We start from the raw sequence: 57,671 nt of genomic DNA, 5'->3' as shown, positions 1-57,671 counted from the left end.
TTAAAGGCTCGTTTTGATGAGGAGAATAATGTGGAATGGGCTAAAAAGCTGGAAAAAGCGGGCTGTCATGTGATTTACGGTATACCGGGGTTGAAAACCCATTGTAAAATACTTTCAGTGATACGGCAGGAAGGTGACCGGATTAGAAGTTATTTACATGTTGCTACGGGAAATTATAATGATTCTACCGCCAAGCTTTATACCGATATCGGTATGTTTACCTGTCGAGAAGATTTTGCAGCAGATGCAGCGGTACTGTTTAACATGCTGACTGGATATAAGGGGTCTCCTCGGTATCGCAGTTTTGTGGTTGCACCGGATGATATGCGAGATTTTTTTGAAAAGCAAATTCAAAAGGAAATTGCCAATGCTCAGCAGGGTAAACCGTGTGGTATTACTGCTAAAATTAATTCTCTGGTAGATACGAATATTATTGAGCAGCTTTATAGGGCTTCTGGTGAAGGTGTCAGGATACGCCTGTTGGTGCGCGGTATATGCTGTTTGATTCCCGGTGTGCCAGGCTTGAGTGAAAATATTACCGTTCACAGTATTGTAGGACAGTTGTTGGAGCACAGCAGGATTTTTATTTTTGAAAACAATGGACAGCCTCAAATCTGGATGGGAAGCGCAGATTGGATGCAGCGGAATCTGAATCGGCGTGTGGAACTGGTGTTTCCTGTATTAGACAACCGTTTGATGAAACGGGTAATGCAGATGACGGAAATTATGTTTTCAGATAACATAAACACCCGGTTGATGCAACCTGATGGTACGTATCAAATGCGCAAACGGAAGGCCGGAGAAGAAGCGGTGAATTCTCAGAGAATTTTTTCCGAATTGGCGCAGAAAAACCAGAACACGGCAAAAAGAACCATGGCTGCCCGTAAGAAAAGAAAAAATCAGAAAAAAACCTCGGAAGAACAGAAAACCGATAACAAAGCTTAAATTTGGAGGATGATACAAATGAGGAAAATAGGTATTTTAACCAGCGGTGGAGATTGTCAGGGGTTGAATGCGGCTATACGTGGTGTGGCCAAAGCGCTATACCGGGAATTTTCGGATAATGTTATGATTTACGGCATTCAAGATGGTTACAGCGGTTTGATTTATGGAAATTATAAGGAGATGCACGAGCCAGATTTTTCCGGAATTCTTACATTAGGAGGCACGATCCTTGGTACCTCTCGACAGCCCTTTAAATTGATGCGGGTTGTAGATGATATAGACAAAGTCGAGAATATGAAAAAGAATTATAAAAAAATGGGTCTTGACTGTCTGGTGGTGCTTGGCGGAAACGGGACGCATAAAACGGCCAATCTGTTGGCAGAAGAAGGCCTGCATGTCATCGGGCTGCCCAAAACAATAGATAATGACTTGTGGGGTACAGACATGACTTTTGGCTTTCAGAGCGCAATGGATATTGCCACAGATGTTATTGATCGTATTCATACGACTGCAACCTCTCATGGCCGGGTTTTTATTGTTGAGGTGATGGGGCATAAGGTAGGATGGCTTACCTTATATGCTGGTATTGCAGGCGGTGCAGACGTTATTCTGATTCCCGAAATTCCATATGATATTAAAAGTGTTGTAGCAGAGTTGGACAGACGAGAAAAGGCTGGAAAACGGTTTTCTATTCTTGCTGTAGCGGAGGGTGCATTAAGCGTAGAGGAGGCTGGTATGAAAAAGAAAGCCTTTAAAGCGGCAAGGGCTCAGATGCCGTATCCTTCTGTGTCTTATCGGATTGCTGATGAAATTTCTGCTGTTAGTGAGCATGAAATTAGGGTTACAGTACCAGGCCATTTTCAGCGTGGTGGCAGTCCGTGCCCGTATGACCGGGTTCTGTCCACACGTTTCGGCACGGCGGCAGCACAGTTGATAAAAAAGGAAAAGTACGGATATATGGTTGCACTGCAAAATGGATCCATTGTACCGGTGCCGCTTGGTGAAGTGGCCGGAAAATTAAAAACCGTTCCGGTGGATTGTGAAGAAATTTTGAGTGCCCGTGAAATGGGAATTTGTTTTGGTGATTAATATAAAATACCTGCAGAACTAAATTGCTCTGCAGGTATTTTATATGATGACCGTGGTCTAAACCTGTGATTCATAAAAGCTTATAAGCTTTGTGCACGTTGACCCGTATAACGGGTGGTCTTGATTTTATTTTTTCTTCCCTTTAAATAGGGTGCCAATAGATTCACCTTGAACAATACCATAGAGATTATCCGGACAGTTTCCATTAGTAATTACCATATCTATTCCGACAGAGCATACAAGTTCTGCCGCTTTTAGTTTGGTTCGCATACCGCCAGTGCCTCGGCGGGTGCCTTTGCCCCCGGCGCAGCTGCGAATTTGATCGGTGATTTCCTCCACAACAGGAATAACCTGAGAACCCGGCGCAGAGGGGTCACCGTCATAGAAGCCGTCAATATCAGACATAATGACAAGAAGGTCAGCGTCTACCAGCCGCGCAACGTAAGCCGAAAGGGTGTCGTTGTCGCCAAATTCAATCTCATATGTAGAAATTACGTCATTTTCATTTACAATGGGAATCACCCGGTAATCTAGCATGGTGTTAAAGGCGTTTTTGGCACTGATATACCGTAATTCATCTTCTAAGATAAACTTGGTGAGCAAAACTTGACCAGTATTATACCCATATTCTTTAAAATATTTTTCATAAATCGCCATTAAACTTGCTTGACCAATTGCAGCAAGGGCCTGTTTTTGTCTGGTATCAGTGGGCTTTTCGGAAAGACCCAGCTTACCTACACCGACACCAATAGCGCCGCTGGAAACCAGAATCACTTCCATACCCATATTCATCAGATCGGATAAAACACGAACTAAAGTTTCCAGACGTCGAAGATTGATTTTACCTGTTTCGTAGGTCAGTGTGGAGGTACCAACTTTGACCACCACTCGTTTTACCTGTTTCGTCATATTTATGCCTCCCTGCAGACAATGTGCCATTAAAGTATAACAACTTTAAAAGCGGTTGTCAAGAAAATACTTGACTTAATGGTATAAATATGGTTAGATAGAAAGGATAGCAAGAAGGAGGAAACGGAGCGGTTGTATGCGAATTGGAGACTTGAATTTAGAAAATAATCTTTTGCTGGCACCTATGGCAGGAGTGACGGACAAGGCGTTTCGGAAAATAGTAAAACCTTTTGGACCAGCTATGATGTACACAGAAATGGTATCTGGCAAAGGCTTGCATTATAAGAGCAAGAAAACGGGTGAACTTCTAGAGGTTTTGGAGGAAGAAAAACCGATGGCTGCTCAGATTTTTGGACATGATCCAGAAATGATGGGAGAGATCGCACAGACGGTCTTGCAATATGGGATTTCGGTAATTGATATCAATATGGGTTGTCCAGCACCTAAAATTGTCAATAACGGTGACGGTTGTGCGTTGATGAAAAATCCCGAATTGGCAGGAAAAGTGATTGCAGCTGTCTGTCGTTCGGTGCCAGTGCCTGTGACTGTAAAATTTCGAAAAGGCTGGGATGACGGTCATGTAAATGCGGTGGAATTTGCTAAAATGGCTGAGCAAAACGGGGCGGCAGCTGTTACGGTGCATGGACGTACCCGAGAAGCGTTTTACAGTGGGACGGCGGATTGGAATATTATTCGTCAAGTAAAAGAAGCAGTTTCTATTCCCGTAATTGGCAATGGAGACATCACAGATGGCGCTACCGCCGTGGCAATGATAGAACAAACTGGATGTGACGGTATTATGATTGGCAGAGCAGCCCAGGGAAATCCGTGGATTTTTGCGCAGGTTCTGCATTATCTGAAAACAGGCGTATCCTTGCCGCCACCGGATTTGGAAGAGCGAATTTCAATTGCCCTGCGTCATTTAGCGCTTTTGGTAAAGTTTAAAGGAGAACACCGAGGCATACAAGAGGGAAGAAAACATATGTCGTGGTATTTTCGGGGGGTACAGGGCGGAGCAAGACTGCGGGCAAAGATTAATACGGCATGTACGATGCAGCAAATGGAGTCTGTAATTTTGTCTATACAAAACAAGACGGGCTTAAATTGACAGAGATCGCTTTTTATTCATTTGCTTATTTATGATATCCAAGTACCATACGGGGAAGGTGGGATAAATCATAAAGCAGTGTTACATCAGTATAATCGCCATTTTTCATTAGTTCCGGTACAGAACTCCCCTGATCGTAGCCGATTTCAAAGGCTAAAAGGCCGCCGGAAAGCAGAGGAGCATCTGAAATTATTTTTCGGTAAAAGAGCAAGCCGTCCGGTCCGCCGTCAAGTGCTGTTTGGGGTTCAAAGTCTCGGACTTCTTTTTGTAAATTCGAAATAGAGGAAGAGGGTATATAGGGAGGATTTGAGACAATGACCGCAGGAGCAGGAAGAGAAGGCCATCCGGACAGAATATCATGATGGACAAAACGGATGCGGTTTTCAAGGTGATAGCGGCATGCGGTTGCTGTGGCAGTATCAAGTGCCTTTTGTGAGATATCCAGTTCCGTCACATGGAGTGAAGGATGCATGTGTGCGAGTGAAATGCCAATGCAGCCGCTTCCGCAACCGATGTCCCAAAGCATACTGTTTTTGGGATATCGGCTCAGCTGTTTAGAGACGGCTTCTACCAGAAGTTCTGTGTCCGGCCGGGGAATTAAAACAGAAGGGTTTACATCAAATGTAAGATCCATAAATGGACAGGAACCGATAAGATACCTTACTGGTTCCCCTTGGATCCGGCGATAGGCTAAATTCATAATTTCCTGCTGATGCATCTCAGAAATTTGGGGATTTGTAAGCAGGAGCTGATTTTTATTAATCTGAAGAATGTGCATAAGAATAAGTCCCGAATCTGTTTCGGGACTTTCGATATTTTCAGATTGAAATAAGGTGCGCAGTGTTTTGCGCATGGTCTGTAGTGTCATAGTTTTACCACTTATCCTCTTCCTGATTTTCTGGAATGACTGTTTGCAGCGCGGCAATAGCAACTTCAATCATACTGTCATCGGGTTCATTGGTGGTAATCCGTTGAAACCACATGCCGGGAGCGCTAATTGCACGGGTAAAGGCGTTGTCATGCCGACCGGCATATTTAATAATTTCATAAGATAAACCTGCTACTACCGGCAAGAGCAAAAGCCGTAGAATCATACGTGTAATTACCCAGGGTATAGAAACCAGCCACGGCCCAATACCCGGAATGGAAGCAAATGTGGCTTCGTCCCAAGGAATAATAGAAAAGACTAGAATACTGATTACCATTACAATCAGCAGAAAACTAGTACCGCATCTTGGGTGAAAGCGGGATTGTTTCCGGACGTTGGCTACATTGAGTTCTAATCCCTTTTCATAACAGAAAATAGATTTATGTTCTGCTCCGTGGTACATAAATACACGTTTGATATCTTTCATCTGTGACACCAGCGATAAGTAACAGATAAAAATAAAAATTCGTACCGCTCCTTCAATCAGCGTCAGAAAAATCCCTGTGGAGATCAATGGACGTAGAAATCCGGTGAGAAATGTGGGAAGCAAAATGAACAGGCCGATGCTCAAAATCAGTGAAAAAATAACTGAGCAATATAAAATGACATTCATTGCTTTTTCAGAATCCAGCTTTTTTTCAAGCCAAACTTCAAATCGAGATGGTTTTTGTTCTACTGGATTTCCCTCATCGTCCACATCAAAAAACTGAGCAGAAAACATCAATGCTTTTACCCCGATAATCATAGAATCAAAAAAATTAACACAGCCGCGGATAATGGGAAGCTTAACAAATTTGCCACTGCGTATTTTTCCGAGGGTTTGTTTATCTACAATAATATCACCGTCCGGTTTGCGGACAGCCGTTGCAATCAGATGCGGCCCGCGCATCATAACACCTTCCATGACGGCCTGCCCGCCGATGGAAGTACGGTGCATCTGCGGTTCTTGCAATGTATCTTTTGACATATGGTAAACACCTGCTTTCTTAAGTCGCTATTATAACATAGAGATAGAATTTTTTCAACTATTCCTTAATAAAATTTTATTGCAGAGTTCAATGATTCTTTCTGGTTTAGAAAACAAAAGAGAGGCCGGCCAAGTAGCGGCAGCCTCTTTTATTATGATTCTCATTTATTTTGCGTATTCGATGGCACGGAGCTCACGAATTACATTTACTTTAATTTGCCCAGGATATTCCATATTGTTTTCAATTTGTTTAACAATATCTTTTGCCATTAAAATGGTTTCATCATCATTTACTACATCGGATTTCACCATAATACGAATTTCACGGCCAGCTTGAATCGCATAAGAACGTTCCACGCCTTTAAAGGAGTTCGCAATTTCTTCCAGCTGTTCAAGACGTTTGATATAAGATTCCAAATTTTCGCGGCGAGCGCCGGGACGTGCCGCAGAAATACCATCAGCCGCTTGTACTAGGCATGCTTCAATGGTTTTGGGTTCGATATCTCCATGATGGGCTAGAATCGCATGAATTACCTTGTCGTTTTCTTTATATTTCTTTGCAATATCTCCGCCGATGGTAACATGTGAACCTTCTACCTCGTGATCAACCGCCTTGCCGATATCATGAAGCAGACCTGCACGTTTTGCCAACATAACATCAGCGCCTAATTCTCCTGCCATTAATCCAGCAAGATGAGAAACTTCAATTGAATGCTGCAGTACATTTTGTCCATAGCTGGTTCTATATTTTAAGCGACCCAGTAAACGAATCAGTTCCGGATGGAGTCCGTGTACATGGGTTTCAAAGGTAGCACGTTCACCTTCCTGTTTGATAATGCTGTCAACTTCTTTTGTGGCTTTTTCCACCATTTCTTCAATGCGTCCGGGATGAATACGGCCGTCAACAATCAATTTCTCCAAGGAGCGGCGGGCAATCTCGCGGCGCACAGGGTCAAAACCGGATAAAATAACGGCTTCTGGTGTGTCGTCAATAATCAGATCAACACCCGTTAAAGTTTCAATGGTTCGAATATTGCGGCCTTCGCGTCCAATAATGCGGCCTTTCATCTCATCATTTGGAAGTTGTACCACAGAAACTGTAGTTTCTGTTACATGATCTGCGGCACAGCGCTGAATCGCGCCGGTAATGATATGCCGTGCTTTGTCTTCGGCTTCTTCTCGAGCCTGATCTTCAATTGTTTTAATAAGCAGGGCTTTTTCATGTTTGGCATCGTCTTCAACCTGTTTAAGAAGATAATCTTTTGCCTGAGAAGCGGTAAATTCTGCAATTTTTTCAAGTTGTGCCATTTGCAGTTTTTTGACTCGTTCTACCTCAGCCTGTGTTTCTTCTGCCTCGTTAAATTTGCGCTGAATCTGCTCTTCTTTTTTTTCTAGTGTCTGTGTTTTTTTATCTATGGTATCTTCTTTCTGCTGTACTCTTCTCTCCTGACGCTGTAATTCGTTCCTGCGTTCTTTAATTTCTTTTTCCAGTTCGCTTCGTAACTTATGTATCTCTTCTTTTGCTTCTAATAATTTTTCTTTTTTTATATTTTCCGCATCTTTTTCAGATTGATCCATAGCGGTTTCCAATATACGTTTTGCTTCTTCTTCGGCACTGCCAATTTTTAATTCGGCAAATTTCTTCCGGTAAGAATAACCGTATTTGAATGCGCCAAATGCGCCGATTACCGCAATCACAATCAATGCGACAATAATTGTAATACTGATTGTGTCTATCGTTAACACCTCCTGATTCTTAAAATCAGCACCCATCAGGGTGCCGTAAACATGTTTCATAAAAGATTACACAGTTATTTAGATCAAAGCGTAAAGCATGATTTTGTTAGAAGTACACCACTTTATTTTACACAGAATCCCATCAAAAGTCAAGAGTTTTTTCGGCATCATAGTTACAAATATGGGAGTAAGGGAAATGAAGAAAAAAAGAGACAGTTAAAGTAAATATTTTTGGGAAAAAGACTTTCTTTTTTGGTAAAAAACGTTTATAATGAGGAGTAGTATAGAGAGGAGGGGTAAGATGAAAGTATTATGCATTGGTAACAGCTTTTCTCAGGATGCAACTCGGTATTTACATCAGATTGCAGAAGCAGCGGGGGAGAATATAAAAGTATTCAATCTTTATATAGGAGGATGCTCTCTTGAACGACATTGGAATAATATAGAAAATTCTCTTGCGGAATACTTGTTGGAGGTAAATGGAGAGTCTACAGGACAATATGTTACTTCGGAAGAGATGCTGCAGAAAGAAGACTGGGATGTAGTGACTTTACAGCAAGTTAGTCAGTGTAGTGTGGATTACGCTACATATCAGCCATACTTGGAAAAAATAGATGCGTTTGTGAGAAAAAAGGCGCCTATGGCAAAACGTTTTTTGCATCAAACATGGGCGTATGCGCAGGATAGTCCCCGGCTGACAGAAATGTTGAAATACAGGACACAGGAAGAAATGTATCGGGATTTGGAAGCTGCATATCAAAAGGCATGGCAGGCCATTCAGGCGGATGGTATGATCCCAAGCGGAAAAACCTTTCGCGAAGTACAGTTGAAAACCAAAATAGGTATGTACCGGGATGGATTTCATGCTTCGTTAGGAATTGGAAGATACGTTTTGGGCTTGACCTGGTATGGATATCTAACAGGAAAATCTGTAAAAGAAATTCCTTATGTGCTGTTGGATGAGCCGGCGAAAGAAACGGAATTGCAAGAAGCGGCTGCGGCGGTTGAAACCGTCTTGCAGTCTGTTAAGTAATGCTTGGATCGATAAATAAAAACAAAGCGAGAAGCAAAAAAATCACTTCTCGTTTTGTTTATATATTAAAATTTTAGAAAAAATTTTAATTTTTTTAAATTTGATATTGACAAGCTTGGGGTTTTGTGATAATATAAATAGGCTGTTCGTTATGGTCCGGTAGTTCAGTTGGTTAGAATGCCAGCCTGTCACGCTGGAGGTCGTGGGTTCGAACCCCATCCGGATCGCCAATTTTTATATGCTGCCCTAGCTCAGTAGGCAGAGCACTTCCTTGGTAAGGAAGAGGTCGGCGGTTCGAATCCGCTGGGCAGCTCCAAATCGGAATGGAATTGGTTCCATTCCGATTTTTTTATAGCACAAAAAACAGACTGTTCGCTTTTGTGGGACAGTCTGTTTTAATATTTACTGCAAATTGGCTGTTATTAGCCCAAAATCAAGGGCAATACAGGGCAGTCGTTAACTTTATACTTTTTGTATATCATTCTGATTATGTAAAATGGTTGTATCCTTTTGCATAGGAATAATTTCTTTGCGATAGCTATAGCGGTGAAAATAAACACAAATGGCAAAGGAAACAAGTTCTGCTGCAGGAAAAGCCAGCCAAACCCGATTAAGAATTCCTGTTTTAGAAAGCAGGAAAGCCAGGGGCAGTAAAACAACCAGTTGACGAAGCACGGAAATACAAAGACTCAGCAATCCGTGACCAAGTGCTTGAAACAGCGAAGCGCAGATAACCGAATAGCCTGCCAGCAAAAAGCTGATGCTGATAATGCGCAGTGCAGGAATGCCGATAGAAAGCATGTGTTCCGAAGCGTTAAAGATCATCAAAAGCCATTCCGTAAATAGTTGAAAAATGATAAATCCAATTAACATCATCAAAAATGCATATATGATACTGAGCTTTACCGTTTTGGTAATGCGGTCAGGCTTTTTTGCACCAAAATTATAGGCTACAATCGGAACCATACCATTGTTAAGACCAAACACGGGCATAAAGACGAAGCTTTGCAATTTAAAATATACGCCAAATACTGCGGTTGCCGTTGAGGTAAACGCAATTAAAATTTTATTCATACCAAAAGTCATAATGCTGCTGATAGAAGCCATGATAATGGATGGAAGGCCAACAGCGTAAATGCCCTTGATGATTCGGGCTTTCGGTAACATGTTATGCAGAGAAAACTGGATTTCATGATTTTTGGTATGGTTAAGAATAGCTCCCAAAATACAGGCAATGATTTGTCCTAGAACAGTCGCAGCGGCCGCGCCAGCAACTCCCATTTTGGGGAAGCCTAATAACCCGAAAATAAAAATAGGATCAAAAATTAAATTAATAATTGCCCCTAACCCCTGTGTGCACATGGTGTAAATCGTTTTTCCAGTGGATTGAAGAAGCTTTTCAAAACTTACTTGGCCAAAAATTCCAAAAGAAAAAACAGTACATATTACTAAATACTCTACACCGTAGTCAATAATTTCTGTAATATCAGTTTGTAATGAAAAGAAAAGCCGGGAGAAAAAAACGCCGAGCAGTGCAAAAACGATATAACTGCATAGGGTCAGAAACAATGCATTGCCTGCGACCAAATTGACCCTGTGAAAATTCTTTTCACCCAAACTTTTGGAAAGCAGTGCATTTACACCTACCCCAGTACCTGTGGCAACAGCGATCATCAGGTTTTGTGCGGGAAAAGCAAGCGAAACTGCTGTAAGAGCGTTTTCGCTGATCTGCGCCACAAACATGCTGTCGACAATGTTATATAAAGCTTGTACCAGCATGGAAATTATCATGGGGACGGACATGGATATAAGAAGTTTGTTGATTGGCATCGTACCCATTTTATTTTCTTTTGGCAATGTATTTTCTGCTGTCATGCGTTTGCGTCACTCTCCTTAACAAGTTTCATAATATGATCAGCTATATGGTCCAGGCCGACAGTACTGTTTATCATTAGATGATATTGATGGCGATCGCCCCAACGTTCACCGGTAAATCGCTCATAATAGGCTGCTCTTTGTTTATCATATTTTTCTAAATACCGATGTATATCTTTATTTGGCACCTGTTCATGGTATTCCTCGGTAATCCGGTGTATCCGTTCCTCCATGGGGGCATAGACAAACAGGTTAAGACAATCAGTGCGTTTCCGAAGTACATAGTTGGCGCATCTGCCGACAATAACACAGGGACTTTGTGCGGCTGCCTTTTTTATAACATTAGACTGTGCGATAAAAAGTTGATCATCAATGGGGAGGTTGGTGCTGTCAAAATACAGATTATACAAAAAGCTGGAAGTGTGTTTTGTTTCTGCCTGTTCTACATATTTTTCAGAAAACCCGCTTTCTGATGCAATCATGTGGATCAATTTTTTATCATATAAGGGGATGTTAAGTGCATCTGCAATTTTTTGTGCAAGTAAGCGTCCTCCGGAACCATGTTCCCGGCCAATGGTAATCACTGCATATTTCATGGTATCACTCCTTTTAGTTTCCTATGAAACGATTTTGAATAAAAAAATAACCCATATGGGCTATTCTTATTATAACGCAGTTTGATGGGGGTGTCAACAGTTTTTTGCTTGACATGATGGATAGATATGGTACAATAAAATCAGTTGTAGCAAGAAGGGGTGGGAAAGTTGGAACAGTACCGGGAAGCAGATATTTTAAAGATAATATCAGTCATTTATCGGAAAATGCAGATATATATTAATGTTCAAACGCGTAATATGGGATTGAGCAGTGGATTAACTCCTTTTATAATGCTTACCTGCGAAAATGGAGAAATGACCCAGAATAAATTTTGTGAATTGCTTGATATCAGCAAGGGTACGGTGGCAAAAACATTGGCACGACTGGAAGAGCAGGGATATGTCGTTCGGGTAGAAAATGCAGAAGATGGCCGTTTTATAAATGTACATCCTACGGAAAAAGCGAAAGATATCTATCCACAGTTGGTGTATACCGGAGATGCTTGGGTGAAAAAAATGATGCAGGGTATGGAAGAAGAGGAGAGAATGCAATTTTTGCGCAGCCTTGGAAAAATTGCAAAAAATGTCAGTGATTATATGTGATATCTTTATCTGCAAATCATACGCAAGAAGAAAGATTGGCCCTTTTTTTCTATGTGTCATAATAAATTTGAGTTAGCAATAACTAACTTAAATGCGGTTGAATAAAAATGAAGAAAAAAGATGCGCGTTTGCATAGATCTAGCGCAAGTGTGTTGAATGAAATACTTAAAGTTTTTTTCAGAAAATTACAATTAGCAAAACCTGAGAATATAGGAAACAATGAACTTGATAGATAGGAAAATTTCTAGAATATCAAAAAGCCGTTTTGCATTTTCGAGCAAAACGGCTTTTTTGAGATCGGCATTCAGCAGTGGGCTTCAAAGCCAATGTCTTCTATGACTTGCACAAGGGTACCGCAGGAAACTATATTTTCATCAAAAACTACAGTGGCATTTTTATTTTCCAGACTGACTTTCACGTCGGTGACACCACTTTGTTCTTTCAGGGCGGCAGTAACCGAAGCCACACAGTGGCTGCAGGACATACCTTCAATAGAAATTTTTTGTGTTTTCATAATATTGCTCCTTTCTGTTTTGATGCACTTAGGCATTATTTTTATGTGTTTCGGGGCGAAACCGCTTTAAAAGCAGTGAATTGGTAATAACTGAAACAGAACTGAAGGCCATGGCGGCGCCTGCAAGAATAGGATTCAAAAATCCAAAAGCCGCAAAGGGGACGCCGATAGAATTGTAAATAAAGGCCCAAAAAAGGTTTTGTCGAATTTTACGCATCGTTTTTTTAGACAGCCGAATGGCGGCTGGGATCAAGGTCAAGTCATCACGCATAAGGGTAATATCTGCAGATTCAATGGCCACCTCGGTTCCACCACCCATGGCAAATCCAATATCTGCCGTCGATAGTGCAGGGGCATCGTTGATTCCGTCACCAGCCATTCCAACAATATAACCTTCTTTTTTCAGTTCAGTCACTTTGGCGGATTTATTATTAGGTAAAACTTGTGCAAATACATGCTGAATGCCAGCAGCTTTTGCAATATAATCCGCAGCTGCAGGGTTGTCTCCTGTGACCATATATATTTCACAGCCAAGTTCTTTTAATTGTCTCACAGCTTCGGCAGAGCTTTCTTTGATGGTGTCCGCAACGGCAACCAGTCCCATCAGATGATTGCCAGAACCTACAAACATGACAGTTTTCCCAGCAGATTCAAGAAATCCCGCCTGTTGTTCTGCTTCTTCATAAGGGATACCATTTTTTTTCATCCATCTGCGCGTACCGATAAACCAAACCTGTCCTTGGATGGATGCAGAAATTCCCATTCCTGTTTCGGAGCAAAAATCTTCAGCTAACGGTAGGTTGGACTTTTGTTCTGTGGCAAAGCGGCAAATCGCCCGTGCAAGAGGATGTTCTGAATAAGTTTCTGCTGCCGCGACAGAAGAAAGCAAGGTATCTGATTCGCAGTTTATGGAAATCAGATCGGTTACAGCGGGTGTTCCCTTAGTAATTGTCCCGGTTTTATCCAGTATAATAGCATTCAGTTTATGTGCGGTTTCTAGATGCTCACCGCCTTTAATTAATATGCCATGTTCTGCCCCAAGGCCTGTTCCAACCATAATGGCCGTGGGTGTCGCAAGCCCCAAGGAACAAGGGCAGGCAATCACAAGAACGGAAATGGCGTTTAGCAGTGCTTTTGTCATATCACCCGAAAAAAGCAGCCAGCCGATAAAAGTAATAAGAGCAACCGCCAAAATGGTTGGAACAAAAACAGCGGATACTTTGTCGGCAATTTTTTGAATAGGAGCTTTTTTGCCTTGGGCATTGCGTACCAATTTAATGATTTGTGACAGGGTGGTATCTCTTCCGATTTTGTCGGCCCGCATCGTAAATGATCCGGTTAAATTTATGGTGGCGCAAAAGATAGTATCTTCCGGCCCCTTGTCTGCCGGCAGGCTTTCTCCGGTCAGCATGGATTCATCCACAGTGGAATTTCCGGATATAATGGTGCCGTCTACTGGAATTTTTTCTCCCGGTCTTACCCGAAGCAAATCTCCGGTCTCGATTTCAGCCAGGGCAACGGTTTTTTCTGTTCCGTTTTCAATTCGCGTGGCAGTTTGAGGCTGAAGCTCAATCAGTTTGTAAATCGCTTCCGATGTTTTGGATTTCGCGTGTGCTTCCAAATATTTTCCCAGTAAGATTAAGGTGATGATGGTCATGGAGGATTCAAAATATAAACCTTCCATAGAACCCGGAATCGTTTTGCCGGCTAAAACATGATACAGGCTGAAGAAATATGCAGTGCTGGTGCCAAGAGCAATCAGTACATCCATGTTGGGACTGAGTGCTTTTATGGCAAGAAAGCCATGTTTGTAAAAACGGCGGCCAATACCGAATTGTACTGGTGTAGCCAGTATCAGCTGTAGCCAGGGATTGTGCAGAAATGCGATGTGGATTCCAAACCAGCTGAGAATCATTCCCAGCAATAGCGGTGCAGTGAGAACAGCAGCAAGAATTAATTCTGTTTTCAAATATTTGGCCTCTTTTTTTTCATAATCCTGGCTGTGTTCTTCTGTAAAAATTTCCGCTTCAAAGCCCAGCTTTACAATTTTCGATATGATATCAGATATGTTTAGAATGGTTTCATCATATTGAACCGCTGCAATGCCTGTAGTCAGATTAACCGTGATGTCTGTAATCCCTTCTGTTTTCTTTAAAACTCGTTCAATACGACCGCTGCAGGCAGCACAGGTCATGCCTCCAATTTTCAATTCTTGACTTTGCAAAAAAAAGCACCTCCCATATTTTGCACTTGGGTTAGTATTATCTAACTGAAATTAGCATATCACATTTATAGTTTGGTGTCAATGGTTTTGCTTCTGATAAGCTTTTGGAGTAGTGTGCATAATTTGTTTAAAAGCAGATTGAAAGGTTTTTAGATCGGCATAGCCAACCAATTGCGCAATCTCTTGTACCTGCTTGTGTGTGTTGAGCAGAAGCCTGCAGCTGTTTTCAATCCGTTTTTTTCGGAGGAAGTTGTGAAAACTTTCTCCAGTTTCTGCTGTAAACAGGCGGCTGAGGTAAGCTGGGCTGTAATGGAGTTCTTGGCTGAGTGCAGTCAAAGTCAAATTTGTCATATAATTGCGATTAATTTGGTCTAAAACGGCACAAACACAGGGGTGGAGGCGTGTGCTGCCATCACTTGGGGATATCTTGCGCAGGCTTTGAATAATAATTTCGATCAAGGAGCAACGTAGCAGTTCAGCAAATCCAGGTTTTTGCTCATTACCTTCTTTTTCCATATGTTGGATTAGTTGAAGGATACTTCCGTCTTCGTCAAAAAAAATAGTGTTTTGTGGAAACTGTATTGGAATATTTTGAAAACGGATAAGGTAGTGGTCTAAAATCTGGTCAAAACGATGGCAAGAGGCTAATGTGCGGTCGATAAAGCGGGGGGTAAAAAGCAGATTATAAAGAACAATTTCCTTACCTGGCGGTGTTTTGTATTGATGACGGCTGGCATAATCCACAATAAAATAATTTCCTGGAGTGACGATGGAACACTGGCCGTTTAAAGTGTGTGAGGCTTGTCCTTCCACTATATAGACCAGTTCCAGGAACTCGTGTGTATGGGCATCAGTGTTGCCGTGGCGGTAAAGGCGGACCAGAATATCTTCGGTATTTTGTTCAAATGGGAAAAAATGTTTTTCCATTGCAAACCCTCCGTATATATTTTCTTTATTGTAGCTTTTTTTAGATAAAAAGTCAAGAAGAAAAGTCAAAAACACCCCCTGTTTTTAGAAAAAACAGGGGTAGAATATTCTGAAAGACGGAAGTATAATAAAGACCATAAAAATGAAAAATATCTTGAAGAAAGGGTGAAGAAATTGCTGTATAAAAGAAATACAGAAAATAAGTTGGATGAAAAGTTATTTCAAAATCCTTCCAGCGAATATAGGGGCACACCGTTTTGGGCATGGAACTGTCAGTTGAATCAGGAACAGCTTGATCGGCAGATAGAGTATCTCAAAGAGATGGGGTTTGGGGGCTTTCACATGCACTCAAGGACCGGCATGGCAGTAGAATATCTTTCTGACGAGTTTATGGATCTGATACGAGGCTGTACTGATAAGGCGGAGAAAGAGGGAATGCTTGCCTGGCTGTATGATGAAGATCGCTGGCCTTCCGGCGCAGCCGGTGGAATTGTGACAAAAAACCCCCGGTATCGGCAAAGAGGATTGCTTTTTACGGTGACAGAAAATCCTCAGGCTGTTGCACTGGAACAGGCAGTAGAGACTGGGGAAACCGGGTATCTGGCCTGTTATGATATTGTATTGGATGAGGACGGAAATCTTAAGAAATATCAAAAGATTGAGAAAACGCAGGAGGCAAAGGGTACCAAGTGGTATGCCTATATGATTACATATGGAAATCAGGCGTGGTATAATGGGCAGGCGTATATTGATACGCTGGATCCTGAGGCGATGCAGGAGTTTATTCGGGTAACTTATGATCGGTATCTGGAAACGGTGGGGGATCGGTTTGACAAAACGGTGCCGGCAATTTTTACAGATGAACCTCAGTTTCTGAAAAAAAATACATTGGCTTTCCCGCAGGATCAAACGGATGTTATTTTGCCCTGGACGCCAGCCATGACAGAAAGTTATTATGATGTATACAAAGAAGATTTGTTGGAAAAGCTGCCGGAACTGTTTTGGGATCTTCCGGGAGGAGCGGTTTCGGTTTGCCGGTACCATTTTCATGACCATGTGACCAATTTGTTTTCGGAAAGTTTTGCAGGGCAGTGCGGAAGATGGTGTGAAGAACATGGTCTGCGCTTAACCGGCCATATGGTAGAAGAACCGTCACTGCGGTCTCAGACTGCTATGATTGGAGAAGCAATGCGTTCCTATCCGTATTTCCAAATCCCGGGCATTGATATGCTTTGTGATCATATTGAGTTTTCCACTGCAAAGCAGACACAGTCGGTAGTGCATCAGAGTGGCAGAGAAGCGATGCTGTCTGAATTGTATGGTGTAACCGGCTGGGATTTTGATTTCCGCGGACATAAATTCCAAGGAGATTGGCAGGCGGCGCTGGGGGTTACCGTACGTGTCCCACATTTGTCCTGGGTATCTATGGGTGGTGAAGCAAAACGCGATTATCCTGCTTCGATTAACTATCAGTCACCGTGGTACAAAGAATATCCTTATGTAGAGAATCATTTTGCCCGGGTCAATACGGCAATGACCCGGGGTAAGGCAGTCGTCCGGGTTGGCGTGATTCATCCCATTGAGAGTTATTGGCTGCATTGGGGACCAGCGTTTACTACTGCGGCAATCCGCACCCAGATGGATGAAAGGTTCCAGAGTATTATTGAATGGTTGCTTACCGGTTGTATTGATTTTGATTTTATTAGTGAAGCCTTGCTGCCACAGCAGTGTCCATCTGCTTCTGCGCCGCTGCAGGTAGGAGAAATGGCTTATGATACGATTGTGGTTCCGCCGTGCGAGACCCTGCGGGAATCGACTTTGTGCCGATTGAAAACATTTGCGGAGCAGGGTGGAAAATTACTGTTTTTGGGTGAGCCTCCACAGTATATGGATGCTGTTCCTTCGCAAGAGCCAGCAAAGCTGTATAAAAAGGTGTCACATGTTCCTTTTGACAAGACTGCTGTATTGGAAGCATTGGACTATGTACGGGAGATTGAGATAAGAAATGTTTCGGGTGAACATACAAATAATTTGATTTACCAGCTCCGCCAGGATACGGAGTGCCGCTGGCTGTTTATTGCGCATGCAAAACGGTGTGTCAATAAGGATATTGCTGCGGAGATGCCGCAGAAAATTCAACTTACCATACACAGGAAGGTAAAACCCGTATTGTATGATACGCTGACTGGACAGATACGTCCGTTGTCCTATAGAATAGAACGGGGAGCGTCGGTGATAGATTTGACTTTGCAGGCCTATGACAGTATTTTGCTTCAGCTAAATGATACTGAAGAGACCGGATATAGGGAAACACAGCCTACGAAGGAGAAAATTTTTGAAACAACCTTACATCAGACTGTTGCGTATCACCGGACGGAACCCAACGTACTATTGTTGGATACTGCCCAGTATGCTTTAGATAACGAAGAGTTCCAGCCGGAAGAGGAAATTTTGCGGTTAGATAACATTTGCAGGCAAAAACTTGGCTGGCCAAGACGTGAAGGAGACGTGGTACAGCCTTGGGTTATTGCAAAAGAAAAAATCTCTCATTTTCTTTCCCTGCGGTTTGAAGTGGAATGCAAACAGACATTTCATAACATAAAGTTGGCATTGGAAAACGCAGAGAATGCAGAAATTACCTTAAATGGTCAGGCCGTGCCGTCGATTATCTGTGGATATTATGTGGATGAAGCGATTCAAACTGTTGAACTTCCGTCGTTCTCTGAAGGAAAAAATATTTTACAGATAAAGATACCTTTTGGAAAACGCACAGATACAGAATGGTGTTATTTGCTGGGAGAATTTGATACTGTGGTTCGGGGAACCTGTAAGTATTTGACTGCGCCGTCTCAGACAATTGGATTTGGAGATATATCACGTCAGGGGTTGGCGTTTTATGGAGGAAATGTAATTTATGAAACAGAACTAGAGGTGCCGGCGGGGGATATGAAAATACATGTCAGTCATTACCGCGGGGCAATGATTCGTGTGGCAGTGGACGGTAAAGACTGCGGCGTGATTGCGTATGCTCCTTATGATGCCGAAATCAAAGGGGTTGCTGCTGGGCGGCATAAAATTACATTGACCCTGTTTGGAAATCGATTCAATACCTTTGGAGCACTTCACGATGTGGAAAATGCGCTCTGGGTTGGTCCGAATATTTGGCGGACCATGGGAGATAAATGGTGTTATGAATATCGCTTGCGCGAGACGGGAATCCTTTCTGCTCCGGTTATAAGGATGTTTCGGTAGGTTTGACAATTTTTCGGTTTTATGATAGAATCATAAAAAACGGAAAGGCGGAGCGGCAAAATGCGGAAAAACTGGAGAAAATTTTTGACTGCAGCTACGGCGACGGTTTTGATGATGATATTGGCAGGCTGTGGTACAGTCAAAGAAGCTAACGCGGCATTTGATACGATGATGCAGGCGTTTCAGACCGGAGATAAAACACAGATCAGTCAATATTATGATTTTGATTCGGTCAGTAATTTTATCAATGCTGAAGACAGCGAACAGTTGCAAAATGCCATTCTTTCTACTCTGAAACAGATGTCTTATAAGGTTGAGGCTTCGGAAAAAATGGAGGATGGATCTGTAAAGCTTCAAGTGAAAGTTACCACGCTGGATTTTTCTGATGTGATGAAGCGTTACATGGATCAGGTCATGCAGATGGTTTCCAGTGCAGAATACCAGGCTAAAGTGTCTGAAATGACTCAAGAAGAATATCAAAAACAGCTAGCGAATTGTATGCTGAATGTACTTGCGCAGACCGATATTCCTTCCACAGAAAATACGATAGAAGTAACCATGATAGAAAACGATGGTTCTTGGCAAATAGGCGGCGATAAGGATGCATTTTTGGGCGCACTTTTTGCGAATTTATCAGATGCGGTAAATTCATTGATTTGAGACTTGCTTTGCATAAATGAAAAGCTTTCTGCATAAAATGTTGCAGGAAGCTTTTTTGATGCTGTTTTTAATCTGCGGGAATCAAGAGAAGGAGTGCGTGTTTATGTTTCGGACAATCAACCTGAAAAAATTATTGCTTAGTTTGGGGTTGGCTATAGGCGGAGGATTTTTGGCTGGTGCAATCGCTGGTACAGGAACCGAGACCTATTCTCAGTTGGTTAAGCCGCCATTATCACCGCCGGGAGTGGTTTTTGGAATCGTATGGACGATTTTGTATTTTTGCATGGGACTAGCGGCATATTTGATATGGGATGGCCCGGAGTCACCTGAACGCCGGCGCGGACTTATGCTGTATGTGATTGGACTGTTGGTTAATTTCTGTTGGCCGCTTTTTTTCTTTAGAATGCATCTCTATTGTTTTTCAGCGGTATGGCTGGGCATTCTCATTATATTGGTGGCGCTTTGTACTTTGATTTTTTATCGGCAAAACACTACAGCCGGAAAATTAATGCTACCATATTTACTGTGGTGCCTTTTTGCTTTGTATTTAAATATCGGAGTTTGTGTCCTCAATTGAGGTGTCTTCTGGTGTTTTAATTTTACGGCTTAGTGTTTTTAGTTGCATAACCAGGTTTTCATACTGGCTTTGGGCAGTTTGAATCTGATAAATGCATACATCTACGGCTTTGGCCTCGGAGACGTGATTGAAATTGCTTTGAGCAGCTTCCAGGTCGCTGGCTGTCCGGTTGAGTTTATTAAGTATGGATGAATATTCTTCCTGCAGTTGTCGGGTAGCTTTTGCTTCCGCGCGCGGTATATGCTTTTTGGAAGACGGCTGGGGGACAATAGAAGAAAAAGATGGTGTCTGCATAGTGGCCTCCTGATCATATTGTGTTAGGACAGATATAAAGTCTGTCCTTTTTGTATAGTATACCATAATATCAAAAAATCATTCAAAAAATTTTTTATTTTTCACAAATTCTTCATACATTCCCTAAATTTTATGCTATAATGGAAGTTATAAAATGCGATGCGGAGTTTATGGATGCAGTTAAGCAAAAGAGGAGGAAGAAAAATGCCAAACAATCAGACTGTGTTGATCGTAGATGATGAAGTGAATATTTGTGAATTGATACGGTTATATGTAGAAAAAGAAGGATACCACGTGGTGATTGCTCATGACGGTCAGGAGGCAGTGGATAAGTTTAAGAGTACCTCGCCGGATATGGTTCTATTGGATGTGATGCTGCCAGTAAAGGACGGATGGCAGGTTTGCCGGGAAATTAGAGCAATTGATAATACGCCTATTATTATGTTGACTGCCAAAGGGGAAACGTTTGACAAAGTTTTGGGTTTGGAACTTGGGGCAGATGATTATATTGTAAAACCTTTTGAACCTAAAGAATTGATTGCGCGTATTAAAGCGGTTTTGCGGCGCAGTGAAAGCTACAGCAAAGGGGAAAATGCCGAGGAAGATGGGGAACTGCGGTTTGATGGCTTGCGCATTAATCAGGCTACGTATGAAATTTATCTGGACGATAAAAAAATCGAAATGCCTCCCAAGGAATTTGAGCTGCTATACTTTTTGGCTAAAAACACAAATAAAGTGTTTACCCGGGATCAGCTTTTGGATGAAATCTGGGGTTATGAGTTTTTTGGAGATTCGCGAACGGTTGATGTACATATCAAAAGAATTAGAGAAAAAATCGAAACGGAAGGGAAAAACTGGCATCTTAAAACGGTATGGGGTGTGGGATATAAATTTGAAGTTGATCAAAAATAAACTGAAATTGGAGGCCGGGTTTCATGAATGCGATTTTTGGAAAAACCATATTTTCAAGAATTTTTATATTTAATATTATCTCCGTCCTGGTCTGTATCATTATATTGGGTTCTATGCAGACTGTATTAATAACCAATTATATATCGCATCAAAGCGAGGAATCATTGGCAAAAAATGCGGATTCGATTGTCGCTTTGATTCAAAACAATGTACCAATCGACAGTCTGCGTAATATCCTTAGCGGATTTTGCCGCAGCAGTCAGAGTCATATTATGGTCATTGATGATAAGGGAAGTGTGTTGGTTAATACTTCGGACAGTGGATTTGTACACAATGTACCCGCCTTTATTGCTACGGAGTATAGTAAAGCAGTCTTGTCAGGACAGCGCAATTCTATGATAGGAACTATGGGAGGTATTTTTGCTGAAACCATGTTTACCCTCCAGGTGCCTGTTTCCGGTGCAGGAGGAAATACAATAGGTGCGGTATTTATCAGTATTCCTATCCCGGAGCAGCAGCGTATGACTTATGAGTTGTTCCGAATTCTTTTATTTTCTGCTATTGCAGTTATTGCCATTTCCTTTTTACTGTCTTATATGCTTGCCAAACGGTTTTCGATGCCGATTAAAAGTATACAAAACAGTGCTAAGGAGTTTGCAAGTGGACATTTGGATGCGAGAGTGGGTGAAACGGCAACAAAATCGGATATTGGGGAAATTGCGGAGCTGGCCGAAACTTTTAATAATATGGCTTTTGAACTGGAAAAAGTGGAAGATATCCGTAAGTCTTTTATTTCAGATGTATCTCATGAACTTCGGACGCCAATGACTACCATCAGTGGTTTTGTTTATGGAATTCTAGATGATACTATCCCTCCGGAGCGCCAAAAAGAATATTTAAAAATTGTTTATGATGAAGTGACAAGACTATCTAGGCTGGTAAATACTTTTTTGGATATTAGCAGGATGCAGTCGGATAAAATGGTTTTGAATAAAACCAATTTTGATATCAATGAAGCAATTCGTCTGACAATTATTGGATTAACCAATCGTCTGGAAGAAAAAAATATTAATGTGAAGTTAAATTTTGACTCCGATAGTTGTTATGTACGTGCTGATGCAGATGGAATTAAACGGGTTTTGACAAATCTGCTGGATAATGCGGTTAAATTTACTGATGCAAACGGTGAAATTGCAGTAACGGTAAAACCTAAACTGCAAGAAGTTTATATTTCGGTTAGAAATACTGGTTGCGGGATTCCAAAAGAACAGCAGCAGATGATTTTTGAACGACTGTATAAAGTGGATAAATCCAGAAGTATTAATAAGGAAGGAACAGGAATAGGACTGTATCTGGTAAAAAGTATTATTCGTGCCCATGGAAAAAATATTCGTGTAAACAGCGTGGAAGGTGAATTTGCGGAATTTATTTTTTCGTTAGACCGTGGAAAAGCACCAATGAAACGGGAAGAAAACCGGGGTGAAAATGTTCAAAAAGAAGACATATAACATTAAATCTTCTTTTACAGTTTATTCACAGATTTTTCATAAGTGCTTGTTATAATATAATCAATCGATAAGGAAAACGGCTGAAGAAAATGCCGTTAGGAAGATAGAAGAGGAGGAATTGACAATGAAAGAATATGATGAAATGTATTCAAGCAATTCGGAGAACAGAAATGAGGCATCGGAATTTTCACAGTCGGAGAAGGAGAGTACGTTTGCGCAGGAAACACAGTGGCAGGCATCGCAGCAGAGCTGGAGTGAAGAATCATCTGGGTGGAATGATCAAACACAAAACCATACAACAGAAACGCAGCCAGCCGTGAAAATTGATTTATCTGGACAGGCAAAGCCAGAAAGTGTGGATTCTATTCCAGGAATGGTGAATGGTCCTCTTTATACAGAGCATGTTCGGCATCAAAAGAAAGAGCATAAAACTGGAAAACGTTTTGTGGCAGCAATGGTTTCTTTAACAGTCTTGAATCTGGCTTTATTTGGCGGAGCATTTATGTTGGGACGCAATTATGGTGCGCAAGATAAAAAAGTGGCATCTAAACAGGAACTGGTAAGTGATTTGAAGAATGGAACGAACAGTAGTCAGGCAACAGAGACTGCAAACAGTGGTGCGGAACTGGCTACTACAGAAATTGCAAAACAGGTAGGACCGGCGGTAGTAGGTATTACTAGTGTAATTCAAGGACAGATGAGTATTTTTGGAGCCACACAGTCTACCAGTCAGGGTTCAGGAATCATCTTAAGTTCTGATGGGTATATTGTCACAAATAATCACGTAGTAGAAGGCGCTAATTCAGTAAGCGTAACTTTGAATACTGGTACAGATTATGAAGCACAGGTGGTTGGTACAGATGAGCAGACGGATTTAGCGGTCATTAAAATTGAGCCGCAGGAAGAATTGACGGTTGCAACGTTGGGTGATTCTTCCGCTTTGGAAGTCGGCGAACGTGTTGTTGCAATTGGTAATCCTATGGGCCTTGAATTTTTCGGCAGTGTTACTCAGGGAATTGTAAGTGCGGTAAACAGAACCATTACAGTCGATAATCGTACGATGAATTTGATTCAGACAGATGCGGCTATTAATTCTGGTAACTCCGGTGGTGCATTGATCAATTCCCACGGAGAAGTAATTGGTATTAATTCTGTTAAAGTGGAGAGTTCTGGTGTAGAAGGTATGGGGTTTGCTATTCCGATTTCGGAGGCTAGTCCAATTATTTCTGACTTACTGGAATATGGGTATGTAAAAGGTCGTCCGGTTATAGGTATCTCTACCCGTGATGTTACTGAATATATGGCAAGATCGTATTCTTGGCCGCAGGGTGTACAGGTTATGAGTGTGACCAGTGATTCAGCGCGGAATGCGGGGTTGCAGCAGGGTGATATTATTACTGCAGTAGATGGACAGAACATTACCACTGGAAATGAACTGAATGAGATTAAAGATCAGCATAAGCCGGGGGATGTACTCAAACTGGAAGTTTATAAATATGCAACCGGCCAGACTCAGACAGTAGAGGTTACTTTGTCCGAACAGCTTCCGGGCTAAGTTGTAAAGTAATAGATGTAGTTAAAACGCTACGTGCAGGAAACGTATGGATTACTTCCATACGTTTCTTTGCTATAGCAGACTTGGTAGTATGTTTATGCCTTTGATATCTGATGTTTTCGTGTGTTTGTTGAGAAAGATTTTATGAACAAAGAAAAATGAAAAAAATTAAAAAAAAGTGTTGACAAAATAAGGGATAGCTGGTATAATAACAAGGTCGCGTTAAGATGAGCGGGTGTAGTTCAATGGTAGAATCTCAGCCTTCCAAGCTGATTGCGTGGGTTCGATTCCCATCACCCGCTCCAATTATTTTTAAAAATGGTCGGCTTAGGCAATTGTGCGCCTGTAGCTCAGCTGGATAGAGCAACTGCCTTCTAAGCAGTGGGCCAGGGGTTCAAGTCCCTTCAGGCGCGCCAAACCCATATGGTGGGTATAGCTCAGTTGGCTAGAGCGCCAGATTGTGGCTCTGGAGGCCAAGGGTTCAATTCCCTTTACCCACCCCATTTAAATATTGGGCTGTCGTCAAGCGGTAAGACACAGCACTTTGACTGCTGCATTCGTAGGTTCGAATCCTGCCAGCCCAGCCATTTTCTTTTAAAATTTAATAAGACCCATTAGCTCAGTTGGCAGAGCACTTGACTTTTAATCAAGGTGTCCGGAGTTCGAATCTCCGATGGGTCACCAATTTAATAATAAACAAAATCCCCGAGTATATTGTTACTTCGGGGGTTTTGCTTTTACCGAAAACTTAGTAAATACGACGTATTGCAAGAGATAGGCTTTTTGACGAGCCTATCTCTTTTTTGTTTATTATTTGGTTTGATCGTTAATATTGTATCTTTACTCATTAAAATTTTTACGTCTTTTATCCTGGTATTCTTCATAAAACTGAATGGCTTTTCTTACATAGTGGACTATAGTCAAAAAAGTAGAAAGAGGAATGAGGAAAATAGGATAGGGGGAGTTTAGGCCTGCTTACAGTATAACAGTTCAGCCTGATTGGGAGTAAGCATGCCAAGAGAGCCATGAGGACGTCTGGAATTGTAGAAGCCCTCAATATATTCAAAAACAGAAAGCTGGAGTTCCTGTAGAGAATGGTAGATTTTGCGGTCTGTTTCCTCTTTCTTGAGATGCTTAAAGAAACATTCACAGCAGGCATTGTCAAAGGGGAACCCTTTTTTAGAAAAAGATTGTACAACATCAAGAGAATCCAGAAGCTGCCGGAAAGCAAAGGCGGTGTACAGGGCGTTGCGGTCGGAATGGAACATAAGCCCATAAGGAGCCTTTCTTTTTTCATAAGCCTTTTTGAATGTGGCAATAACCAATTCTACATCCGGTTTTGCAGAAATATGCCATGCGATAACTTTCCTGGAAAACAGATCCATTACAATACAAAGATAATACCATTTTCCGTCGGTCTTGATCTTGATATAGGTAATGTCACTGACCCATACGAGGTTCGGTGCTTTCTGTTGGAACTGCTGCTGCAAGAGGTTTAAGCAGGAAGGGTCATGGGAAGCCACACGGTGAACAGTAGGTTTATCGGTAGACATTTTGGGTAACTGCAAAGATTTCATCAGGCGGTACACTGGATGGACGCTGACGGGTATGCCATAGTCACGCAGCAGGACAACAGTAGTTTGATATGTGCCAAGCCGTTTATGGTAGTCAGCATAAATATGGAGGATCAAAGAAGCAATGTGTTGATTCTCCTTTACACGGGGAGCAGGGGCGGGGGAGAAATGCTTATAGTAAGTACTTCTGTTAATCTGCAGAACCCGGCAAAGCGTTTTTATGCTATGCTGGAACCGAAGCTTATGAACAGCATCGAATCGTTGTGTGAGTGTGGCGCGAAGATGGAAATCGCTTTTTTAATATGAAATTTTCCTCCTCGAACTGTGCATTGCATTTTTGAAGTTCTTTCACCTGTTTTGCGGTAAGAACTTGGCCATCATCGACCAGGGCAGTGGAATATTGTTTTATACATTTGCCTAAAGCGGATTGGAAAACGCCGTATTCTTTACAAAGTTGGGAGTCTGGGTTTTCCCGTTATGGTGGGGTGAGAAGAGTGATTTTTTAAAATTTTTGTCATATTTTGTATCATTGTTTGTCCCCATAGTATCTCTCCTTTTTTGTGTCTTGTTTATTATATTGTATATTATATCTTTGTGTCTACTTTTTTAGCGTTGATCCAAGTTGTCCCAAGTTGCCATTGTAATCCCTTTTTTGATATGCTACAATAATGCTAAGTATATTTAATAAGGGAAGTGAAAAAATGATTTTATCTGAAAAAATATGTGTGAATTTTAGACGTGATGGAAGAAAAAATGAGAATGAAAAAAAAGATTTTTTTGAAGGAAAAGTTACAAGAAAAACGGAAGGAAAGATTACAATATTGTCGGTTGATTTACATTTAGTACAATTTCCTCACGTATACGCCCGGATTATTGATGAGCAGAAGGGGGTTTGGATTGACATTGCCCTGGAGGGACAAATAGATGGCCTGCTTGCCCGTCAGCAATATAATCCGTTTTGGTCAATGCCTTGCTTTGAAAAGGATTTAAGTAAGATTCCGGATAATATACAAAACATGCTTTTGAAGATAAACGGAGAATATATAGTGATACTCCCAATTATCAATGATGACTTTAATGTGACGCTTATGGGATCGGAAGAAAAAGGCACGCTGCGGTTTTGTCTATCCAAATACTATGATGGGGCAATAGATTTAAATGGCACATTTGCTGTGCTTGCCGCAGCAGAAAATCCATACGATGCGGTTAAAAAAGCCTATCAATATGCTAGTGAAAACAAATTGATTAAAACCCATCTTCGAACTGAAAAAAGCTTGGATCCCATGTATCAAGGGCTTGGTTGGTGTACATGGAATGCGTTTTATCGAGATGTTGACGAAAGATCTATTTTTAAAAAACTGGATGAATTTCAGCAGAAAAAGATTCCGATTAAGTGGGTCGTCATTGATGATGGTTGGATGCAATATTCCGATGATGAGCGGATTGCGCTTAAATCGTTTCAGGAAGATAGAAAAAAATTCCCCAATGGATTAAAATCATGTATAGAAAAAATGAAGCGGGAATATGGCGTCGAGCAGGTTGGTGTTTGGCACGCACTGACCGGATATTGGTTTGGTATTGCGAAGGACAGTGAGTTATATTACGCACAAAAGGATCGTTTGACGGAAACAAATTCAGGCTTGTTTCTTCCTGATGGTGAAAAGGCATATGATTTTTTCTGCGACTGGTATAAATATTTAAAGGAACAGGGAATTGACTTTGTAAAAATTGATGGCCAGGGAAATTCTCTTGAATTTTACAGTGGAAAAAAGGATTGTATCTCAATTTGCCGTAGTCTGCAGATAGCGGCAGATCAGGCAGTTCACGATTGTTTTGAAGGAAATGTCATAAATTGTATGGCAATGAATAATATTAATGTTCATCACCGTCCATATACTTCTCTTTCAAGGAACAGCGATGATTTCTATCCGCAGAATCCGGAAAGCTTTATTACTCATATTATGCAAAATGCGTATAATGCAGTATTTCATAGTCAGCTATTTTATTGTGACTATGACATGTGGCAAAGTTACGATGTGACGGCAAAAATTAGCAGCGTGTTAAGAGCAATCAGCGGAGGACCAATATATTTAAGCGATGAAGTAGGAAAGACCTGTGATACATATATTGCTCCATTCCTTGATAAAGATGGAAATGTGATCTTGTGTGATGACTGTGCCTTGCCTGCAATAGAAAATTTATTTGAAGACTCGAAAACTGGTATACTCAGATTATGCAATAAAAAAGGGAATGGATATGTTATGGCGGTATTTAATCTTACGCATGAGAAAAAAAGTACAACTATTTATTCAGAAGGATGGGAAGGAGAATATGTAGCATATGGCTTTTTTGGGAAGAAATTCTATTCTGTTTTACCTTTGACATTAGAAATTGATGGTTTTGACGCAGAAATTTTAAATTTTTACCCTGTAGAGGATGGAAAGATACATGTGGGAGATTTAAATAAATATATTTCGGTAGACGGCAGAAATGAAATCTGTGTTTCGGCACTATCATAATTGTTTTATGAAGACTGTTTCGGTAATGTTCATCATCTACCGAAGCAGTTTTTTTATGGCATTTTTTACCTTGTCTGTATTTTGCAGCAAAAAAAGATGTCTAAAAATGACATATTTGTGTCTATAAATGAGATTGTGATAAATATAAATATGGAGTAAAATAATCAAAGAGGTAATTTTGTGCACATTTTATAATTCGTTTTTTAAAAACCGAAAAATATCTGTTAAAATGCTTAATCATTAATGAAAACGAAGTAAGAATTGATGTACAAAAACACAAAAAAGCAGAACGGAAAAAATGCTAAAAAGGAGGAAATTGTATGTATCAAATTTTAAAACGAGCATTAACAGTCCTTTTGTGTATGGCCCTGATGGTTCCAGTGACTACCACAGTTATTGTAGGTCAGGCCGTAGGAGGGCAGGAATACGCTTCAAAAGTATTATATGCGCTTGATCAAGCAGATCTTGTACACACTGGATTAGCGGATGAAGCATTAAGAGCCTCTGCGGCAGAATATCCTAACGTGGATGTTCTTGGCGTATCAGATGGTATTAGTGTATGGCAAGGGCAGTATTATACTCCCGAATACAGCGGTGTAGGGAAAGAACATGCTGCGGTTAAATATTTGACAGCAGGCTCCAGTACACCGGATCCAACGGTTAAAAATATTACATATAAAATTACTAGCAGTAATCCAAATGGATTTGAAGAACTTGATGTTTCGTTTATTGGTCGTGCAGAATCTGAGGTTGAGGACGGAAATCCCATAAGCTATTTGGCAGTGCAAGGGTCTGATCAGGCACCTGGTGGTGAATTTGGTACAGATGGATATTTTGATGTATTTTCAGATTTAAGAAGAATAACGGACAGTCAGCCTGGTGTGGATAATTTTAGTGTAGGAAAACGTGACAATGCAACACCGGATTATTTTAATTATGGTGAAACGCTGAAACTTACTGATGAAGTCAAAGGAAGAAAAGAGTACTATATCAATTTTAGTTATGTTTCTGAGAACCTTTTTGATACATCACTTACGGACATTTCTTTCACGGAAAAGGTGCCCGTAGAATTTTCTGATAGTTCAAAATATGAAACATTGGTAATGGCATCAGGAGATTATACCAATACATACGCAACGAACTTTTTCTGGGTCGAGGAAGGCGGAAATGTAAATTTTGCAAATCAGTTAGGGCTTTCGCCCGAATACTGTGATTATCAATCGGTCATTTTAGATGGACATCCATATTTCCAGGCCGTGAAGGTAGGCTCTTATGAACGAGGACTTTCTGTTGTCGGCTTGGGTGAAGGTTGGGGGATTGCATCCGTCACTTATAAGTTGACAGCACCGGCTGGAAAAACGTTTCAGGGTCTTCGATTTGATTATGACGGAAATCTTTCCCTGCCGGTGGGGACTGAAAAAAATTCTTCTGTTCAAATCATCACTTATATAGGGAATTCTCCATATGATTTAGGTGTTGCCAACAGAATGACATCGTATGTTGACGGTGATGGAAATATACATAATTTGGGGACTGCACTTGACGCATTCAGTGTGACGTGTGACGATCAAAAAGAGGTTTGGGTAAAATTTATGATCACGAGCGGGAATTTGATCCACGCTCCATTAGATGATCATAATGGCATACATTATGATGATACAACTTTTTCCACGGATAGTTACATTCAAAAAATGAACGTAAGTGCTATATTTAATACCAGCCGGGTTTCACAAGGAGAGGAAATCAAGGATGAAGGATATGCGGCAAAGACACTTTATGCTATGGATTCGAGCGCATTTTCTCAGGGAAAAAGCGCATTTAGCAATATCTCTGCAGATATTAAAGCATCTGCAGATCAATATGCTAATACTGAAGTGCTTGGCGTGAGTGATAATATTGTTATGTACCGTCTCGGCCTTGGAAACGGAAACACGGCTACATTCAAAGAGAGCGATAGTGTACTGGCGCTCATTGCGCAATCTGGTGTAAGAAATATTACATACAAAGTGACCAGCGCCAATCCTGACGGCTTTGAGGAATTGGATATTTCATATTACGGCGGAGTAAGTTCAAATGACGGCAGTAGCTATGTAGCCATTCAAGGTTCATCGCTCCCGCCAGAAGGAGCGTTTGAGAGCGAAAACTATTTCAGCACTTTTGGTGACATCAGAAGAATTACCGATTCCACTCCAGGCGTCATTAATACCAATCCGCGGGATGCAAAAGATTATCATGATTATGGCGAAACTTTGGTATTAACAGATGCAGTGAAAGGAAAAAAGGAATACTATATTAACTTTAGTTTTAATTCAGAAGATTATATGACTGCTTGGCTTTCTGAAATTGCCATTGTCGAAAAATTGCCTGTGGATTTTACAGATGTCGACCGGTACAGCACAGAAACACTTGTTAATATGGATTATACCGGGGTAGACAACAGAAACTGGATTGGAAATATGTGGCAAAATGGAGATCCAAATGCGGCAAATAATGCTGAGATAATTGCTGCGACTAACGAATATTGCCAAATTGTAGATGTAAAACGATGGCTAATGTTTTTGGGAGATGGAAATACAAATTGGCTTAGCTTTCCGGGAGAGGCTGAGGGCGCACAGCTTTGGACAAGTGGTGCATTTGTCTTGAAACTAACTGCCCCCGAAGGAAAAATTTTTAAAGGTATACACTTTGATCTTAAAGGTAAAAACAGCATAGACCCATGTGTAGGAGCAAACATAGGTACATCGATTACAGTGAGCGCAGGAGATGAATATGAATCGTATAATGTACCAGGGCTGGATGCGTTTAAAAGCAGCTTGGGTACAGTAAAACGCTTTTATTCATACAATAACGCACAGGGAGTTGTTGAGAAAAACGTAGGTGATCTTACCCCGTTTACTATTGTAGGCAACAATAAAAATGAGATTTATGTAAAGGTAACGATCGCAGGCGGACTGGATGGTTGGAATTATTTAAGCGGAATGAAGATAGATGGTATTTTTGCAGAAGATTCCATTATTGATGATATCGAATTCAGTGGGAAAGGTGCTTTCCCGACAGATGGAACGCTTACAGCAATATATAAAATAGGGGAGCCAAAAGCGAATGAACAAATGCCAAAATCCATTATGTTTGTGCTTGCAGTATATGAAAAGAAAGAAAACGGCGCACAAACGCTGGTTGGAGTAAAGACATTGCCAGTCAGTAACCCGACGGTAAATACTGACTACTCAGTAGAACTTACTGGATTGCCGCAGGATTCAAACGATTATTGTGCAAAAGCGTTCGTTTGGAATAATGATCAATTAATGACGCCCATTGGAAGTGTTTACAAACTTGGTGTAGAATAAAATCCTTTAGTATGGAGGCAATGATTTTAATGTTTAAAAAATTAAACGCACTGATTTTGACTTTTGCCATGCTCATAGGTTGCTGTATTGTATTTTCAGCGCCGGATATTGTAAAAGCAGAGACCGAACCCGATGGACTTGCCTATGCACTTCATATTACGGAGAAAAAAGACGCCAATCAGGCTGTGACCCGCGGTGATGCCGCGGGCATAGTCATTCGGCTTTTAGGTTATGATGCTGATTCTATAGGGGTTGAGCAAATTTTTGATGATGTAAGTGAAAGCCACACAAACGCTGCTGCAATTTATACTGCTGCAAAGCTTGGAATCATCAGTGGAACTGAACATTCTATTTATGAGCCGAATGAAAATGTGACATATGAACAGTTTATAAAAATGGTAGTAATCGCGCTTGGATATGAAGAAATGGCAGAAGACTTGGGCGGATATCCATATGGATACACGACGGTTGCCTCGAGATTAGATCTTGATCAAAGTATTGTTTTAGAAAATACAGAAAAACTTGAAGTAAAAACAGTTTCACAAATTGCAGAAAATGCTTTGCATGCTATTGTATTTTCTGGAACAAATGCCATAGGTGAGGAAGGTGTGACACTCTTATATAAGGCGTTCCAACTGGAGCAATATTCTGGGGTTGTGACAGCAATCTACGGTGCAAGTTATACGCCAAATAGCTATGCCGACACAGAAGATGATGTGTATATCAATGATCAGCGCTACAAAAAAGGAGAAGAAAGCGGTGTTGACGACCTGCTTGGCTGTTATGTCGATTTTTATGTTAAGGAAGCGGATACAGAGATGTCGACCGTTGTATTTGCAAAAAAAACCGCTGGCAGAGAGCAGGAAATTGATCCGCAAAATGTAAGCCAAGTTAGTGTAGATCGGAATGAAATGTGTATCAGCTATTATAAATCAGCAGATTCCAATCGAATCGAAACCGAGACGCTGCCTTTGGAGAAAACAAGTTTAGTATATAATGGGTTTTATACAGATATTACCAAAAGCGAAGAAGATTTACTGGACTTTTCTGATGGAAGCATTAAACTGATTGATTATAATGAAGATAGAGTGTGGGACTTTTTGGTCATAGAACAGTTGACTACCGTTGTGGTTAAAACTTATTCAAATACAACCCAGAGCCTTTCTTTTGAATATCCTGTTGAATTGGGTGTTGTTTCGACACAAACATTGGATTTTACAAAATATGATACGGTAATATTCGAAGATGATTTGAGTTATTCTACTTTAAAATTGGGAGATGTACTGGAAATTTGGCTACCTAAAAATGATGTGTTTGAAACAAAAGTGATTCGTCTTGGTGTTTCCGACAATATTGTTCGGGGGGAATTGACTGAAAAGAAAAACGTAGATAAAAAATGTGTAGTGATAGATGGGCAGACCTATGAATTTAGTGACGATTATAATGCATATGCACCGAGTACATTTGATAATTTACAACCAGGTGTAGAATATACCATGTATCTTACCACCTCTGGAAAGATTGCATATATCGTGAATCATCTTAACGAAGAACGTGTGTATGGGTATCTTACCAATATGGCTATTGGTACGTTTGGTTCGGTGACTATGAAAGTGCTTATGGAAGATGGAATGTTTCATACCCTTGATTTTGCAGATAAGGTGAGGGTGTATAGAGATGGTGTAGATGAAGGAAGTAAAACGCCGTTACAAGCAACAGAAGGATTTTTTGTCAACGGCTTTTTTGACAAGAATCAAGCACAACTGATTCGTTTTAGGCCGGATAGAGATTCCAAAGTATGCGTTATTGAATTTGCCCAAAACGAGCTTGGCTTTGATGCAGCTATGGAAGGTCATATGGATGGCAAGTTTATTAAATCACGTAGTAAATTTACTGGGACATATTTCAACTATTCACAGATAGTATATACCGATAATGGTCCCGAGTTTCCTTTTCCATCAACAACTGTTTGCTTTACCGTGCCATCGGATCCGGCGGATTTTGATGATGAGAAGAATTTCAAGGTAGGTGGTTATACGGGACAGCGTAATCTCGTCACAGTGGATACCTATAATGATGATGCGGCAGGCGTTCCGGAAATTATTGTGCGTTATGGCAGCGTGGATGTCCGTGAAGAATTTCCTATTAATTCACCCATTGCGGTAATTACAGATATTGTTCAATGCTTAGATAGTGAGGGAGAATTGTGCGATAAAATGACGGATGCTATGGGAAATTCCTATCTTGCCAAAGCAGAAGATAAGGTTTTCGTGGATCAGTCAACAGGAGAACCGCTTAAACGAGGAGATGTTGTTCAGGTTGGAACAACAAAAGGTGGATATGTACAGTTTGTAGATATGATATTTTTTCATGATTCCGATGCGCCAAATGGATATGGATATACTTATACCAATCCGAGTACCCATGCCAGAAACATGGCAGATATGGTAATTGCAAGTGGGGCGCTAGACAGTGAACGTATTTGCGCTTCCGGATATTTGACTGCGCTTACTTCTGAGTATATTAGAATACAAAATGCGGCAGGCGAGGATGCTGTGTTCAAATGCAGTGGAAACAATCATTATTTGTTTACGGTTTCTGAGCGGGGTGATATAGTAGAGGAAAGGATTGATCAAGCCAACATAGGCGACTATGTTGTTGTCAGATGTACGTTGAGTAATCTTCAAGAAGTAGTACGCTATGTAGATTAATTGGACAGCAATGGCTCACAGAAAATGATAGAAATTGATTTTGAGGTTTTCATGGATAAAGAGGTGAATGTGAATGATGAAAAAAATCTATAAGGCAAGGTGGTGTTATCTTGGCATATTGCCTACTGTGTTGTTGCTGGTGGTATTTATGCTATATCCTGCTATTGACAGTATTTATAAGTCAATGTGCCTATGGAAGACAAAAAATTATTTTACACCGCAATTTATTGGATTTGATAATTTTATAAAGCTGTTTGAAGATGTTGCGTTTTGGCAATCTTTTTTGGTCCTGGCAGTCTTTGTTGCAATGGGGATTTTTACATTATTGGCCGTAAATATGGTACAGACCTATTTGGTTTCAAAGCTTACGGGAACTAAAATTGGAAACTTCATTAAAACAGCATATATCATTCCTATTATGATTCCAACTATGGTTATAACGTTATACTGGAGATTCTTTTTTGAATATCAGAATGGTATATTCAATGCAATATTAAGACTTGTGGGTTTAGAGCAATATGCAACCGTATGGCTGGGGACAGATCAAACAGCACTTATTTCACTTTTGTTTATTGGGTTTCCGTTTGCAGGTGGATTTGGATATTTGATTTTCCTGGCAGCATTTCAAGGCATTGATCATTCGTTGCACGAGGCAGCTGATATTGAAGGGATTACCGCTTTTCAAAAATTCAGAATGATTGACATTCCGTTGATTATGCCGCAAATAAAAATGCTGACAATGCTTCAAGTAATTAATGGAATTCAACAGTTTAACACACAGATGATTATGACAAATGGTCGCTATCATACCATGGTTCCGGGACTGCAAATGTACCAAACAGCGTTTTCCGGAGGAAATTACGGATATGCTTCAGCAATGGGTGTAACCTTGTTTGTCATCATTCTTATTGTTACGATTTTTCAAAATAAATTCGTGAACAAAGAAGTATAGGAGGCCGTCTTCAGTGAAGAGAAAAACGAAAATATCAAAGGGAATCATTATTGCAATACATATCATTATATTACTACTAACATATTTCCCAATATACTTCATGATTATTTCATCACTTAAGACCAATCAACAGATTAGTGCAAACTACTTTCTGATGAGTTTTCCAGTGCACTTTGAAAATTATACAGCAGCCTTTTTCAAAGTAGTACGATATCTGGGAAATTCGGTAATTGTGTCGGGTGTGTCTGTGATTGGTGTAATGATATTTGGCTGTATGGCTGCATATGTATTTGCACGTTATAAATTCCCAGGCAAAAATATTATTTATATATTCATTATATCATTTTTGATGATTCCTTCCGTGTTAACTTTGGTGCCGCAGTTTGTGCTGGTGAATAATTTGGGTCTTAATAATACCTATTGGGCATGTATTTTTCCCTATATAGCGTCTGGACAAATTATGTTTATTGTAATTTTAAGAACCTTTATTGAGGAAATACCAAGCGACTTATTTGACGCTGCAAAAATAGACGGAGCCGGAAATATTCGGATTTTTGTTCAAATTGTTTTTCCTCTGGCCAAACAAATTATTGTATCGTTGCTACTGATCAATTTCCTGGGAAGTTGGAATGATTTTATCTGGCCGCAGCTCACATTAACAAAGGATGCGCTTAAAACGGTAACGGTGGGGCTGTATGCATTTACGGATGCACAGCAGATTCAGTATGGTTATATGTTTGCGGGTTTTGTGGTAGCCTCTGTACCATTAATCATTTTGTTTACACTGAATATGAAAAGTTTTGTAAGCGGAATCACGGTTGGCGCAGTAAAGGGGTGATGAAAATGAAGAAGGCAGTATTGCTTGTTCTTTCTGTTTTGATGCTGATGACAACAGTGCATGCGGCAGAAATTGAAATTAGGAGTAATAAGGGAAGCGGAAAAATTCAAAGTACCAAGCTGGATGATGAAACTGTACAGATTGACGTGACAGCACAGCTTCTTGATGAAGATGGACCTTGTAAGAATGAGTATATTACGATTGCTATGTATGGGCCGAATCAACCAGATGGAGCAAGTCACGAAAAGGAGATAGGTGGTAAAACATATTATTCATATTATATGGATCAGGTAAGAGCCGACAAGAATGGGGAGGTAAGTTACAGCTTTATTGTAAAAATCTCCTCCGAGGAAACCTGCTATTTAATTTTTAGCGGAAAAGGTGTAGAAAATCCGTTTGAATTAGAAACCTTGCTTCCACCTGCGGATGCACAGGTGATTCAACCAATGGATCCGCCTTCTTATTCAGGCGGCGGAGGCGGTTCTTCGGGAAAAACTGCCTCTCAGTATACTGCAAAACAGCCAGAGGATAACAAAGAAAATCAGGAAACCGTAAATGATGCAAATGTTTTTGTCGATATCTCAGATGATCACTGGGCGTATGAGGACTGTATGAAACTTTATAATCGTGGAATTATTACGGGTGATGGCAACGGATACCTTCGTCCTGAAGACAACATTTCGCGCGAAGAAGTTGCAGTCGTTTTGACAAAAGCTTTTAAGATTAACATACCTGACGTGGAAATGAAAATGGATAATACTTCATCATTGTGGGCAAAGAACTATCTTGCTGCAGCGGTAAAGAATGGAATTATGATGGAGGATGAAAATGGAACATATCGTGGAACATCATATGCTTCGCGTGCAGAAGTGGTTACTATGGTAAATCGATGCCTGAAACGAGAAGGCAATGTAGATAGTCTAAAAGTCTTTACTGATTATACAGACATTCCTGATTATAGCATGAATGGGTTTTCTGCGCTGGTTGAAATGGGCGTTGTAAACGGGTATGAAGACGGAACAGTCAGACCAAATCATTATATTACACGAGCAGAGTTATTTAAAATTATATCAAGAATATTAGAGGAGGTACCCTTATGAAAAAATTGATCACTGTTGCTGTAATTTTGTTATTATCTTTGTCTCTATTTAGTTGCGGAGCAAAGCAGAATGATGCTTCCAAAATTACCATTTCACATTGCCAAGGCGAATGGTGCTGGCCGATTTTAGAAGAAATCGCAGATGCTTATACAGAGGAAACGGGTGTTGAAGTTGAATTTATTTATGTTGCGGCCGAATCGTACGATCAGTGGAGAGAAGCGCAGTTGGCCGCCGGAAGTGAACCGGATATTATATGGGGAATGACCAATGCAAAAACCTTCTTTAGCAGTGGAAAGATTTTACCATTGACTGACTATTATAATTCGGAAAGCCGTTTCAGTGGACAGCTTTGGAAAGACGATTACATAGACGGAATACTGGATAATTGTTATGATGAAAATGGTGAAGAATTGATTACCAATGTTTTATCAAGAGCACAGATTAATCTTTATTATAACAAGGACATATTTAATGAATTAAATCTTGAAGTGCCAGAAACATGGACAGAGTTTATGGCTGCGGCGCAAACAGCAAAAGACGCTGGTTATATTCCGTTCAGCATCATGAATTCATCCACCTGGACTCTTGAATGGATGGAGGACCCTGTTTTGGAAGATTGCTATGCAAATAGCGGTATAGCAGATCGGTTGGATGTAATTACAGAAAATGGAATTCTGGATGAAAATGAAATTTTGCTTGGAGTAAAAGCAGGATTGCTAAATTATAATGATCCTGAATTTGTGACATATTTTAAGCTTGTTAAAGAAATGACACCATATTATAATGTCGGATTTAATTCAGCAAGCTGGGAATTTGAAGCGTTGTTCAATGAAGGGAAAGCAGCCATGACGCTGAATGGTTCGTGGTATCCGAATCAGCATATGATTAATGAAACTCCTGTCAATTATGGTGTGGCAATGCTTCCTTATGTGGATTCTTCGATTTATTCGGATTCAAGGAATGAAAGAGTAAAGTATATGGTTTCGCCTCCTGCTGGGGATATTGTTGTTACGCAAAAAGCTGCCGACGAAGGACGCGCTGACGCTGCTGTTGGATTTTTGCAATTTATATCCAACGCAAAAGGCGGCGGAAAATTGTGGGCAGAAAAGACCATGTTTTTACCAGTGATTAAGGACGTGGAACTGCCTGAAGTTATGAAACCATTTGAAGATTTTACAGGAGATACGCCTATGGTGTATTCGGCAGGCAGAATGTTGCATCTTGATGCCGAGGCACATACCGCATACAGAAAAATATTCTGTGATTATCTGGAAAATGATCAGACAGCAGAGGAATTTGCGGCAGAAGTTCAGGAACTATACAGTGGGTATATCGACGATGTTATTGCCCTCAATTCGGTTGACATTAACTCGTATATAGATAAAATTAAATAATCCGGGGGTGCGTTAAATTGAAAAGAAAGAGAGGGCTTCTATGCTTTCTGGTTCTGTTTTGTGCAGCTTTCTATTTTATCTTAAGCAGTTGTATTGTCATGGCAGAAGATACAGATTATCTTTGTGATCAGATTGTTTTTGGCAGTGATGATTCACATAATGTTGAAGCGGACAGTCAAAGCTCTATTAAAAACATGACGACCATGCGGGCCGGCGAATATACGGACGAAAAATATACCGTACGTAAACTTGCAGCTAAAAAAGGAACCATATCCTATGATGCTGCAGTTACCGGAAGTCATGTTGTACTTGAATTTGAGGAAATACACAACAAAACCGAAGCATCGTATGGTTATTATATCAATGTCGATGGTACAGATGTGTTTTTAAGAGCGGGGGCGGAAACTTCTGTGGGACCTTTGCACTTCTTTGTAAGAGTTCCTGCAGAGCTAACAGAAGGAAAAAACAGTGTTCGAGTAACATTAAGAAATGTATCCGATTCGCCGGTCATGTTAAATCGTGCGTGGACACATAGTAATCTTGATACGCTGCGATCAGAGGAAGGCATTAATGACAGAATGCCAGTCATGATTTTAAACGGAGATTTCTTCAATTTAAATTGGACAGCGTATAAAGCAACGAAAGAAAGATTTCGCGAACAGATTGAAAATTATATTGAAGTATTTGGAGACGAATCCAACTATAAAACGTTTGAGCCTGGATATGTGATTGAGGTTACTTATCTTTTATGGCCTGATGAACATGTTTACAACGTAATAGATGCAGTTGTGGAATTGTCGCGCGAACTTGATGTTCCGATGGCTATTAATTTTAATTCCTGGTGGGGAGGTAATCCGACTTATGTGCCGGACGGTAAAGGGGGATTCTTTAGCGACCTTGAATATCAGATGCTGGTATATGCACCAGAAAATATTAATGGCCGAGGAATTTACCAAACAACTACGCCCAATACATGGGGTAACAATCCATGGCTTTCCATGAATAATGATTATTTAAACAGTGTCAGATTGGACAAATATAGAAAATTTTGTAAATATATGAGTCAAAAAATTGCAGAGTCTAAAATTATTGCAGGGGATAAGGGAATTCCAGAGATTTCAGTTTTTATTGAAAATGAGCCTCAATATTGGACAGAATTCCTGTTTACTCCCACAGAAATAAAGGAAGTCTGTGATTCATCTCAACAATTTGTGGATGCACTGAAAGAAAACTATGGCGTAGATTTTGACCCTACTGATTGGCTGGATGAGGAAGAGCAGGAAGCATTATTCTATAATTTAAACGATTATGCAGCCGACCTTATGACTGCAGCCGCAGAAGGTGCCGCATCGGATTACATTACTGTGAAAGGTGATGAAATTACATTACCGGACTATCAGCTGATGGATAATTTTTATACACATCAGTTTGATACCAATATAGAGAAAAGAGTAATTTCCGAATGGGATACGTATGAAACAGCAATTACTAAAAATGGGCATGTCGGTATGGAAGGATATGGATTGTCCGGAAACGTTGCAAACAGAAATATGGGTGCACATACGGCTGCACGTGGTAAATTTGCAGCTGTTAACATTGAATGTGGCGGTGATGGCCTGGCCATTAACCCATTAGATGACTATTATGCTGCCGGTGCACAATATGGAGTTTTGTACAACACGACCAAGGCGGCACAGCCAAAGCTTGCTGAAATGGATCAGACTGTTCATACCGAGGAATATGTAGAACCATTTGAGGGAAGAGAACTTTTCAGGTATGATTTCGATGAAAATACTACTTTTGAGCCAGATGATGTGTTGATTGCATCAGATGGAATGGGTACGGAGCCAATGCGCAGATGGAATCTTGCGTGCCCTATGGATGAAGATTATGAAGGAAGCTTAACTTTTAAGATTGACAACAAAGGAAAGCCTTTAGAGAATGGTGCAGCCATTATGCTTTACGGCCTATGCTGGTCGCACATGGACCCAAATTGTCGAGTGGAAGTATATGCTGGTTCGGACTTGAATAACCTCAATTTGGTGCCGTCTAATGTTGTAATGGATGTGGGCGGTGTTCCATATGATATTAGCGACTATATTGACAAAACAAAATCTGTTGCTTATGCAATGGTTCGTCTTTATACATCGGGAACCAGGTCGTGGTGTGGCCTTTATCGGGTAAGAGGACTCGCAAAATTTGGAGAGACATTAGGTCATACTGATGGATTTAATTATACACTCTCTGAAACCAGACTGAATAATCTTATTGTTACTTACCGTGCGGATGTTGAAAAGATGCTTGCAGAGCAAAAGTCATATGCGGGGACCCATCCTAATTATATCGAAGCAGAGAAGCTGTATCAGCAAGGAAAATTCAAAAGTGCAAAGCAGCTTTTGCTGGGTACACAGTCTTTAAGCATGCCTGCAAAATTCATGGTGATCGGCAATGGAAAGTTAGGAGATTATCCAATCACGGTGGAAGCAGCAGACAGTGAAACACCAGTGGGCATTATCCTTCGTGAAATTGGGGAAACAGTTCGGTTTGAATTAGGGGCGGAAAGAAACAATGATGTTACTTTATCTTTCTCTGATAAAAGCGGCAGATATAGCTTAACCAAGGACGGAGATGTATATGTTCTCGAAAAATGTGGCAATGGAGAATACATTGAAGTTGATGGTGTGGTAACGCTTACATTAACTGCGGGTAGGCCGGTAAAAGAATACCCCAAACAGTTTACTGGATTTACGGGCGTGCAAGAGTGGCAAACAGAAGATGAAGTTATGATTTCTTTCCATGACGTGGAATTGAGTAATTATAGCAGAGGTTCCTTCTTTAAATTTGCAGACGATGCAAAAATTTATCGGGGGCCTATTGATGCCGGCTGTGGCGAACTGCAAGAATATCCGCGTGAAAAAATGAAAGATATTCTTTTAGGAGAGAGGGCGGATGTAACGCTGAATGACGAAGGAGAGATTTCTAAACTGGAGCTTCGTTATGGATTGGTCAAAGGGACAATTACTAAATTTACCGAGGCGCAGTTCCCGGAGATGATATCTCCATATATGGAAATAACGGAGGAAGGTACCGGTAAGAAGTGGCTCTTTAAGCTGGATTCCATGACTACTTTTGATTCCTCAAAGACCGAGGGGGCTGGGACATTTTTGGCAGCAGCACCTGGAAAGGGAATTGGATTTAAAGAAGGAAATATTGTCAGTGTGTACTATATGCCTCTAAAAGCCGGAGACGAGGAAAGCTATTATGCAACCAAAATTTTTGAAGAATATATTACAGTAATTGATGAAGAATTGAATGATGATTCTTATCGTGAAACTCTATATTCCGAGAATAATATTCAGGTTGCTCCGCTTGATGGTAATAATTTAGATACAATTGGGCTGGCCGCTATAGGAAGTACTGGATCCGCTGTCTGGAAAGTGGAGTCAGATCAGCCCATCAAAGAGGTAGTTGTAAATTATTCCGGACGCGCTATTATGGGATCAAACGTCGAGATAAAGGCAAGTGCAAATGGATATATATACGATGAGATAAGTGATTTGCAAAGCATTTTCTCTCACAATACCAATCAAATATTTACTTGTTATACGAACGAACCGGATATTGTAGGAGGCAATGTAGTATATATTAAGGCAGAATTTAATGTGCAGGCCAATACAACTTGGGGATTCCTTAATTCAATTCAAATACAGATAAAGGTTTAACAGATATGGAATTAGAACATGTTTTAGATGAATATAATTGCACCATACCTTATGGTGATATGCAGATTATTGTGCATCGTTTTACGCGTATGGAGACGGATGGGGGCCTTTTTGCCCCCATCCATATGCACAAGGATTATGAATTTCATTATGTGGTAAGTGGAAAAGCAAAGGTTTCTATTGAAGATGCAGAGTTTGAGGTAAGCAAAGGAGATATTTATTTTACCAAGCCATATGTCAACCATGCGGAATTCTCTTTTGATAGCGACCCCATGATATCGTACAGTATAGAATGTCAAATCATATTTGCGGATGAACAAAAAAGTAAAATTGACCGTTTTGAAATCGGCACAATGCATGCAATTATGAAAGAAATATATTATCAGTCTTTTCATGATGATGGAAGTATTGTGGGAGTGCTGGATCAAATCAGAAAAGAAAATAGAGAAAAGCAATTTGGATATTATTTGCGAAGCAAAATAATGATTATGGAGTGCATTATAAAAACGATACAGATTGTAGCAAAAAAAGAAAAATTTTTTAAACCAAAATTACAGAATGATTTCAGCAAAATGCGTGCATCCAGCATAAAAAACTATATTGATGTGAATATCACCAATAACGTATGCTTAGAAGATATTTGTAAATATGTATTTTTAAGCGAAAAGCAGGTGAATCGTATTTTTTTTGAGAAATTTGATCAAACAGTAACACAGTATATTCTTGAGTCCAAGTTTGAGCTTGCAAAAAAATTATTGCTTACTACAAACGAAAATCTTGAAAATATTGCTGTTAAGGCAGGATTTACTGGGTATCAGCAAATGTATAGGGTGTTTGAACGCAAACTGAATATTTCACCCAATCAATATCGGGCAAGTAATGGAGATAGGGCATTTTAATATACGAGTTCGTTTAATGATATAATTTTATGAATTTTGGGAGAACCGAATATAAAAGCAATGTGGCATGAGAGGTCAAAAATATGCTTTAATGCTTTTTACAAATATATAGAGCAAAAGAGGAGAAAGAGGGAAGTTCATGGCAAATTTGTATTTAATAGCGAATGCACACATTGATCCGGCGTGGCTTTGGAGATGGCAGGATGGTTTTTCAGAGGTTTTAGCGACATATCGAAGTGCGCTTGACCGATTGAAAGAATTTCCTCATTTAAAATTTACAGCTGGCAGCGCAGTATATTATCAGTGGATTGAACAGGTTGATCCTGTAATGTTTTCTCAAATCCAAGAGAGAGTCAAGGAGGGGCGTTGGAGTATTGTAGGAGGGTGGTTTTTACAGCCTGATTGTAATATCCCAGACGGAGAAAGTTATGCCCGGCACGCATTAATTTCACAGCGTTACTTTAAGGAAAAATTTGGTGTAATTGCTAAAACGGGTTATAATGTAGACCCTTTTGGACATAATGGTTCTTTGCCAAAGGTGCTTAAGAGTAGTGGTATTGATAATTATGTATGTATGCGGCCTGCACCGGAGGAAAGCGGAATAGAGTACTCTCTTTTTCAATGGGAAAGCGATGATGGAAGCAAAGTTTGTGTTTTTCGCTTGCCTTTTACATATCATATAGATCTAAGCTGTATGGAAACTTTTGAAAAGATCAAGGAAAAAGCAGAAAAAGAAAATTTAGATTATATGGCTTTTTTTGGCGTGGGAAATCATGGCGGCGGCCCCACTATTAAGCTTCTTGATGAGATATCTAAATTAAAGATTGATGGAATGATATATTCAAGTGTTGATGAATATTTTTCAAAAATTGATCAGCAAAACTTACCGACGGTTCATGGAGAATTACAACATAATGCACGTGGCTGTTATAGTGCAAATACCTTTATAAAAACGGGCAATAGACGTTGTGAAAATAATCTTTTAGCGGCAGAGACATTGTCTATGATGGCAACGAAGTTAATTGGGGCAGAATATCCTAAAAAAAAGTTGAATACTGCTTGGAAAAATGTATTGTTTAATCAATTTCATGATATATTGGGCGGCTGTTCTATCAAACAAGTTTATGAGGATGCCAGGTATTTGTATGGAGAAACGATGAGCATAACCGAACAAGCAATCAATCTTGCAATGCAGAAAATTGCGTGGAATATAGACACGTTGAACGGAGCAACACTGCCCTCTTATAAGTCAGAAGAGAAATCTCGAGGACAGTGGGCAATGTGGGTACACGAGGTTTTGGGTACGCCGATTGTCGTTTTTAATCCGCATGCTTGGCCGGTCAGACAAACGATTCGCATATATGGGGCAGCTCAAAAAATGACCAATTGGGAGGATAGGGAGATCCCATTTCAAATTGTTAGAGGAAGGCATACCAATTTTGGAAACAAACATGATACTGTATTTACCGCTGAAGTTGAACCTATGGGGTATGCGGTGTACCGCATGTTTACGGAACAGGAGAGCAATGTTTCATTTGCATCTGATATCCATGTGTCTGAAAACACACTTGAAAATAGTAAGATTAGAGTTGAATTTTCCAAAGAAACAGGAGATATTTGTAGGCTGTATGATAAAGAAAAGGGAACATGTATCATAGACAGAGCTTGCAGAGCAATTGTATTGGATGAGACGCATTGCAATACTTGGGGACATGATGTAGATGAGCTTGGGGAGGAAGTCGGTGTATTTGGTAATCCTTCTTTTCAAGTGATAGAACCAGGCTGTGTCCGGGCTTCCGTTTGTGTGACCAGCGAATACAATGGATCTACATTACAGAGAATATACACCCTTGATGCTGATGCAAATTATGTTGATGTAAGCGTCAAATTGGATTTTCATGAAAAACATAGAACGGTAAAATTTAATTTTCCACTTATCAATGAAACAGTGATTGCGAAGGTTCCTTACGGCACGATTTGCAGAAAAGGATATACTGGTGAAGAGCCCTTTGGGTCATGGTTCGCAAGCGGAAATTTATGTGTTGCCAATGATAGTAAATATGCATACGATACAAAGAATGAAGAAATACGGCTAACGGTTTTAAGAACAGCTATTTATGGTGACCACTATTGTGAGCGTGATGAATTTTGTGAGTATATGGATTTAGGTGTACATGAGTTTTCTTATAGAATATTTGGATATGAATCAAACAGTGCATCAGAAAAGACAGCGGCAGTGCTTAATTATGGACTCAGGGCGATTACGGGCAGCTTTCATAACGGGGTTCTCCCGCTGAAGAAAAGTTGTTTTGCGTGCAATAATGAAAATGTCATTGTTTCTGCGGTGAAACAAAGTGAGGACAACAATACCCCGGTGATTAGAATGTATGAGATCAATGGGGAAGACAGCGACATTTCCTTTGTGTTATTCGGAAATCAGGTGCATTCTCATATCAGGCATTGCGGATTAAAAACCTTTGATTACAATGGAAAGGAACTCAATGTGCTGGAGTGGGAAGAATAAACATTTTGTTTCTCCGCAGAAAAGATATAACTTAGTAAAGTGACAAATTGTTTTAACCGCATTAATTTTATAACCTTGAGGTGTACATATGGGAAATATAGCAACGGTTGACAAAAATTTTGCTGTAAAATCAAGTTTACAAAAAGAGGATGTAAAATTTTATAATGTGTTACAATGTCCTTTTCGATTATATGGAATTTTTTATGAAAACGGACGGTTCCGGAGATTGCCTGAGAAAATCGCCAAAGAGGTGAGTGAGGGAGTCTTTTCTCTTCATACCAACACAGCAGGAGGAAGGGTAAGGTTTCAAACCAACAGCCCATATGTTGCTATCCTGACCAAAATGGAAGCGGTAGGCAAAATGCCGCATATTACGTTAACTGGCTCTGCTGGCTTTGATTTATACGTGGGAGGAAAATGCGGGGAGGAGTATGGAGGGACGTTTATCCCTCCATATGACATGGAGCACGGATTTGAAGGTGTGATAGAATTTGGATCGAAAACCAAACGCACCGTAACCATTTATTTTCCCTTATACAGCAATGTAAAAGAGCTGTATGTAGGAATATCTGAGCAAGCGTTCTTAAAAGAAGCAGCACCCTATAAAAAGGAAAAACCGATTGTTTATTATGGATCGTCCATCACACAAGGTGGCTGTGCATCCAGACCGGGAAATACATATCAGAGCATGATTGCACGAAGACTTGACTGCGACTATATCAATCTTGGATTTTCGGGAAATGCCAAAGGAGAAAAGAAAATGGCAGACTATATCAAGTCACTCGATATGTCCGTGTTTGTATATGATTATGATCATAATGCTCCGACTGCCCGTCATCTGTATTACACGCATGAGCATATGTTCTGTGAGATACGTCGGGAAAAGCCGAAATTACCTGTGGTTATATTGTCGAGGCCTAAGTTTTTTTTAGAAGATTATGAAAAAGAAAGACTTCAAATTATTCAAAAGACATATAAACATGCCATTTCAAATGGGGATAGAAATGTATATTTTATCCCGGGCAATAAACTGATGAGACTGGCTAAGTATGACGGAACCGTGGATAACACACATCCCAACGATTTGGGTTTTGCATCTATGGCTCAGGTTTTGGGGGATTTACTGGAAAATATAATGGAAGCCGAAATATAGACATTTTCAGGTGATTTCAGAGACAAATTGGCAGAATTTAATTTATGAAAACATCGTGAAAGGGAAGAAGGTACTTTTTTATGCAATATATATTACTCCTGCTAGTGATTCTATTAGTGGCGACGCAAAATATTTTGCAAAAACAATATAATCAAAGTGCAAAACTGCCAAAGCCCTATTTGTTTTTATCCATCACGTCTTTCTCGGCAATGCTTTTTTTCATTTTTAGCTCTGGCGGGCGGCTTCATTTCACTTTAGATGTTTTCTGGTACGCATTGGCGTTTGCAATTAGCTTTATCTCTGCGATATTGGGGTTGTTCCTTTCAATTAAATGGGGTTCGTTGTCTATTTCTATGTTGGTCAATTCCTACTCACTCATTGTGCCAACACTCTATGGAATTTTTTTCCTCAAAGAGGAGTTAGGTGGTATTGGCGTTCTTGGATTATTGCTTTTAATTTTATCGTTATTTTTAATTGCAGATAAAAAGCAAAAAGTGATGTTTTCTTTGCCTTGGGTGATGGCCTTATTGTTTTCGTTTTTTGGTAATGGCATGTGTTCTACTATTCAAAAAGCGCAGCAAATAGCATTTGACGGTGGTTACAAAAATGAATTAATGATCATGGCACTTCTAATTTGCGGGGGAACCTTTTTTCTTCTCTCATGCATTTTTCATGAAAATTTTCAGGAAGCAAGATTGTGTGTGGGAATGGGGATACTAAATGGAGTGGCAAATGGCGGTGTTAACCTTATGATGTTGGTTTTGACGGGATTGATTCCGAATGCGATACTCTTTCCTAGTGTTTCGGCAGGTGGTGTGGTTCTTGGATTTGTTACTGCGACCTTTATTTATAAGGAACGATTGTCCCACATACAGCTAGTCGGATATTTTATAGGGACTCTGTCAATTATTTTATTAAATTTATAATGGCATGAAAAGGTATCAGGACCAGCTAAAATGTAAAAAGATGGGGTGATAAAAATGTATAAATTGTCAGTTCCTGTTAGTATTCAAACAATGAATAAAAAGTCCCTTCCAATATTTGTGGAAGAATTTCGCAGGGCGGAAGTGAGTAGGGTTTTTCTGTGTGGACTTATACCTTTCTATAAAAAAGACTGCTATATCTATCAAGAACCGGAAAAAATGGAGTTTTTAATTTCCTATTTAAAAGAACAAGGCTTTGAAGTAGGCGTTTGGGAGGGTGCTTTTGGACATGGGGGCATATTAACCCATGACCAACAATCAGAATATGTCGATTCGTTTACTCGAATCGAAGGAGTAGACGGCAAAGTAGAAGAGGAAGCTTTTTGTCCGCTGGATAAAAACTTGCAAAATTGTTATTACCATGCCATCAAACGACTTGCTCAGATGCAGCCGGATATTATTATGTTTGATGATGATTTTCGGTTAAATACCCGTAGATATAATATGGGGTGTTGCTGTGAGCTTCATTTAAAGCAGTATTATCAAGAGATTGGAGAGGAAATTCCCAGAAGCAAGTTGGAAGAGGTAATCTTTACCGGTGGCGAGAACCGTTACCGTTCGGCCTGGTTAAAGGTTATGGGGGATAGCTTGTTAGACTTTGCCAAACTTATGCGGGCAGCGGTGGATGAGGTAGATGAAAACATTCGCCTTGGCAGCTGTACTTGCCACGATATCTGGGATTTTAGCGGAACGGATGGAATAAGGCTTGCAAAAGTATTTGCGGGAAAAACAAAGCCTTTTTTACGTACCATTGGAGCTCCTTACCATGGAATAAGGGTACAAAATGCGGTAGAATACACCAGGATGCAGGCCGCTTGGTGTCAGCATGAGGATATAGAAATATTTACAGAGGGTGACGTTTATCCCAGACCAAGATACATAGTCCCATCAAGGTTGCTGGAAATATTTGATTTGGCATTACTTGCTACAGGGGAAACGGATGGTATTTTAAAATATATGTTTGATTATAATCGTGATGTAACTTATGAGAGAGGATATACTGCCCGTCATGTAAAAAACAAGTTATTACGCGATGGTATAAAAAATTTTTTTGGAGACAAAAAAAACATTGGTGTCAGGGTATACGAGGTTATGCACAAGGTAGAAAAATTTGTGCTTCCCCAAAAATATACACCAGGGATTTCCAGATTTGTTGAAAATACAATTTATAGTCCGGGACAAAAGCTTTTGTGCGAAAATGCAATACCAACCACATATTGCAATATAACAGAGTATCCAGCCATTGTTTTTGGTGAAAATGCAAGATACATCCAAAAGAATGAATTAAAAAATGGCGCCATTTTAGATGTGGTTGCTGCTGAAATTTTGGCGCAAAGAGGCATTGATACTGGACTAATAAAATGTAGTAGTGCGAACTTTACGGGCGAAATGTTTTGCGCTGAAAATGATGAAATTACTAATATTTCAGAAGTCACAATGTATAAAATAAAATGCTCGGATACAGCTTTGGTCAAAAGTGTTTTTATGCCCGGCAGAGAGGTTGCTTCGTACTTGTATGAAAATGAGGACGGCCTGCGTTTTTATATTTTTGCAATTGATGCTTACAGAAGTGACAAAAATGCTTATAATTATTTCAATAATTATTATCGACAGCAACATTTAATAGATGCCATTCCCTGGTTATGCAAAAAATCTTTGCCAGCAATTTGTGTAAAGAATCCGTTTTTGTACATGCAAACGGCACAAAGTGATGATAAAAATGCGCTTTCTGTTGCTTTATTCAATGTTAATTTTGACGAAATAATAGAGCCTGAAATCATCCTTGATCAAACCTATTCAGAGGTGAAATTTTTAAATTGTATGGGGAAACTTTATGGGAAAAAAGTTAAGCTTTTTTCTAACATTGAGCCTTATGGTTTTGCGGCATTTGAGGTAAAGTAGGCTTATGAGAGAAAATAAAACAATATATTGGAAAATGTTTTAAAAACTTTTCTGATATAGTCGTGGCGGATGAAAACGATATCAAAAAAGAGATACAATAGGATCATTCATCTTTCAGTTGTTCATGTTTCGTCTAGAGTTCCATAATGTTTAACGTTTTCTTCAAATTGCCATAAGAGTATTTTGTATACGAAAAGAAAAGATAAACAACTAGAAAATAAAAGCACTTTATAACAAATAATGAGTGATAAGATCGTCTAAAGGGAGTGAAGAAATTATGCCAATATTAGATATGCCCATCGAAGAGCTGCGGAGATATCAAGGGAGAAATCCCAGACCAGAAGATTTTGACGCATATTGGGAAAGAGCGCTTGCTGAATTGGATCAAACAGATATGCAGGTTAATATTACCAAGAGTGAATTTCAGATGCCAAATGTAGAATGCTTTGATGTGTATTTTACGGGTGTTAAGGGTGGACGAATTTATGCCAAGCTTTTGAAGCCAATGCATATTGTAGGTCGAGCCCCTGCTGCAATTAAATTTCATGGATATTCTGCACAGAGTGGTGATTGGGTACAAAATATGGCGTTGGTTGCTACAGGTTTTGTAGTTGCCGCTTTGGATACCCGCGGCCAGGGAGGAAAATCAGAGGATATAAATCCTGTCAAAGGGAATACGTTAAATGGCCATATCATTCGCGGATTGGACGATCCGGATGCAGATAATATGCTGTTTCGCCAGTGTTTTTTGGATACTGCCGCACTGGCACGAATTGTCATGGGATTGGATTATGTGGATGAGGGAAGAGTTGCTGCAATGGGAGGTTCCCAGGGAGGTGGATTGACGTTAGCGTGTGCGGCTCTTGAACCCCGTATTGCTAAGGTTGTGCCGACGCATCCGTTTTTAAGTGATTATAAACGGGTATGGGAAATGGATTTAGCAATGAATGCATACGAGGAAATATGTAATTTTTTCCGGTGGTATGACCCTTGTCACTTGCGGGAAGAGGAGATTTTTACTAAATTAGGTTATATTGATGTACAGCATTTGGCTTCACGCATTAAGGGGGAGGTTTATCTTACAACCGGTCTCATGGATAATATTTGTCCTCCATCTACCGTGTTTGCTGCCTATAATCATATCAAAGCAAAAAAAACCATACGCATTTATCCGGATTTTGGGCATGAATATATGCCTGGCCATGATGATGGCGTTTTTCAATTTTTAAAAGATTTGCTGTAAAAAGGCCCAAAAATACAAAATAATTTTAGATGATATCAGAAGGGGGATAATATAAAAATGAAAAAGCAAACGTTTGCATTGTATTTTGGAAACAGAGGATTTTTCCCAGAAAGCCTGATAGAAACTGCTAGAGAGGAAATGAAACAGGCGGTAACAGAAGCGGGATATGATTATATCATTCCCCCCATTGATATGACTCGGTATGGAGCAGTTGAAACGAGTGAGGAAGGACGAAAATATGCCGAGTGGCTAAAAGAACACGAAGGAAAATATGATGGAATTATTATATCACTTCCCAATTTTGGTGATGAAAACGGCGCAGTTGCAGCTGTTTCGGAGACAGATAAACCAATTTTTTTACAAGCGTATCCAGATGAAATAGGGAAAATGGATTTTGAACATCGACGTGATTCCTACTGCGGAAAATTTAGCATTGAAGATTATTTCCATCAATGTGGCATTCGATATACGGTGTTTGAGCCTCATGTAGTTCATCCGCTGACGATGAAGTTTAAGCAAAATCTTGATGACTTTGCGGCTGTTTGCCGGGTTGTAAATGGTATGAAAAAATTTACTGTTGGAATACTTGGAGCCAGAACATCAAAGTTTAAAACAGTACGATATGATGAAATAACGCTTCAGAAATATGGCATTACCTGTGAATCGTTTGATTTATCAGATTTATTTTATCGTGTGCGGCAATACTCGGACAAAGACTCCAAAGTGATAGAACGCATGAATCAGCTGAGACAATATACGGATTTTTCCCATGTGCCTGAGGACAAACTTTGTACTTTAGGAAAAGTATCCATGGTGATTGATGATTATATAAGTGAATTTAAGTTGGATTGTATCACTCTTCGGTGTTGGGAGGAAATGCAAACTGAACTTGGCATTGCTCCTTGTGTACTTTTAAGTGAATTAAACGATAGGGGTATTGTGGCTTCCTGTGAAATTGACTTATGTTCCGCAATCAGTATGTATGCGATGCAGCTTGCCTCTGAAAAACCGACAGCCTGTCTTGATTGGAATAACAATTATGGCAGTGATCCTAATAAAGTAATTCTTTTTCATTGTGGTTCCACAGCGCAACAGTTAATGAAAGGAAGAGGCGTTGTCAGTGACCATAAAATGTTTGCAAAGGCATGTCCAGGTTGTGGTTGGGGAAGCAATGAGGGAAGAATTGCGTCATTCCCGATGACCTTTTCAAATTGTAAGACAGAGGATGGAAAACTGACTTGTTATATTGACGAAGGTAGTTTTACAGATGATGAGATAGAAAATAGATTTTTTGGATGCGGTGGTGTTGCGGTTATTGATGATTTACAAAGAAAGCTTATAAGACTTGGCCGGGAAGGATTTAGGCATCACACAGCAATCGGAGTTGGGCATATGGCGAAAATTTTGAATGAAGCGTTTACATATTATCTTAATTATAATGTAATTGAATTATAAGGAGGCGTGATATGTTCATAGGTGGTTTGGATGTGGGAACAACTGGGTGTAAGCTGACTGTTTACGATACGAGTGGGTTGTATATTTCTAACTCGTATGTCGAGTATGATGTTACACGGAGCAATGGGGAGCATGAAATTGACGCAAACATCATTTTTGAGTCAGTATGCACGGTTATCAAAGAAATTGCAAAAGATTATGATTTGGCGGCAATCGGCATCACCACTTTTGGCGAAAGTTTTGTTGTAGTTGATAAAAAAGGCAGTGTTTTGTTTCCTACCATGCTCTATACTGATCCGAGAGGGGAAGAGGAGTGTGCTGTTCTATGCTCAGAAGTAGGAATGAACAGGTTAATTTCGATTTTAGGTGTGAAACCGAGTTCCATGTATAGCCTCCCTAAAATTATGTGGTTAAAAAATCACCACCCTGAGGTATACCAAAATATAGACAAGATCATGTTAATTGAAGATTTTATTGTATATAAGCTTACTGGAAAAGCACAAATTGATTATTCTCTTGCAGCACGAACAATGGGATTTGATATCATAAATAAATGCTGGAGTGCAGAAGTGTTTGATGCAGCAGGAGTGGATGTGCGTTTGATGTCTAAGCTGGTTTCTACAGGCAGTATAGCGGGCTGTATTTTACCGGAAATGGCGGAAAAACTGGGACTTTCTTCCGAAACAAAAATTATCAATGGCTGTCACGATCAAGTTGCGTCTGCTATAGGGGCAGGTGTATTTGAAACGGGACAGGCTGTGGATGGAACTGGTACAGTTGAGTGTGTAACGCCTGTTTTTAATACTATTCCTAATAATGAGCAGCTATATGAAGAGGGATATGCGGTTGTACCGTATATATTTGACGGAACCTATGTTTGTTACGCCTTTTCATTTACAGGCGGCTCTGCTCTTAAATGGTATAGGGATAATTTCGCAAAGTATGAGGCAAGACTGGTTAAGAATTTAAAGAAAAATATCTTTGCAGTACTGGATAGTCACATGCCAAATGAACCGACAAACTTATTAGTGTTGCCCCACTTTTCCGGTGCAGCAACTCCATATATGGATTATAGAGCTAAGGCGGCAATTTTGGGGCTTACGCTTGAGCATACCGGTTTAGATATTTATCGAGCTCTTATAGAAGGGGTTACCTTTGAAATTCTATTGAATCTGGAACATTTAGCCAGGTTTGGGATTTGTCCTCAAAATTTGTATGCAACAGGTGGCGGCGCGGCTTCTCCTGCTTGGCTGCAAATCAAGGCAGATATTTTAAATAGACCTATTACTGCTCTGGCAGCAAAAGAAGTTGGTACCTGTGGAACATGTATGCTGACTGCGGCTGCCATAGGAACAGTGGTAGATATGCATGAGGCAAAAGAAAAATTTGTAAAGTATGAACAGACTTATAAGCCCATTGAAAAAAACGCAAAAATATATGCAAGGACTTACGAAGCATATAAACAAATATATAAAGCGATTAAACCGATTGTAGAGGGACTGACATATGAATAAATATATCGGCAATGAATTACAACTTTGGGGTGTTGAAGAAGCTATTCTTGTTAGTGGAAAAGCAAACGGCATGAGGATTTTAAATGTAAGAAATGGTAAGGGCCTTGAATTTACTGTATCACTTGATAGAGGGGCTGATATCTCGAGAGTAATCTTTAAGGGCGATAATATGGGATATTTTGCTCCATGCGGGTATGTTTCATCCAAATATTATGATAGCACAGGAGATGGCTTCCTGAAATCATTTACAGCTGGGTTTCTTACAACCTGCGGACTTACAGCAGTTGGTACGCCGTGTGTGGATAACGGAGAAACATTGCCTCTTCATGGGACTATTTCAAATACACCATGTGATAATTTCAGATATTGGACAGAGGATGGCAAAATACATATTAAAACAAGGGTACAAGACGCTGCACTTTTTTCACATAAGCTTGTGATGGAAAGGGAGTATATCTGTCCCCTTGACAGCAATTCTATCTATCTTATTGATGAAATAACCAATATCGGATCAGTAGAATCTCCATTGCAAGTGTTGTATCATTGTAATATGGGATATCCACTGCTTTCTGAAAATGCAGTTGTCACAATTCCTTCTGATGGGGTTACCCCTAGAAATAAACATGCCATCGAGGGGTTGGAACACTGCCTTCAAATGGAAAAACCTCAGAGAGGCTATCAAGAAAAATGTTATTACCATAAGATTCATGGGATCCCACGTATCTCTATTTTCAACAGTAATATCGGCAAGGGGGTATCTCTATTTTATGACACGAAAGAGCTTCCATATTTTACTGAGTGGAAAATGATGGGCGAATATGAGTATGTTTTGGGACTGGAGCCGGGCAACTGTTTGCCAGATGGACGTGATGTAATGAGAAAACAAAAGATATTGGAATTTTTAAAACCAGATGAAACGAAAATACATCACATCAAATTTGAATTTATGGAGGAGGCACCATGTTAACTACATTAAAAGCAATTTTAAAAATTGCAGAGGCAAATAATTGTGCAATCGGTGCATTTAATACACCGAATCTAGCCAGCTTGAAAGCAGTAATTGGCGCGGCTGAGGAACTAAACCAACCTGCCATTATTATGCACGCCCAAATACATGAGGAAATGGGCATTTGCAAGATGGAGGAAATTGCACCAATCATGTTGTTTATGGCTGACAAAGCAACAGTGCCGATATGTGTACATTTAGATCATGGAACGGATCTAGGCTATATAAAACGGGGACTTGATATAGGATTTACGTCAATTATGTATGATGGTTCTGAATTTAATGAAAAAATAAATTATGCAAATACTTGTATTGCTGTTGAATTAGCCGCGCGATATGGTGCATCAGTTGAGGCAGAAATTGGCTCAATGGGTGCTCGGGAGTCAGAAAACGGCACCAACCATATTGCCGGTGCCTATACGGAACCAGAAGTCGCATACAGGTTTGCTCGTGAAACAAAGATTGATGCACTTGCTTGTGCTTTTGGTACAGCCCATGGTGTGTATTTAAAACAGCCGCAGCTCGATTTTGAACGACTGAAAGAGATTCACCATCTTGTGGATATTCCGCTTGTTATGCACGGAGGCAGTGGTATTAGCTCAGAAGATTATAAAAAGGTAATTGCTCTTGGAATACGGAAAATAAATTATTATACATATATGGCAAAGGCTGGTGGTACAGCTGTTGCCAACCTTACTGATAAAACTTTTTTCCATGATATAGAAGTGGCTGCAATAAATGGTATGAAGGACAATGTACAAAAGGCGATGCGTATATTTTCTCCTTAGGCGTTTGTTTCATACTAAAATTTGCGTTTATAGGAAAAACTGGACGATAGGGGATGCGGACATAATCTTGGACTGTTTATATAGCTAATCCAAGTCTATGTCCGCACACCCCTCTCGACGTGAATATCTGGAAGAATTGGCCAATTACAGATAAAAAACGGAGTAAATACATCTTTATTTGTAGTGGGGACGGTTCATTACTCGCTTGTGACAGTCCCTCGATATTTTGTTTAAATCGTATTATATTTTGAAGTTTATACAAAACACGAGATTTCCCCGGTTATTGTTATTTTCATGGTATACGATAACAAAATTTTTCCATTTTGCCAATGTATTTTGCTTTAGGCAAAATCCATGATATCAATATTTCGCAGATACATATACAAAAGGGAGCTTCCGTCAGGAAACTCCCCTTCGTATATGATTTTAGCAGTTATTTTCGCTAAATTTGAAAGAATCTCAGATTACTGAGCGTTGTTCTGCAGATCCTTTTCGTATTTCTCGATCATTTTTTTAAACATTTGTCCCATACGAACATTTGAATTTAAAAGGAAAAACCGCACAATTGTCCATCATCAGCAAACTATGATTTTTGATGTCTGCGTCAGTTTTTAGCTCAAGCAGCCGTGGCAGTAGTCTCATTTACTTTGAGACTACTGCCTTGTTTTTATATAAATTATTTTTATCAGGAATGTTTTGAAAGTGGGTTCAGTCCGATGTAAAAAGTAGTGTGGTTATTTTGTTGTTAGTACCTATGCTGCTGCATTTTTGTTGATTTGATCAATTACGCTGCGGATTCCTAACCACACAGACATGTCTGTAAAAATTTCTACAATGCTGCCTTTATCTGTGAATGGAGCGTCTTGCAACACAGACAAATCTTTCATTATGCCGTTGCGAACAATATATTCAACAATCTGATTTACAAAGTAAATCTGCCTTGCGTCAAGCTTTGTATTATTTAAAAATTCTGAAAATGCTTCTTTTGCGGCATTCATGTCAAGGCCAACCAGTTCACGCACAAATTCCCCAAGGGGCTTGTCGCCGTATTCTGCGGTATAATCCTCTTTGGATCCCAATTCTTCCCATAAAATCTTTTCCAGTTCGGAGATGTCCTCGGCAGTCAAAGGAATATTGCCTTTTAACTTTGCGATGGTTCGGTTATCTTGATGCTGTCTTATGTAAAACTCTGCCTTTGCCCGATAGTTTTTTAAGTCATCGTTTTCAAGCTCAGATACATTCCATTCGGTAGCAAGAATATCGTCTGCAAAATTGGTATCATATTTTCTGCTGTCTTTCGGAATATATTTCATCAGATCTCTAAGAGATGTACGAATATTTTCAAATTCGTTGATTCCACAGTTATCCAAGAAATCGGTATGTAGAATTTGATGGATGATCTCTGCCTTTGCGGTAATCTCAGGTATATTGGCAACGCTTGCAATGGCGTTGACTTTTTTGAATAGGTCGTTTTTGTGTCGGCTGTATCCTTTTCCGTCAAGGTGTGCAAGTTCAATGGCATAGATAAGAGCATCAAAGCGCACGGCGCTTGCTTCGTCTTCGTCGGGGATAATAAGAGGAGCCAGTTCATCGCGAATAAGAAGAGTATCCTCGTATGTCAGTGAAATATAGTTTTGTTCGTTTGCATATAGATCTACATATTTCAGATGTTGTTTTACGGCAAAACTATCTCTGTTAAGCTCTCTCACCTTTGATGCCATTTCTGCGACCAAACTTTTCCGGAAAGCGATGAATGTATCGGTCTGATACATAATATCCTGTAGTTTAAAAATAATCTGTGCTTTTAAATAGAATATTGCTCCTTGCAGCGCCA

Annotated in this window: 42 protein-coding genes and 7 tRNA genes (1 of these 49 running past the window's edge); 37 read left to right on the top strand and 12 right to left on the bottom strand. The window is 40.0% G+C overall.

Going from position 1 to position 57,671, the window contains the following annotated elements; translation table 11 throughout:
- Positions 1 to 945, top strand: partial view of a polyphosphate kinase 1 gene (ppk1, locus tag INF28_RS02960; RefSeq protein ID WP_226391982.1) — the 3' end only. The gene continues 1,191 nt to the left of window position 1, outside the view; the window shows 945 of its 2,136 coding nt (coding positions 1,192-2,136); its start codon lies beyond the left edge, outside the window; it ends in the stop codon at positions 943 to 945.
- Between the two features lie 18 nt (positions 946 to 963).
- Complete coding sequence (locus INF28_RS02955) at positions 964 to 2,034, top strand: 6-phosphofructokinase (RefSeq protein ID WP_226391981.1); 1,071 nt, start codon at positions 964 to 966, stop codon at positions 2,032 to 2,034.
- 126 nt (positions 2,035 to 2,160) lie between these two features.
- Here the strand turns inward: INF28_RS02955 and proB are convergent, their stop codons facing one another.
- Complete coding sequence (gene proB, locus INF28_RS02950; protein ID WP_226391980.1) at positions 2,161 to 2,943, bottom strand: glutamate 5-kinase; 783 nt, start codon at positions 2,941 to 2,943, stop codon at positions 2,161 to 2,163.
- 136 nt (positions 2,944 to 3,079) lie between these two features.
- Between proB and dusB the strand changes: the two genes are divergently transcribed.
- Positions 3,080 to 4,051 (top strand): tRNA dihydrouridine synthase DusB, encoded by a 972-nt coding sequence (gene dusB / locus INF28_RS02945; RefSeq protein ID WP_226391979.1) that lies wholly within the window; start codon positions 3,080 to 3,082, stop codon positions 4,049 to 4,051.
- A gap of 25 nt (positions 4,052 to 4,076) precedes the next feature.
- Here dusB and prmC read toward each other — a convergent pair whose 3' ends face one another.
- The 3 genes from prmC to rny form a co-directional block, all read right to left on the bottom strand.
- Positions 4,077 to 4,919, bottom strand: a complete 843-nt coding sequence (gene prmC, locus INF28_RS02940) for a peptide chain release factor N(5)-glutamine methyltransferase (RefSeq protein WP_226391978.1) — start codon at positions 4,917 to 4,919, stop codon at positions 4,077 to 4,079.
- A gap of 4 nt (positions 4,920 to 4,923) precedes the next feature.
- Positions 4,924 to 5,946, bottom strand: coding sequence for a DUF1385 domain-containing protein (locus tag INF28_RS02935; RefSeq protein WP_226391977.1), 1,023 nt, complete (start codon positions 5,944 to 5,946; stop codon positions 4,924 to 4,926).
- Between the two features lie 165 nt (positions 5,947 to 6,111).
- The gene (gene rny, locus INF28_RS02930) at positions 6,112 to 7,719 is read right to left on the bottom strand and encodes a ribonuclease Y (RefSeq protein ID WP_226392039.1); all 1,608 of its coding nucleotides are present in this window, start codon (positions 7,717 to 7,719) and stop codon (positions 6,112 to 6,114) included.
- A gap of 265 nt (positions 7,720 to 7,984) precedes the next feature.
- Between rny and INF28_RS02925 the strand changes: the two genes are divergently transcribed.
- From INF28_RS02925 to INF28_RS02915, 3 genes are all read left to right on the top strand, one after another.
- Complete coding sequence (locus tag INF28_RS02925) at positions 7,985 to 8,716, top strand: DUF4886 domain-containing protein (protein WP_226391976.1); 732 nt, start codon at positions 7,985 to 7,987, stop codon at positions 8,714 to 8,716.
- 153 nt (positions 8,717 to 8,869) lie between these two features.
- Positions 8,870 to 8,946: transfer RNA gene (locus INF28_RS02920), tRNA-Asp, on the top strand.
- 10 nt (positions 8,947 to 8,956) lie between these two features.
- A tRNA-Thr gene (locus tag INF28_RS02915) sits at positions 8,957 to 9,032 on the top strand.
- 146 nt (positions 9,033 to 9,178) lie between these two features.
- On the opposite strand, the gene INF28_RS02910 is transcribed toward INF28_RS02915, so the two are convergent.
- Both INF28_RS02910 and INF28_RS02905 read right to left on the bottom strand, forming a co-directional pair.
- Complete coding sequence (locus INF28_RS02910; protein ID WP_226391975.1) at positions 9,179 to 10,591, bottom strand: MATE family efflux transporter; 1,413 nt, start codon at positions 10,589 to 10,591, stop codon at positions 9,179 to 9,181.
- Complete coding sequence (locus INF28_RS02905; RefSeq protein WP_226391974.1) at positions 10,588 to 11,187, bottom strand: cytidylate kinase-like family protein; 600 nt, start codon at positions 11,185 to 11,187, stop codon at positions 10,588 to 10,590. The genes INF28_RS02910 and INF28_RS02905 overlap by 4 nt, the downstream gene beginning before the upstream one ends.
- Positions 11,188 to 11,355: 168 nt before the next feature.
- On the opposite strand from INF28_RS02905, the gene INF28_RS02900 reads away from it, so the two are divergent.
- Both INF28_RS02900 and INF28_RS12800 read left to right on the top strand, forming a co-directional pair.
- Positions 11,356 to 11,790 (top strand): MarR family winged helix-turn-helix transcriptional regulator, encoded by a 435-nt coding sequence (locus INF28_RS02900; RefSeq protein ID WP_226391973.1) that lies wholly within the window; start codon positions 11,356 to 11,358, stop codon positions 11,788 to 11,790.
- Between the two features lie 107 nt (positions 11,791 to 11,897).
- Positions 11,898 to 12,026 (top strand): hypothetical protein, encoded by a 129-nt coding sequence (locus tag INF28_RS12800; RefSeq protein WP_264175668.1) that lies wholly within the window; start codon positions 11,898 to 11,900, stop codon positions 12,024 to 12,026.
- Between the two features lie 68 nt (positions 12,027 to 12,094).
- Here the strand turns inward: INF28_RS12800 and INF28_RS02895 are convergent, their stop codons facing one another.
- The 3 genes from INF28_RS02895 to INF28_RS02885 all read right to left on the bottom strand — a co-directional run bounded on the left by INF28_RS02895 (position 12,095) and on the right by INF28_RS02885 (position 15,455).
- Positions 12,095 to 12,304 carry a heavy-metal-associated domain-containing protein gene (locus tag INF28_RS02895; protein WP_226391972.1) on the bottom strand — a complete coding sequence of 70 codons (210 nt, stop codon included), beginning with the start codon at positions 12,302 to 12,304 and terminating at the stop codon, positions 12,095 to 12,097.
- Positions 12,305 to 12,332: 28 nt separating this feature from the next.
- Positions 12,333 to 14,528, bottom strand: coding sequence for a heavy metal translocating P-type ATPase (locus INF28_RS02890; RefSeq protein ID WP_226391971.1), 2,196 nt, complete (start codon positions 14,526 to 14,528; stop codon positions 12,333 to 12,335).
- A gap of 78 nt (positions 14,529 to 14,606) precedes the next feature.
- Positions 14,607 to 15,455, bottom strand: coding sequence for an AraC family transcriptional regulator (locus INF28_RS02885; RefSeq protein WP_226391970.1), 849 nt, complete (start codon positions 15,453 to 15,455; stop codon positions 14,607 to 14,609).
- A 165-nt stretch (positions 15,456 to 15,620) separates the two neighbouring features.
- Between INF28_RS02885 and INF28_RS02880 the strand changes: the two genes are divergently transcribed.
- The 3 genes from INF28_RS02880 (at position 15,621) to INF28_RS02870 (ending at position 19,944) form a co-directional block, all read left to right on the top strand.
- Positions 15,621 to 18,707: a type 1 glutamine amidotransferase family protein gene (locus tag INF28_RS02880; protein WP_226391969.1), complete on the top strand. Its 3,087-nt coding sequence runs from the start codon at positions 15,621 to 15,623 to the stop codon at positions 18,705 to 18,707.
- Positions 18,708 to 18,767: 60 nt separating this feature from the next.
- On the top strand, positions 18,768 to 19,367 hold the full coding sequence (locus INF28_RS02875) for a DUF5105 domain-containing protein (RefSeq protein ID WP_226391968.1): 600 nt from the start codon (positions 18,768 to 18,770) through the stop codon (positions 19,365 to 19,367).
- A 103-nt stretch (positions 19,368 to 19,470) separates the two neighbouring features.
- Positions 19,471 to 19,944: a TspO/MBR family protein gene (locus INF28_RS02870; RefSeq protein ID WP_226391967.1), complete on the top strand. Its 474-nt coding sequence runs from the start codon at positions 19,471 to 19,473 to the stop codon at positions 19,942 to 19,944.
- Here INF28_RS02870 and INF28_RS02865 read toward each other — a convergent pair.
- On the bottom strand, positions 19,915 to 20,238 hold the full coding sequence (locus tag INF28_RS02865; RefSeq protein ID WP_226391966.1) for a DUF2508 family protein: 324 nt from the start codon (positions 20,236 to 20,238) through the stop codon (positions 19,915 to 19,917). The genes INF28_RS02870 and INF28_RS02865 overlap by 30 nt on opposite strands.
- 204 nt (positions 20,239 to 20,442) lie before the next feature.
- Here INF28_RS02865 and INF28_RS02860 point away from each other — a divergent pair, with 204 nt between their 5' ends.
- The 8 genes from INF28_RS02860 to INF28_RS02825 all read left to right on the top strand — a co-directional run bounded on the left by INF28_RS02860 (position 20,443) and on the right by INF28_RS02825 (position 24,897).
- Entirely contained in the window at positions 20,443 to 21,150 is a 708-nt protein-coding gene (locus INF28_RS02860) for a response regulator transcription factor (protein WP_226391965.1), read from the top strand.
- 23 nt (positions 21,151 to 21,173) lie between these two features.
- Entirely contained in the window at positions 21,174 to 22,658 is a 1,485-nt protein-coding gene (locus INF28_RS02855) for a sensor histidine kinase (protein ID WP_226391964.1), read from the top strand.
- Between the two features lie 124 nt (positions 22,659 to 22,782).
- Complete coding sequence (locus INF28_RS02850; protein ID WP_226391963.1) at positions 22,783 to 24,213, top strand: S1C family serine protease; 1,431 nt, start codon at positions 22,783 to 22,785, stop codon at positions 24,211 to 24,213.
- 231 nt (positions 24,214 to 24,444) lie between these two features.
- A tRNA-Gly gene (locus INF28_RS02845) sits at positions 24,445 to 24,518 on the top strand.
- 34 nt (positions 24,519 to 24,552) lie between these two features.
- Positions 24,553 to 24,629 (top strand) — tRNA-Arg (locus INF28_RS02840).
- Between the two features lie 10 nt (positions 24,630 to 24,639).
- Positions 24,640 to 24,716 (top strand) — tRNA-His (locus INF28_RS02835).
- A gap of 9 nt (positions 24,717 to 24,725) precedes the next feature.
- Positions 24,726 to 24,800, top strand: a tRNA-Gln gene (locus tag INF28_RS02830).
- Positions 24,801 to 24,821: 21 nt separating this feature from the next.
- Positions 24,822 to 24,897, top strand: a tRNA-Lys gene (locus tag INF28_RS02825).
- A gap of 281 nt (positions 24,898 to 25,178) precedes the next feature.
- Here the strand turns inward: INF28_RS02825 and INF28_RS02820 are convergent.
- Positions 25,179 to 26,009: an IS3 family transposase gene (locus INF28_RS02820; protein WP_226392038.1), complete on the bottom strand. Its 831-nt coding sequence runs from the start codon at positions 26,007 to 26,009 to the stop codon at positions 25,179 to 25,181.
- 479 nt (positions 26,010 to 26,488) lie between these two features.
- Here INF28_RS02820 and INF28_RS02815 point away from each other — a divergent pair, with 479 nt between their 5' ends.
- The 18 genes from INF28_RS02815 to INF28_RS02730 all read left to right on the top strand — a co-directional run bounded on the left by INF28_RS02815 (position 26,489) and on the right by INF28_RS02730 (position 55,837).
- Positions 26,489 to 28,306, top strand: coding sequence for a Sip1-related alpha-galactosidase (locus INF28_RS02815; RefSeq protein ID WP_226391962.1), 1,818 nt, complete (start codon positions 26,489 to 26,491; stop codon positions 28,304 to 28,306).
- A 320-nt stretch (positions 28,307 to 28,626) separates the two neighbouring features.
- The gene (locus tag INF28_RS02810) at positions 28,627 to 31,653 is read left to right on the top strand and encodes a hypothetical protein (RefSeq protein ID WP_226391961.1); all 3,027 of its coding nucleotides are present in this window, start codon (positions 28,627 to 28,629) and stop codon (positions 31,651 to 31,653) included.
- Positions 31,654 to 31,682: 29 nt separating this feature from the next.
- On the top strand, positions 31,683 to 34,364 hold the full coding sequence (locus INF28_RS02805) for an S-layer homology domain-containing protein (RefSeq protein WP_226391960.1): 2,682 nt from the start codon (positions 31,683 to 31,685) through the stop codon (positions 34,362 to 34,364).
- A 73-nt stretch (positions 34,365 to 34,437) separates the two neighbouring features.
- Complete coding sequence (locus INF28_RS02800) at positions 34,438 to 35,316, top strand: carbohydrate ABC transporter permease (protein ID WP_226391959.1); 879 nt, start codon at positions 34,438 to 34,440, stop codon at positions 35,314 to 35,316.
- A gap of 13 nt (positions 35,317 to 35,329) precedes the next feature.
- Complete coding sequence (locus INF28_RS02795; protein WP_226391958.1) at positions 35,330 to 36,154, top strand: carbohydrate ABC transporter permease; 825 nt, start codon at positions 35,330 to 35,332, stop codon at positions 36,152 to 36,154.
- 5 nt (positions 36,155 to 36,159) lie between these two features.
- The gene (locus tag INF28_RS02790) at positions 36,160 to 37,254 is read left to right on the top strand and encodes an S-layer homology domain-containing protein (RefSeq protein WP_226391957.1); all 1,095 of its coding nucleotides are present in this window, start codon (positions 36,160 to 36,162) and stop codon (positions 37,252 to 37,254) included.
- Positions 37,251 to 38,648 carry an ABC transporter substrate-binding protein gene (locus INF28_RS02785; RefSeq protein ID WP_226391956.1) on the top strand — a complete coding sequence of 466 codons (1,398 nt, stop codon included), beginning with the start codon at positions 37,251 to 37,253 and terminating at the stop codon, positions 38,646 to 38,648. Before INF28_RS02790 ends, INF28_RS02785 begins: the two co-directional genes overlap by 4 nt.
- 17 nt (positions 38,649 to 38,665) lie before the next feature.
- Entirely contained in the window at positions 38,666 to 42,370 is a 3,705-nt protein-coding gene (locus INF28_RS02780; protein WP_226391955.1) for a hypothetical protein, read from the top strand.
- 5 nt (positions 42,371 to 42,375) lie between these two features.
- A complete protein-coding gene (locus INF28_RS02775; protein ID WP_226391954.1) occupies positions 42,376 to 43,269 on the top strand; it encodes an AraC family transcriptional regulator in 894 nt (297 codons plus the stop codon).
- Between the two features lie 139 nt (positions 43,270 to 43,408).
- Positions 43,409 to 45,793 (top strand): alpha-mannosidase, encoded by a 2,385-nt coding sequence (locus tag INF28_RS02770; RefSeq protein ID WP_226391953.1) that lies wholly within the window; start codon positions 43,409 to 43,411, stop codon positions 45,791 to 45,793.
- Positions 45,794 to 45,881: 88 nt separating this feature from the next.
- Positions 45,882 to 46,946: an SGNH/GDSL hydrolase family protein gene (locus tag INF28_RS02765; RefSeq protein ID WP_226391952.1), complete on the top strand. Its 1,065-nt coding sequence runs from the start codon at positions 45,882 to 45,884 to the stop codon at positions 46,944 to 46,946.
- A gap of 80 nt (positions 46,947 to 47,026) precedes the next feature.
- Entirely contained in the window at positions 47,027 to 47,872 is an 846-nt protein-coding gene (locus tag INF28_RS02760; RefSeq protein WP_226391951.1) for a hypothetical protein, read from the top strand.
- A gap of 216 nt (positions 47,873 to 48,088) precedes the next feature.
- Entirely contained in the window at positions 48,089 to 49,831 is a 1,743-nt protein-coding gene (locus tag INF28_RS02755) for a hypothetical protein (protein WP_226391950.1), read from the top strand.
- Positions 49,832 to 50,108: 277 nt separating this feature from the next.
- Complete coding sequence (locus INF28_RS02750) at positions 50,109 to 51,074, top strand: acetylxylan esterase (protein ID WP_226391949.1); 966 nt, start codon at positions 50,109 to 50,111, stop codon at positions 51,072 to 51,074.
- 57 nt (positions 51,075 to 51,131) lie between these two features.
- Positions 51,132 to 52,529, top strand: a complete 1,398-nt coding sequence (locus INF28_RS02745; protein WP_226391948.1) for an L-fucose/L-arabinose isomerase family protein — start codon at positions 51,132 to 51,134, stop codon at positions 52,527 to 52,529.
- A gap of 11 nt (positions 52,530 to 52,540) precedes the next feature.
- Entirely contained in the window at positions 52,541 to 54,043 is a 1,503-nt protein-coding gene (locus INF28_RS02740) for an FGGY-family carbohydrate kinase (protein ID WP_226391947.1), read from the top strand.
- Positions 54,036 to 55,010, top strand: a complete 975-nt coding sequence (locus tag INF28_RS02735; protein ID WP_226391946.1) for an aldose 1-epimerase family protein — start codon at positions 54,036 to 54,038, stop codon at positions 55,008 to 55,010. Before INF28_RS02740 ends, INF28_RS02735 begins: the two co-directional genes overlap by 8 nt.
- Positions 55,004 to 55,837, top strand: coding sequence for a class II fructose-bisphosphate aldolase (locus INF28_RS02730; RefSeq protein WP_226391945.1), 834 nt, complete (start codon positions 55,004 to 55,006; stop codon positions 55,835 to 55,837). The genes INF28_RS02735 and INF28_RS02730 overlap by 7 nt, the downstream gene beginning before the upstream one ends.
- 752 nt (positions 55,838 to 56,589) lie before the next feature.
- On the opposite strand, the gene INF28_RS02725 is transcribed toward INF28_RS02730, so the two are convergent.
- Positions 56,590 to 57,671, bottom strand: a 1,082-nt coding sequence (locus INF28_RS02725) for a type I restriction-modification enzyme R subunit C-terminal domain-containing protein (protein ID WP_318961702.1), incomplete at its 5' end; no start/stop codon positions are given.

The sequence above is a fragment of the Ructibacterium gallinarum genome (assembly GCF_014982785.1).
Lineage (GTDB): Bacteria > Bacillota > Clostridia > Monoglobales > Monoglobaceae > Ructibacterium > Ructibacterium gallinarum.
Note: the sequence above shows the minus strand (reverse complement) of the source record. Positions and strands in the feature narration are given on the sequence as shown.

Excerpts from the sequence above, each read along its gene's own strand:
- INF28_RS02865 (WP_226391966.1), bottom strand. The coding sequence starts at position 20,238 with ATGCAGACACCATCTTTTTCTTCTATTGTCCCCCAGCCGTCTTCCAAA.
- INF28_RS02740 (WP_226391947.1), top strand. The coding sequence starts at position 52,541 with ATGTTCATAGGTGGTTTGGATGTGGGAACAACTGGGTGTAAGCTGACT.
- INF28_RS02855 (WP_226391964.1), top strand. The coding sequence starts at position 21,174 with ATGAATGCGATTTTTGGAAAAACCATATTTTCAAGAATTTTTATATTT.
- INF28_RS02810 (WP_226391961.1), top strand. The coding sequence starts at position 28,627 with ATGTATCAAATTTTAAAACGAGCATTAACAGTCCTTTTGTGTATGGCC.
- INF28_RS02925 (WP_226391976.1), top strand. The coding sequence starts at position 7,985 with ATGAAAGTATTATGCATTGGTAACAGCTTTTCTCAGGATGCAACTCGG.
- INF28_RS02775 (WP_226391954.1), top strand. The coding sequence starts at position 42,376 with ATGGAATTAGAACATGTTTTAGATGAATATAATTGCACCATACCTTAT.
- INF28_RS02750 (WP_226391949.1), top strand. The coding sequence starts at position 50,109 with ATGCCAATATTAGATATGCCCATCGAAGAGCTGCGGAGATATCAAGGG.
- INF28_RS02910 (WP_226391975.1), bottom strand. The coding sequence starts at position 10,591 with ATGACAGCAGAAAATACATTGCCAAAAGAAAATAAAATGGGTACGATG.
- INF28_RS02935 (WP_226391977.1), bottom strand. The coding sequence starts at position 5,946 with ATGTCAAAAGATACATTGCAAGAACCGCAGATGCACCGTACTTCCATC.
- INF28_RS02955 (WP_226391981.1), top strand. The coding sequence starts at position 964 with ATGAGGAAAATAGGTATTTTAACCAGCGGTGGAGATTGTCAGGGGTTG.
- INF28_RS02785 (WP_226391956.1), top strand. The coding sequence starts at position 37,251 with ATGAAAAAATTGATCACTGTTGCTGTAATTTTGTTATTATCTTTGTCT.
- INF28_RS02875 (WP_226391968.1), top strand. The coding sequence starts at position 18,768 with ATGCGGAAAAACTGGAGAAAATTTTTGACTGCAGCTACGGCGACGGTT.
- INF28_RS02765 (WP_226391952.1), top strand. The coding sequence starts at position 45,882 with ATGGGAAATATAGCAACGGTTGACAAAAATTTTGCTGTAAAATCAAGT.
- INF28_RS02760 (WP_226391951.1), top strand. The coding sequence starts at position 47,027 with ATGCAATATATATTACTCCTGCTAGTGATTCTATTAGTGGCGACGCAA.
- INF28_RS12800 (WP_264175668.1), top strand. The coding sequence starts at position 11,898 with ATGAAGAAAAAAGATGCGCGTTTGCATAGATCTAGCGCAAGTGTGTTG.
- INF28_RS02790 (WP_226391957.1), top strand. The coding sequence starts at position 36,160 with ATGAAGAAGGCAGTATTGCTTGTTCTTTCTGTTTTGATGCTGATGACA.
- proB (WP_226391980.1), bottom strand. The coding sequence starts at position 2,943 with ATGACGAAACAGGTAAAACGAGTGGTGGTCAAAGTTGGTACCTCCACA.
- INF28_RS02860 (WP_226391965.1), top strand. The coding sequence starts at position 20,443 with ATGCCAAACAATCAGACTGTGTTGATCGTAGATGATGAAGTGAATATT.
- INF28_RS02735 (WP_226391946.1), top strand. The coding sequence starts at position 54,036 with ATGAATAAATATATCGGCAATGAATTACAACTTTGGGGTGTTGAAGAA.
- INF28_RS02730 (WP_226391945.1), top strand. The coding sequence starts at position 55,004 with ATGTTAACTACATTAAAAGCAATTTTAAAAATTGCAGAGGCAAATAAT.
- INF28_RS02770 (WP_226391953.1), top strand. The coding sequence starts at position 43,409 with ATGGCAAATTTGTATTTAATAGCGAATGCACACATTGATCCGGCGTGG.
- INF28_RS02805 (WP_226391960.1), top strand. The coding sequence starts at position 31,683 with ATGTTTAAAAAATTAAACGCACTGATTTTGACTTTTGCCATGCTCATA.
- INF28_RS02870 (WP_226391967.1), top strand. The coding sequence starts at position 19,471 with ATGTTTCGGACAATCAACCTGAAAAAATTATTGCTTAGTTTGGGGTTG.
- rny (WP_226392039.1), bottom strand. The coding sequence starts at position 7,719 with ATGGGTGCTGATTTTAAGAATCAGGAGGTGTTAACGATAGACACAATC.
- dusB (WP_226391979.1), top strand. The coding sequence starts at position 3,080 with ATGCGAATTGGAGACTTGAATTTAGAAAATAATCTTTTGCTGGCACCT.
- INF28_RS02895 (WP_226391972.1), bottom strand. The coding sequence starts at position 12,304 with ATGAAAACACAAAAAATTTCTATTGAAGGTATGTCCTGCAGCCACTGT.
- INF28_RS02905 (WP_226391974.1), bottom strand. The coding sequence starts at position 11,187 with ATGAAATATGCAGTGATTACCATTGGCCGGGAACATGGTTCCGGAGGA.
- INF28_RS02850 (WP_226391963.1), top strand. The coding sequence starts at position 22,783 with ATGAAAGAATATGATGAAATGTATTCAAGCAATTCGGAGAACAGAAAT.
- INF28_RS02800 (WP_226391959.1), top strand. The coding sequence starts at position 34,438 with ATGATGAAAAAAATCTATAAGGCAAGGTGGTGTTATCTTGGCATATTG.
- INF28_RS02745 (WP_226391948.1), top strand. The coding sequence starts at position 51,132 with ATGAAAAAGCAAACGTTTGCATTGTATTTTGGAAACAGAGGATTTTTC.
- INF28_RS02755 (WP_226391950.1), top strand. The coding sequence starts at position 48,089 with ATGGAGTTTTTAATTTCCTATTTAAAAGAACAAGGCTTTGAAGTAGGC.
- INF28_RS02815 (WP_226391962.1), top strand. The coding sequence starts at position 26,489 with ATGATTTTATCTGAAAAAATATGTGTGAATTTTAGACGTGATGGAAGA.
- INF28_RS02885 (WP_226391970.1), bottom strand. The coding sequence starts at position 15,455 with ATGGAAAAACATTTTTTCCCATTTGAACAAAATACCGAAGATATTCTG.
- prmC (WP_226391978.1), bottom strand. The coding sequence starts at position 4,919 with ATGACACTACAGACCATGCGCAAAACACTGCGCACCTTATTTCAATCT.